Source organism: Streptomyces beijiangensis (assembly GCF_017315755.1).
Lineage (GTDB): Bacteria > Actinomycetota > Actinomycetes > Streptomycetales > Streptomycetaceae > Streptomyces > Streptomyces beijiangensis.
In genome coordinates this window covers 1-57,671 of record NZ_JAFLRJ010000083.1, presented here as the reverse complement: position 1 = coordinate 57,671, position 57,671 = coordinate 1, and the positions used below count along the sequence as shown (strand labels likewise).

25 protein-coding genes and 2 pseudogenes (1 of these 27 running past the window's edge) are annotated in these 57,671 nt (G+C 72.0%); 6 read left to right on the top strand and 21 right to left on the bottom strand.

From position 1 onward, the window contains the following. From J0695_RS09530 to J0695_RS09495, 8 genes and pseudogenes are all read right to left on the bottom strand, one after another. Positions 1-305 carry the start of a non-ribosomal peptide synthetase gene (locus J0695_RS09530; RefSeq protein ID WP_307798525.1) on the bottom strand. 2,920 nt of this gene lie to the left of the window's left edge, so only the first 305 of its 3,225 coding nucleotides appear in the window; its start codon is at positions 303-305; its stop codon lies beyond the left edge, outside the window. A 182-nt stretch (positions 306-487) separates the two neighbouring features. After that, the gene (locus J0695_RS09525) at positions 488-3,640 is read right to left on the bottom strand and encodes a type I polyketide synthase (RefSeq protein WP_206961450.1); all 3,153 of its coding nucleotides are present in this window, start codon (positions 3,638-3,640) and stop codon (positions 488-490) included. A gap of 5 nt (positions 3,641-3,645) precedes the next feature. Next, a pseudogene (locus J0695_RS09520) lies at positions 3,646-10,002 on the bottom strand (type I polyketide synthase); the annotation flags it as partial. A gap of 108 nt (positions 10,003-10,110) precedes the next feature. After that, complete coding sequence (locus J0695_RS09515) at positions 10,111-15,771, bottom strand: type I polyketide synthase (protein ID WP_425573245.1); 5,661 nt, start codon at positions 15,769-15,771, stop codon at positions 10,111-10,113. Between the two features lie 38 nt (positions 15,772-15,809). Continuing rightward, complete coding sequence (locus J0695_RS09510) at positions 15,810-18,914, bottom strand: type I polyketide synthase (RefSeq protein ID WP_206961447.1); 3,105 nt, start codon at positions 18,912-18,914, stop codon at positions 15,810-15,812. A gap of 55 nt (positions 18,915-18,969) precedes the next feature. Further along, positions 18,970-19,707, bottom strand: a complete 738-nt coding sequence (locus J0695_RS09505; protein ID WP_206961446.1) for a thioesterase II family protein — start codon at positions 19,705-19,707, stop codon at positions 18,970-18,972. Further along, positions 19,704-20,954, bottom strand: coding sequence for a cytochrome P450 (locus J0695_RS09500; protein WP_206961445.1), 1,251 nt, complete (start codon positions 20,952-20,954; stop codon positions 19,704-19,706). The genes J0695_RS09505 and J0695_RS09500 overlap by 4 nt, the downstream gene beginning before the upstream one ends. Continuing rightward, positions 20,951-21,223, bottom strand: coding sequence for a phosphopantetheine-binding protein (locus J0695_RS09495; RefSeq protein ID WP_206961444.1), 273 nt, complete (start codon positions 21,221-21,223; stop codon positions 20,951-20,953). The genes J0695_RS09500 and J0695_RS09495 overlap by 4 nt, the downstream gene beginning before the upstream one ends. A 395-nt stretch (positions 21,224-21,618) precedes the next feature. Here J0695_RS09495 and J0695_RS09490 point away from each other — a divergent pair, with 395 nt between their 5' ends. Then, positions 21,619-22,455, top strand: a complete 837-nt coding sequence (locus tag J0695_RS09490) for a putative nonproteinogenic amino acid hydroxylase (RefSeq protein ID WP_206961443.1) — start codon at positions 21,619-21,621, stop codon at positions 22,453-22,455. A gap of 70 nt (positions 22,456-22,525) precedes the next feature. On the opposite strand, the gene J0695_RS09485 is transcribed toward J0695_RS09490, so the two are convergent. Then, positions 22,526-23,455, bottom strand: a complete 930-nt coding sequence (locus J0695_RS09485) for a phytanoyl-CoA dioxygenase family protein (protein ID WP_242552423.1) — start codon at positions 23,453-23,455, stop codon at positions 22,526-22,528. A gap of 514 nt (positions 23,456-23,969) precedes the next feature. Here J0695_RS09485 and J0695_RS09480 point away from each other — a divergent pair. Then, positions 23,970-25,322, top strand: coding sequence for an aminotransferase-like domain-containing protein (locus J0695_RS09480; protein WP_206961459.1), 1,353 nt, complete (start codon positions 23,970-23,972; stop codon positions 25,320-25,322). A gap of 73 nt (positions 25,323-25,395) precedes the next feature. On the opposite strand, the pseudogene J0695_RS09475 reads toward J0695_RS09480, so the two are convergent. The 12 genes and pseudogenes from J0695_RS09475 to J0695_RS09420 all read right to left on the bottom strand — a co-directional run. Beyond that, positions 25,396-25,782: pseudogene (locus tag J0695_RS09475) on the bottom strand (phospholipase); the annotation flags it as partial. 175 nt (positions 25,783-25,957) lie between these two features. Then, positions 25,958-26,719 (bottom strand): ABC transporter permease, encoded by a 762-nt coding sequence (locus J0695_RS09470; RefSeq protein ID WP_206961441.1) that lies wholly within the window; start codon positions 26,717-26,719, stop codon positions 25,958-25,960. Further along, the gene (locus J0695_RS09465) at positions 26,716-27,654 is read right to left on the bottom strand and encodes an ATP-binding cassette domain-containing protein (RefSeq protein ID WP_206961440.1); all 939 of its coding nucleotides are present in this window, start codon (positions 27,652-27,654) and stop codon (positions 26,716-26,718) included. Before J0695_RS09465 ends, J0695_RS09470 begins: the two co-directional genes overlap by 4 nt. A 211-nt stretch (positions 27,655-27,865) precedes the next feature. After that, the gene (locus J0695_RS09460) at positions 27,866-28,597 is read right to left on the bottom strand and encodes a thioesterase II family protein (protein ID WP_206961439.1); all 732 of its coding nucleotides are present in this window, start codon (positions 28,595-28,597) and stop codon (positions 27,866-27,868) included. A gap of 58 nt (positions 28,598-28,655) precedes the next feature. Beyond that, positions 28,656-33,638, bottom strand: a complete 4,983-nt coding sequence (locus J0695_RS45380) for a non-ribosomal peptide synthetase (RefSeq protein WP_206961438.1) — start codon at positions 33,636-33,638, stop codon at positions 28,656-28,658. Between the two features lie 5 nt (positions 33,639-33,643). Next, entirely contained in the window at positions 33,644-41,419 is a 7,776-nt protein-coding gene (locus J0695_RS09450; protein WP_206961437.1) for a non-ribosomal peptide synthetase, read from the bottom strand. Between the two features lie 10 nt (positions 41,420-41,429). Next, on the bottom strand, positions 41,430-49,199 hold the full coding sequence (locus J0695_RS09445) for a non-ribosomal peptide synthetase (protein WP_206961436.1): 7,770 nt from the start codon (positions 49,197-49,199) through the stop codon (positions 41,430-41,432). A 43-nt stretch (positions 49,200-49,242) separates the two neighbouring features. Further along, positions 49,243-50,430: an NAD(P)/FAD-dependent oxidoreductase gene (locus tag J0695_RS09440; RefSeq protein ID WP_206961435.1), complete on the bottom strand. Its 1,188-nt coding sequence runs from the start codon at positions 50,428-50,430 to the stop codon at positions 49,243-49,245. Between the two features lie 79 nt (positions 50,431-50,509). Continuing rightward, entirely contained in the window at positions 50,510-50,740 is a 231-nt protein-coding gene (locus tag J0695_RS09435) for a phosphopantetheine-binding protein (protein WP_206961434.1), read from the bottom strand. Further along, a complete protein-coding gene (locus J0695_RS09430; protein ID WP_206961433.1) occupies positions 50,740-52,305 on the bottom strand; it encodes an amino acid adenylation domain-containing protein in 1,566 nt (521 codons plus the stop codon). The genes J0695_RS09435 and J0695_RS09430 overlap by 1 nt, the downstream gene beginning before the upstream one ends. Before the next feature lie 111 nt (positions 52,306-52,416). Beyond that, a complete protein-coding gene (locus J0695_RS09425) occupies positions 52,417-53,154 on the bottom strand; it encodes an LmbU family transcriptional regulator (RefSeq protein ID WP_307798523.1) in 738 nt (245 codons plus the stop codon). 67 nt (positions 53,155-53,221) lie between these two features. Then, entirely contained in the window at positions 53,222-53,437 is a 216-nt protein-coding gene (locus tag J0695_RS09420) for an MbtH family protein (protein WP_206961432.1), read from the bottom strand. Between the two features lie 348 nt (positions 53,438-53,785). On the opposite strand from J0695_RS09420, the gene J0695_RS09415 reads away from it, so the two are divergent. The 4 genes from J0695_RS09415 to J0695_RS09400 all read left to right on the top strand — a co-directional run. Further along, the gene (locus J0695_RS09415; protein ID WP_206961431.1) at positions 53,786-54,568 is read left to right on the top strand and encodes a thioesterase II family protein; all 783 of its coding nucleotides are present in this window, start codon (positions 53,786-53,788) and stop codon (positions 54,566-54,568) included. Between the two features lie 124 nt (positions 54,569-54,692). Further along, entirely contained in the window at positions 54,693-55,877 is a 1,185-nt protein-coding gene (locus tag J0695_RS09410) for a serine hydrolase domain-containing protein (RefSeq protein ID WP_307798522.1), read from the top strand. 12 nt (positions 55,878-55,889) lie between these two features. Next, a complete protein-coding gene (gene argC / locus J0695_RS09405) occupies positions 55,890-56,918 on the top strand; it encodes an N-acetyl-gamma-glutamyl-phosphate reductase (protein WP_206961430.1) in 1,029 nt (342 codons plus the stop codon). After that, positions 56,915-57,671, top strand: a 757-nt coding sequence (locus J0695_RS09400; protein ID WP_206961429.1) for a bifunctional ornithine acetyltransferase/N-acetylglutamate synthase, incomplete at its 3' end; no start/stop codon positions are given. The genes argC and J0695_RS09400, both read left to right, overlap by 4 nt.

Genomic DNA, 57,671 nt, shown 5'->3' with positions numbered 1-57,671 from the left:
ACCATCTCGGCGAGGGCCTCGCGCGCCGCCTGCTCGGGGTCGGCGTCGGCGCTGAGATCCAGGAAGAAGGGGCGCCAGTCCCCCAGTTCACGGGGGACGAGCCGCAGACCGCCGCCGTCGTCGACGAAGTTGACGCGCAGCACCTCCGCCTCGCCCATGACGTGCAGGAACGCGGATTCGATGGCCGCCGTGTCCAGCTCACCGTCCACATCCCACATGGTCAGCGCATGGTTCGGCGTGTCGGGGGCCATTTTCTGCGCCCGCCACATGCCTTTATGCGCAGATGACGCGCTGAACGAACGCACACAGATCAACCCCTCGACAAACAGGCCCGGACACCGGGGAATTCGCAGCTCACCCTCATGGTCGGGGCGGCGCGTCGGCCGTTCAAGACAACTTGGATCCCGGCGGGACAAGCCGCTGCCGGGCTTGCGGTGTCCCGCCGGCGGGACACTCCCGCGCTACTGCCCGCGCGGGAGCTCCCTCTTCACTTCGTATCGCTCGTGGCCATCAGGGACACGATGTGCCCGGTGATGAGCCGCGGTGACGGGTGCCGCAGCACCAGGTTCGCCCGCAGTTTGAGTCCGGTCGACGCGGTCAGGCGCTTGCTGAGCTCCATGGAGAGCAGCGAGTCGAAGCCGAGGTCCTTGAACTCGTGGTCGGGATGGACCGACGCGCTGGAGGGGTGCCCGAGTACGACGGCGACCTTCTCCAGGACGTGGTCCAGGACGAGCGGCTTCGCGTCGGCGCCTGCGAGGGCGGAGATCCTCTCCGACAGGGGGACGAGGCGGTCGTCGCCGGCGGGCTGTTCCGCCGGGGACACCTCCGCCGCCACCGCGGCCGTGGCCGCGGAGTTCAGCCAGTAACGCTGCCGGTCGAACGCGTACGTCGGGAGATCCACCCGGCGGGGCGTACGGAACAGCGCGCCGAAGTCGACGGGCCCGCCCCGGACGTGGAGCGCGGCCAGCGAACCGAGCACGGCCTCCACCTCGCCCCGGCCGCGCCGCGACGACGCGAGGACCAGCGCGCCGTCCACGTCCTCGACGATCTCCTGTACAGGGACGGTCAGCACGGGGTGCGGGCTCATCTCGACGAACACCCCGAAGCCGTCCGCGGCCAGCTGCCGTACAGACGATTCGAAGCGGACCTTCTCGCGCAGGTTGTTGTACCAGTAGTCGCCGTCCAGCTCCGCGGTGTCGATGGTCCTGCCGTACAGGGTCGAGTAGAAGGGGAGCGCCGACGTCTTGGGGCGCACGTCGGAGAGGGCCGCGGTCACCTGGTCGCGTACGCGGGTCACATGGTGGGAGTGCGAGGCGTAATCGACCGATATACGCCGGGCCTGCGCGCCGTCGGCCTTCATCTTCGCGACGAATTCGTCCAGTGCGTCCGGTTCCCCGGAGACCACCACGGAGCGGGGGCCGTTGACCACGGCGACGCTGACGCGGCCGCCCCACGGGGCCAGCCGCGCCTCCACCACGTCCTCGGACTCCGCGACCGACGCCATCCCGCCGTGGCCGATCAGGTCCACCAGGGCCTTGCTGCGCAGCGCCACGATCTTGGTGGCGTCCCGCAGGGACAGTGCGCCGCACACGTACGCGGCGGCGATCTCGCCCTGGCTGTGGCCCACCACCGCGGTCGGTTCCACGCCCCAGGACCGCCACAGGGCGGCCGTGGCGACCATGACGGAGAACAGGGCGGGCTGCACCACGTCCACCCGGTCCAGGGTCGGCGCGCCCTCCACGCCGCGCACCACGTCGAGCAGCGACCAGTCGACCCACTCGGCCAGTGCGGCCGCGCACTCCTCCAGGCTCCGCGCGAAGACCGGGAAGGCGTCGTACAGTTCCCGGCCCATGCCGACCCACTGCGATCCCTGCCCGGGGAAGACGAAAGCGGTGGCGCCGAGGTGGCCTGCGGTGCCGCTCACCACCCCCGCGGACTCGGTGCCCTCGCTCAACGACGCGAGACCGGCGAGGAGTTCGTCGCGGCCGCGGCCCAGGACCACGGCGCGGTGTTCGAACCGCGACCGGCCCGAGAACAGCGACCAGCCCGCGTCGGCGAGGTCCAGGTCCGTGCCGGCGGCCAGGAAATCGCGGAGTCTGCCCGCCTGCAGCGCCAGGGCTTTCGCGCTCTTGGCGGACACCACCCAGGGCACCAGGCCGCCGGTGACACCCGTGTGCTCGTCCTTCGGCTCGTGCTCCTGCTCGTGCTCGTGCTCCTGCTCGTGCTCCTGCGGCGGGGCCTCTTCCAGGATGACGTGCGCGTTGGTGCCGCTGACGCCGAACGACGACACCCCGGCCCGGCGCGGGCCGTCCGCCGGGGCCGTCCACTCGCGTCCCTCCGCGAGGATCTCGACCGCGCCCGACGACCAGTCCACGTGGTGCGAGGGTTCGCCCACGTGCAGGGTCTTCGGCAGGTATGTGTGGCGCATGGCCATGACGGCCTTGATGACGCCGCCGACTCCGGCGGCGGCCTGGGCGTGGCCCATGTTCGACTTCAGGGAGCCCAGCCAGAGCGGCCTGTCCTCGGCCCGGCCCTGCCCGTAGGCGGCCAGCAGAGCGCCTGCCTCGATGGGGTCCCCCAGCCTGGTCCCGGTGCCGTGGGCCTCGACGAGGTCCACCTCCGAGGCGGCGACCCCCGCGTTGGCGAGTGCCGTGCGGATCACCTTCTCCTGGGCGCGGCCGTTGGGAGCGGTCAGCCCGTTGCTGGCCCCGTCCTGGTTCACCGCGCTGCCGCGGACGACAGCGAGCACCGGGTGGCCGTTGCGCCGGGCGTCGGAGAGCCGCTCCAGGAGCAGCACGCCCACCCCCTCGGCCCAGCCCGTGCCGTCCGCCCCGTCCGCGAAGGCCTTGCACCGGCCGTCTGCCGACAGGGCGCGCTGGCGGGAGAACTCCACGAACATCGCGGGCGTCGACATCACCAGCGCCCCGCCCGCCAGCGCGAGCGAGCTCTCCCCCGAACGCAGGGACTGCACCGCCATGTGCAGGGCCACCAGCGACGAGGAGCACGCCGTGTCCACCGACACCGCGGGCCCCGTGAGCCCCAGTTCGTACGCCACCCGGCCGGACGCCACGCTCAGCGCGCTGCCGTACAGCAGGTAGCCCTCCAGGTCCTTGTGGCCCGACTCCAGGAAGCGCCACCCGTATTCGGAGGAGCTCACCCCGGAGAAGACGCCGACCTCGGATCCGCGGACGTCGGCGGGGACGATGCCCGCCCGCTCGAAGACCTCCCACGACGTCTCGAGCAGCAGACGGTGGTGAGGATCGACGGCCAGCGCCTCGCGCGGGCTGATGTTGAAGAACGGGGCGTCGAAACCGGCGACGTCGCTCAGGAATCCGCCCTGACGCGTGTACGCGCTGCCGGCGGCGTCGGGGTCCTGGTCGTACACGTCGCGCCACCCGCGGTCCTGCGGGAAGTCGCCCACGACGTCACGGCCCTCGCGGAGCACGTCCCACAGGTCCTCGGGCGACGCCACGCCTCCCGGGTAGCGGCACGCCATGGAGACCACGGCGATCGGCTCGCCCCGGCCGGCCTTCAGCGCGTCGTTCTCCTGCCGGAGGCGGTCGCGCTCCTCCAGCAGTGTGCGGAGTGCCCGCTGGACCCGGTCCGGTCCTTCCGCTGCGCGATCGGCGGAGTTGCTCATGTCGCTCACCTCGATTCCTCCAGGGCCAGGTCGACCAGTGCTTCCAGGTCCAAGTCCGACAGTTCGTCCGGGCCGGTGTCCGGTTCCGCGTCCGTCTGCGGGCGCAGCAGCCCGAAGAGGTACTCCCCCAGCTCACGCGGGGTCGGGTAGTTGAAGACGAGCGTGGACGGCAGGCGCAGTCCGGTCGAGGCGCCCAGCAGGTTGCAGAGTTCGACCGCGGTCAGCGAGTCGAAACCGAGCTGGGTGAACGCCTGGTCGACGTCGACGCCCGCGCTGGAGGAGTGTCCGAGCACGACGGCGGCCTGCTCGCGCACCCGGTCCAGTACGGCGGTACGCGCCTCGTCCGCCGGCAGCGACTCCAGCACGGCGGCCAGTCCGGCAGGGGCTGCGGCGGCCTTGGCCGCGGCCGGCCCGCCCCGGCGTGGACGGCCGCCCTCGACGAGGTCGCGCAGGAGCGGCGGGAGTTCGTCGCCGGACCGCTCGCGCAGCGCGGCGAGGTCCAGCCGGGCCGGGACGAGGACCGGCTTGCCGTTGGCGCACGCCGCGTCGAAGAGGGCCAGTGCCTGGGGGGTCGGCATCGCGGCGATGCCCGTCCGCCGCAGCCGGGCCACTCCGGCGTGGTCCAGCTCCCCCGTCATACCGCTGCTCTGCTCCCACCAGCCCCAGCACAGCGAGGTGCCGGGCAGTCCTGAGGCCGCGCGCTGCGCCGCCAGACCGTCCAGGAAGGCGTTCGCCGCCGCATAGTTGGCCTGTCCCGCGTTGCCGAGCGTGCCCGCGAGGGCGGAGAACTGGATGAACGCCGACAGGGTGTGGTCCCGGGTCAGCTCGTGCAGGTGGACGGCTCCGCCGGCCTTGGCCGCCAGTACGCGGTCGATGCTCCCGGCGGTCAGCGACTCGACGGTGCCGTCCGCGAGGACGCCCGCCGCGTGCACGACGGCGGTCAGCGGGTACCGGCCCGGCAGGCCGGTGAGCAGGCCCGCCACGGCCTCCCGGTCCGCGACATCGCACGCCACGACCCGTACCTCCGCTCCCCCGCTCCGGAGGTCGGCGACCAGCTCGGGCACCCCGTCCGCCGCCGTACCGCGGCGGCTCGCGAGGAGCAGGCTCCGTACGCCGCGTTCGGCGACGAGATGCCGTGCCACGAGCGAACCCACGCCCCCGGTCCCGCCGGTGACCAGTACGGTGCCGCCGCCGAGGCCGTCGCCCACCTCCAGGACCAGCTTGCCGACGTGACGGCCCTGGCTCATCTCGCGGAACGTACGGCGCGCGTCGCGGATACCGCGCAGGGAGACCGGGTTCAGCCGGATCCGCCCTTCGGTGAACAGCTCCATGACGGCCCTGAACATGTCGCGGATCGCGTCCGGGCCCGCCTCGTAGAGGTCGAAGGCCTCGTAGCCGACACCGGGGTGGACGGCCGCGACCTGGCGGGGGTCGCGGATGTCCGTCTTCCCCATCTCGACGAAGTGCCCGCCGTCGGGCAGCAGCGTCAGCGAGGCGTCGACGAACTTGTGCGCGAGGGAGTTCAGTACGACGTCCACACCGCGCCCGTCCGAGGTGCGGCGGAACTTCTCGGCGAACTCCAGGTCGCGCGACGACGCCAGGTGCGCCTCGTCGATTCCCAGGCCGCGCAGGAGGGGCCACTTGGAGGGGCTGGCGGTGGCGTAGATCTCGGCGCCGACGTGCTGCGCCAGTTGTACGGCGGCCATCCCGACGCCGCCCGCCGCGGCGTGGATGAGGACCCGCTGCCCCTTCCTGAGACCCGCCACGCGCAGCAGCCCGTGGTAGGCGGTGAGGAAGGTGCACGGTACGGACGCGGCCTGGGCGAAGCTCCAGCCGTCGGGGACGGGCACGAGCATGCGGTGGTCCGCCACGGCCGTGCGGCCGAAGGCGCCGGTGAAGATGCCGGTGACCCGGTCGCCCGGCGCCACCGTCGTCACGTCGTCCGCCACCTCCCGCACCCATCCGGCGCCCTCGCTGCCGAGCCCGGCGTCGATGGCGGTCCGTGCCACCAGCCCCAGAGCGACGGTGACGTCCCGGAAGTTGAGTCCCGCCGCCTGTACGGCGATACGGACCTGACCGCTCGTCAGGGGTGCTTCCACCTCGGGGCACGGGACCCAGGCCAGGTTCTCCACCGTCCCCTTCTCCGGGATGCCGAGACGGTGGGCGCCGGCCGGCGGCGGTGCGAGCAGATGGCCGGCGGGTGCGGCCGCCGCGAGGCGGGGGACGAGGTACGCCCCGTCGCGCAGCGCCAGTTCGTCCTCGTCCAGGGCGAGCGCGTCCGCGAAGCGTGCCAGGGAAGTCTCCGCGTCGTCGGTGTCCACCAGCCGGAACCTGCCGGGGTGTTCGGTCCTGGCGGAGCGGATCAGGCCCCACACGGACGCGCCGGGGAGGCTTTCGGCGCTCTCGCCCTCACCCGTGCCGAGGGCCAGGCGGGTGACCACCACCAGAGTCGAGCGGGCGAGGGGCTCCTCGGTGAGGAACCGCCGCACCCACTCCAGTACCAGCTTGTCCGCGTCGCCGACCGCGGCGAGCAGACCGGCGGGGTTCGCGGGGGCGACGTCGTCCAGGCACAGGACGACGTGCCGGGGCGCGGCGCCGGTGAGGACGTCGTCGAGGCTCGCGTGGAGCACGGCACCGCCGTCGCCCGCCGTACGGAGCCGGGAGGCCAGGCCGTCCTGGGCGCCGACGACGCTCCAGGGGCCGCGCTGTGTCCGCTGCCCGCTCGCGCCCGCCCTGGCGGGGCGCCACCGCACTTCGTACAGCGACTGCTCCTGCCCGCCGCGCGCCGCGTGCACCTGCCCGGCGCTGGCCGGGCGGAAGGTCAGCGCCCCGACGTGCGCGAGGGCGCGGCCGTCCTCGTCGGCGACCGTCAGGGACACGGCGCCTTCGCCGGCCGGGGAGAGGCGGACCTTCACGGTCGTGCCGCCGCGTCCGGCCAGACCGACGCCGGACCACGAGAAGGGCATCCAGCCCTGCTCGCCCGTCACCGGGATGAGACCGCCGGCGACCACCGCGTGCAGGACGGTGTCCAGCAGGGCCGGATGCAGGGCGTGGGCACCGCTCGCCGGGTCCGCGCCGGTGTCCGGCAGGGTGGCGAGGGCGAAGAGGTCGTCGCCGTGCTGCCAGACCTCGCGGAGCCCGCGGAACGCCGGACCGTAGTCGAATCCCGCGTCCGCGAAGGAGTCGTAGAGGCCGTCGATGTCGAGCTGCCGGGCGCCTGGCGGCGGCCAGGCGGAGAGTGAGCGCGCCTCGTCCGCCGAAGCGGCGGTCTCCGGTGCGTCCGGTGCGTCCGGTGCCAGGTTTCCGCGCGCGTGACGGGTCCAGCCGCCCGCGGCCGGGCTGTCGTCGCCGGCGCGCGAGTACACGTCCAGCGAGCGGTGTCCCGTCTCGTCCGGCGCGCCGACCGCGATCCGTACCTGTACGTCGCCCGTGCCGGGGAGGATCAGCGGTACTTCCAGGGTGAGTTCCTGCACCGCGCCGCACCCCACGTGCGCGCCCACCGACAGCGCCAGGTCGAGGTGGGCCGTCGCCGGGACGACGACCGCACCGAACACGGCGTGGTCGGCGAGCCAGCCGTGGGTCCGCAGGGACCACAGTCCGGTGAACACCACCTCGCCGGTGCCGGGGTGTTCCACCGCGGCGCCGAGCAGCGGGTGTCCCGGGGCCGAGAGGCCGGCGGAGGCGACGTCCGCCGTCTGCGTCCCGGCCAGGAAGTCCATCCAGTACCGCCGGCGCTGGAACGCGTACGTCGGGAGGTCCACCGCCCGGCGCGTCCCGAACAGGGCGCTCCAGTCGACGGATCCGCCCCGGACGTGCAGCCCGGCCAGCGCGCCGATCAGCGCCTGCGGCCCGGTGCGGCCGGGCCGCGACGCCGCCAGGACCACCGCGTCGTGCACGCCCTCGGCGGCGAACGCCTCCTTGGTCATGCCTGTGAGCGTCGCTCCGGGACCGACCTCCAGGAAGGTCTTCGCGCCGGCCGCGCGGGCGCACTCCACCGCGTCGTAGAAACGGACGGGCTGCCGCACGTGGTGCACCCAGTACTCGACGGACGTCAGCTCCTGGAGCGTGGCCTCGCGGCCCAGCCTGGCCGAGACGACCGGAACCGACATCTCGCCCGGGGGGAACGCGCCGAGCGAGCCCGCGAACGCGTCGAGGACCGGGTCCATGAGCGGGGAGTGGAACGCGTGGCCGACCGCGAGCAGTTTCGCCGAGACGCCGTCGGCGACCAGCAGGTCGCGGATCTCGTGGACCTGGCCGCGCAGGCCCGAAAGCACCAGGGACTCGGGGCCGTTGACGGCGGCGATGCCCACGCGGCCGTACGCGCCGAGCAGCGTGGCCACCCGGGCTTCCGAGGCGCGTACGGCCAGCATGGCGCCCTGTTCGGTGACCGTCTGCATGGTCAGTCCGCGCGCGGCCACGAGCCGGGTCGCGGTGTCCAGGCCGAAGGCTCCGGCGACATGGGCGGCGGCTATCTCGCCGACGGAGTGGCCGATCAGCTGGTCGGGCCGGGGGCAGTACTGCGTCAGGAGCCGGTACAGGCCGACCTGCAGGGTGAACAGTGCCGGCTGCGCGATGTCGGTGCGCTCGCGGTCCGCGGGTGCGTCGGCGAGGAGCAGGGGCTTGAGCGCGAAGGGGAGGTGCGCGTCGAAGTGCGCGCAGGTCTCGTCGACGCTCTGCGCGAAGACGGGATAGGTGTCGTACAGCTCCCGTGCCACACCGGCCCAGGGCGAGCCCTGTCCGGGGAACAGGAAGACCGTGCCGCCGGGTTCGGCCGTGACACCGCGCACCACGGCGGCGGACTCCGTGCCGTCGCTCAGCGCCGCCAGCGCGCTCAGCATCTCCTCGCGGTCGTGCCCGAGGGCCACCGCCCGGTGCTCGAATCCCGTACGGCCCGACACCAGCGACCAGCCGGCGTCGGCGAGGTCCAGGTCCTTGCCCGCGTCCTTGCCCGCGGCGATGAAGTGGTGCAGTTTGCGCGCCTGCGCCCGCAGCGCCTGCTCCGAGCGCGCGGAGAGCGCCCAGGGCACCGGGCCGCCGCAGTAAGGGATCTCGTCGGGGTCGTCCTCCTCCTCGGGCGCCTGTTCGAGGATGACGTGGGCGTTGGTGCCGCTGACCCCGAAGGCGGACACGCCCGCGCGCCGGGGCCGGCCCTCTGCCGTGGTCCACTCCCGTGCCTCGGTCAGCAGCTCGACCGCACCGGCCGACCAGTCCACGTGCGTCGAGGGACGGTCCACGTGCAGGGTCTTCGGGAGTACCCCGTGGCGCATCGCCATGACCATCTTGATGATGCCGCCGACGCCCGCGGCCGCCTGCGTGTGACCGGTGTTCGACTTCAGCGATCCCAGCCAGAGGGGAGCGCCGTCGGCCCTTTCCTGTCCGTACGTGGCAAGGAGCGCCTGCGCCTCGATGGGGTCGCCCAGCGTCGTGCCGGTGCCGTGCGCCTCCACCGCGTCCACGTCGGCCGCCTGCATCCGGGCGTTCGCCAGCGCCGCCCTGATCACGCGCTGCTGCGCGGGACCGCTCGGCGCGGTCAGCCCGTTGGACGCACCGTCCTGGTTGATCGCCGAGCCGCGGACCACCGCCCAGACGCGGTGGCCGTTGCGCCGCGCGTCCGAGAGACGCTCCAGGACGAGTACGCCCGCACCCTCGGAGAACCCGGTGCCGTCCGCCGCGTCCGCGAACGCCTTGCACCGGCCGTCCTGCGACAGACCGCGCTGGCGCGTCATCTCCCTGAACACCTGCGGCATCCCCATGACGGTGACGCCGCCTGCCAGGGCGAGAGCGCATTCGCCCTGCCGCAGCGACTGCACCGCCTGGTGCACCGCCACCAGCGAGGACGAGCACGCCGTCTCGGTCGACACCGCCGGGCCCTCCAGGCCGAGCGTGTACGACACACGGCCTGACGCCACGCTCAGCAGCGAGCCGACCTGCCCGTAGCCCGCGATGGACTCGTGGGTGGCGAAGTGGTTGCCGTAGCCGAAGTAGGCGAGCCCGGCGAAGACCCCGGTGTCGCTGCCGCGCAGGGTCTCCGGGTCGATGCCGGCCCGCTCCAGGGACTCCCACGCGGTCTCCAGCAGCAGCCGCTGCTGCGGGTCGGCGGCCAGCGCCTCGCGCGGGCTGATCCCGAAGAACTCGGCGTCGAAGTCACCGGCGTCGTAAAGGAATCCGCCCGAGCGCGTGGAGCTGGTGTCGGGCCGCTCCGAGGCCGGGTCGTACAGCTTCTCCACGTCCCAGTGGCGGTCGTCGGGGAAGTCCGACACGGCGTCCGCGCCCGACCTCACCAGCTCCCACAGCTCCTCCGGGGAGGTCGCTCCGCCCGGGAACCGGCAGGCGGCACCCACGATCGCGATGGGCTCGGCGGCGGCGTCCGTCAGCTCCTGCAGGCGCTTGCGCGTCTCGATCAGCTCGATCGAAGTCCGCCTGAGGTAGTCGAGGACCTCGGCGTTGTTGTCGTTCGTCATCGTTCTCCCCTAGCCGAGCTCTTTGTCCAGAAGCGCGAGAAGCTCTCCCGCAGAGGCCGCACTGATCTGGTCGGCGATACCGGCCGAGGCCCCGGCGCCCGCCATGAGACGGACCCGGCCCTGCAACTCGCCGAGCAGGGTGGAAATGGTGTCCCGGTCCGCCTCCGCGAGGGTGAGGAACTCGCCCTCCAGCTGCGCGCCCAGCCCCTCGATCTCCCTGACCAGGTGACCGGCCGGGGAATCCGGGGCGCCGTCCGCCGCGGGCGCGATGCTCGCGCCCAGGAACTGCGCGAGGGCGGCCGGGTTCGGGTGGTCGAAGACGAGCGTGGCGGGCAGCTTCAGGCCGGTCACCGCCGCCAGTTTGTTCCGTAGCTCCAGCGCCGTGAGGGAATCGATCCCGAGCTTCCTGAACGTCGCCGCGGGACCGATCCGCCCGGTGTCCGCGTGTCCGAGGACGATCGCGGTCTGCGTCCGTACGGCGTCGAGCAGCACCGCCTCCGCCTCGGCCGGCGACAGGGATCCCAGGCGCTGCGCGAGTGCGGGGTCCGTGGACTCGCGGCCCGCCGGACCGCCGGGTCCGCCGGGTCCGCCGGGTCCGCCGGGTCCGCCGGGCGCACCTGCCAGGGTGCGCAGGAGCGGCGAGGCCATCCGGCCGGGCTGCGGTGTGTCCAGGCCCGCGAGGTTCAGCCGTACGGGTACCAGCACCGGCTCGTCCACCTGGAGCGCCGCGTCGAAGAGCGCGAGCCCTTCCTGCGACGACAGCGGCTGTACGCCCTGCCGTTGCATGCGGACGACGTCCGCGTCGCCGAGGGCGGCGCTCATCTCGCTGCGCTCCGCCCAGAAGCCCCAGCAGAGCGCGGCGGCGGCGAGCCCCTCGGACCTGCGGGTTTCGGCGAGGCCGTTGAGGAACGCGTTGGCCGCCGCGTAGTTGGCCTGTCCCGCCGTGCCGAGCACACTGGCGACGGACGAGAAGAGCACGAACGCGGACAGGTCCAGCTGCCTGGTCAGCTCGTGCAGGTGCCAGGCGCCGCGCACCTTCGGTGCGAGGACCGCGTCCACGCGCTCCTCGGTCAGCGCCTCGACGACGCCGTCGTCCAGCACGCCCGCGCAGTGGATCACCGCCGTCAGCGGGTGTGCGGCCGGTATCGCGGCGAGCAGTGCGGCGACGGCGTCGCGGCTCGTGACGTCGCAGGCCACGACCTCGACCTGGGCCCCGGCCGCGGTCAGCTCCTCCCGCAGCGCTGCCGCCGCGGGAGCGGCAGGACCGCGCCTGCTGGTCAGTACGAGGCGGCGCACCCCGTGCCGTGCGACGAGGTGGCGGGCCAGGATCGCGCCCAGGCCGCTGGTGCCGCCCGTGATCAGCACCGAGCCGGAGCCGAGAGCGGACGCCTCCTGACCCCGGTCGGGTGACGTGGCGCCGGTGGCGCGGGCCAGCCGGGGCGTGGTCACTCTGCCCGCCCGGATCTTGAGCTGGGCCTCTCCGGTGGCGGCCGCCGCCGTGACGAGGGAGAGCGAATCCTGTTGGCCGTCCGTGTCCAGAAGCGTGAACCGGTCCGGGTTCTCGGTCTGCGCGGTGCGTACGAAGCCCCAGACCGCGGCCGCGGCGGGATCGGGGTGCGGGACCTGGTCGTCGTGGAACGCGTCCCGCGTCACGAAGACGAGGCGTGATGCGGAGAACCGCTCGTCGCCGAGCCAGTCCTGGGTCCACCGCAGGACGCGGTGGAGGTGGTGCCCGGTGGCGCCGGGTGGGTCACCGGCGTCCGCGCGATCGATGCGGGCGACGACGACCGGGGGGATCTCCCCGCCGGACGCGGCGAGTTCGCCCGGTCCGGCGAAGACCCCTGCGGCGCCCTGTTCCAGGGACGTCGCGTGCGCGCCGGACGCTGCCAGGACCATGTACCGGCCTGCGGTACGGACCGGTGGCACGGCGAGGGGGGCCCAGTCCACCCGGAACAGCGAGTCCTGGTGGTCGAAGCCCAGCTCGGTCAGCTGCCCGACGTCGGCGGGCCGCAGGCTCAGCGAGGCGATGGTGCCGACCGGTGTTCCGTCGTGGTCCGCGAGGGTCACGGACAGCGCGTTCTCGCCCGCGGGGGCGATGCGTACGCGCAGCACTGCGGGCCGGGCGGAGTCGATACGCAGGCCCGTGCAACGGAACGGCAGCCAGCCCCCGGGCCGGGAGTTGTCGACGAACCGCCCCAGGCCGACGGGGAGCAGCGCGGCGTGGAGCAGCGCCGGGTGGACGAGGTACCGGCCCTGATCCGCGCGGTCGGGCGCGGGCAGCTCCACCTCGGCGAAGAGGGTGTCGCCGAGGCGCCACGCCTCCTTCACGCCGCGCAGCAGGGGCCCGTGGCCGAAGCCGAGAGCGGCCAGCCTCGTGTACTCGTCCTCGAAAGGCACGCCGACCGCGCCCGCGGGGGGCCATACGGCGAGGCCTTCTGTCCGGCGGCTGTCTCCGGCGCCGGTCCCCGTGTCGGTCCCGGCGGTCCCGACGGCGTTCCGCGTCCATCCGGTGTCGCCCTCGCCGCGTGAGTGCACGCTGATCGCGCCCTTGCCGTCGGCCACGACACGGATCTCGCGGTCGGCCGTACGGGAGAGCACCAGCGGTGTCTCGAAGGCGAGTTCGGCGACGGCGTCGTACCCGGTCCTGTGGGCCGCCCACAGCGCCAGTTCCGCCGGCACGGTGGCCGGTACCAGGACGGCGCCGTGGACCACGTGGTCGGCGAGCCACGGGTGGCGTTCCAGCGAGAGGCGTCCGCTGCCCACGACACCGCCGCACCCGCCCTTGCCGTCGCCGTCGCCGGGCAGGTCGATCACGGCGTCGAGCAGCGGGTGGTCCGACGTGCTCGCGCCGTTCGTCTCTCCGGGTGCGTTCAGCCAGTAGCGCTGCCGCTGGAAGGCGTACGTGGGAAGTTCGGCGCGCCGGCCGTCCGAGCCGGGGAACGCCGCCTCCCACGACACCGCGACGCCGGCCACGAAGACCTCGGCCGCCGACTGGTAGAGCCGTGCGAGGCCGCCCTCGTCGCGGCGGAGCGAACCCGCCACGAAGCCGGTGGCGCCGGGGGTGGAGTCGAACATCTCCTGGATGGTCATCACGAGCAGCGGGTGCGGGCCGATCTCGATGACGGCGCTGTTGCGCTCCCGTTCGATGAGGCGGCTCATGGCGCCCGCGAACTGAACCGGTTCACGCAGGTTGCGGTACCAGTACGCCGTGCCGAGGTCCATGGGGTCGATCGGCCCGCCGGTCACGGTCGAGTGGATCGCCACCTTCGAGGGCAGCGGGGTGATCCGCCCCAGCTCCTCCTGGAGCCGGCCGTCGAACCGGTCCATCAGGGGCGAGTGACCGGGCACGCTGGACTTGATCAGCCGTGCGCGGGCGCCCTCCGCCTGGCAGGCCGCGACGAGCTCCTCGACCGCCTCGGTCTCACCGGAGACCGTCGTCGAGTTCGGTCCGTTCACGGCGGCGATCCCGACGCGGGACTCCCACCGCACCAGCAGCTCCCGTACGCGCTGTTCGGGCAGCAGGATGCCGGCCATGCTGCCCTGCCCGGTGACCGTGGCGAGCAGCCGGGACCGCAGGGCCACGATCTTGGCCGCGTCCTGGAGGCTGAGCGCGCCCGCGACGTACGCGGCGGCGATCTCGCCCTGGGAGTGGCCGATCACCGCGTCCGGGGTCACCCCCAGCGCACCCCACACCTTCGCCAGGGAGACCATCACCGCGAAGAGCACCGGCTGGACGACGTCGATGTCCTCCAGGTCCGCCGCCTCCGGTCCTGCGCACACGGTGTCGATCAACGACCAGGACACCCAGGGTTCCAGCGCCCGCGCACACGCGCGCAGTTCCTCGGCGAAGACCGGGGAGGTCTCATTGAGTTCCCTGCCCATCGCGATCCACTGGCCACCCTGGCCGGGGAAGACGAACACGGTCCTGCCCACCGGCTTCGCGACCCCGGACACCGCACCGGCGGCTCCTGCCCCGTCGCCCGCGGCGACAGCGGCCAGGGCGTCGAGCAGTGCGTCGCGGTCGGCGCCGATCACCACCTGACGGTGCTCGAACAGCGAGCGTGCCGTCACCAGCGCATGTCCTACGTCCGCGACCGGCAGATCCGCGCCGGCGGCCGAGGCCACGCTGTCGTGCAACCGCCGTGCCTGCTCCCGCAGTGCCTGATCCGAGCGTGCGGAGAGCACCCACGGCACCGCCACGGGGGTGCCGGCGGACACCAGGCGGGCGGCGGAGTCCGCGGTATCACCCGGCGGGACTTCCTCGGGGTCCGGAGCCTCGGGTGCCTGTTCGAGGATCAGGTGGGCGTTGGTGCCGCTGATGCCGAAGGAGGAGATGCCCGCGCGCCGGGGGCGGCCCGCTTCCGTGGTCCACTCGCGTGCCTCGGTCAGCAGTTCCACCGACCCCGCCGACCAGTCCACGTGCGTCGAGGGACGGTCCACGTGCAGCGTCTTCGGGAGTACGCCGTGGCGCATCGCCATGATCATCTTGATGATGCCGCCGACGCCCGCGGCCGCCTGTGTGTGGCCGATGTTCGACTTCAGCGACCCCAGCCAGAGCGGGTGGTGGGGATCCCGCTCCTGTCCGTACGTGGCAAGGAGAGCCTCCGCCTCCATGGGGTCGCCCAGCCTGGTGCCGGTGCCGTGCGCCTCCACCGCGTCCACGTCGCCGACCGCGAGACCGGCATCGGCAAGGGCCGCCCGGATGACGCGCTGCTGCGCCAGTTCGTTCGGCGCGGTCAGCCCGTTGGACGCACCGTCCTGGTTGATCGCCGAGCCCCGGATCACCGCCCAGACGCGGTGGCCGTTGCGCCGCGCGTCCGAGAGACGCTCAAGAACCAGTACACCCGCACCCTCGGAGAACCCGGTGCCGTCCGCCGCGTCCGCGAACGCCTTGCACCGGCCGTCCTGCGACAGACCGCGCTGGCGGGCGAGTTCGACGAACATCCCCGGCGTCGGCAGCGTCGACACCCCGCCGGCCAGCGCCAGCGTGGTCTCCCCCGACCGCAGCGACCGTACGGCCTGGTGGACGGCGACGAGCGACGCCGAGCACGCGGTGTCGGTCGACACCGCGGGGCCGTGCAGGCCCAGTACGTACGCCACCCGGCCCGAGGCCACGCTGAGGTAGGTCCCGGTGAGCGAGAAGCCCTCCACCTCGCCGGCTGCCCCGCCGCCCATCCGCGGGCCGTAGTCGACGCCGTAGAGCCCGGTGAACACCCCGGTCGACGATCCCCGCAGCGCGGCCGGATCGATGCCCGCCCGCTCCAGCGCCTCCCACGACGTCTCCAGCATCAGCCGCTGCTGCGGGTCCATGGCGAGGGCCTCGCGCGGGCTGATGCCGAAGAAGGGCGCGTCGAACTCCGCGAGATCGGGCAGGAATCCGCCCGTACGCGTGTACGTCTTCCCGTGCGCCTCGGGATCCGGGTCGTAGAGCGCCTCCAGGTCCCAGCCACGGTCCCGCGGGAAGTCGCCCATCGCGTCCACGCCCTCGGACACGACCGACCACAGCGCCTCGGGGGACGTCACGCCGCCGGGGAAGCGGCACCCCACGCCCACGACGGCGATGGGCTCGCGGGCGGACTCCTCCAGCTCGCGCACGCGCTCGCGCAGCTCCTGCGCGTCGCCGACGGCGCGTCGCAAGTAGGACCGGAGCTTGTCGACTTCCTCCATCAGGGGCCTCTCTCCACGGTTGCTGGGAAGTACGGGTGCGGCTACACGTATCCGCGGTCGATCAACGCGTAGAGATCGTCGTCACTGCGGCTCCCGGTGCCCGCTTCCTCCACCGCCGCGGGGGCGTCGGGCATCTGGGGCCCGACGAGGGAGAAGAGGTGGAGGGCGAGCCTGTCCGGGGTGGGGTAGGTGAACGCGACGGTGGCGGGCAGCCGTACCGAGGCCACCGCGTTGAGCCGGTTGCGCAGCTCGACCGCCATCGAGGAGTCGAAGCCCAGCACCTTGAAGGTGTCGGCCGCGCGCGCTTCGAGACCGGTGGCCGTCAGGGCCGCGCCCCTCGTGCTCAGCAGTGCCGCCGTTTCGGCGCATACGAGTGCGAGGACCGCGGACGGCGAGTCGAGGTCCGCTGTCGCGGTGTGCGCGCCAGGTCCGTCCGCCGGGGCGGCGGGGAGGTCCGCGGCGGGGAGGTCCGCGGCGGCGGTCAGCCAGTACCTCTGCCGCTGGAACGGGTAGGCGGGCAGGGCGATCCGGCGCGGCCGGCCGGCGGGGAACAGCGCCTTCCACTCCACGGGCACACCGCGCACATGCAGCGCGGCGAGCGACGCCAGGACCTTGCCCGCGCCCCCGTCGTGCCGGCTCAGCGTGGACACCACCAGGGGCGGCTCCGCCAGCGCGTCGGCGGCCTCCTCCATCGCGACCTGGAGTACGGGATGCGGGCTGACCTCGACGAACACGCCACCGCGCTCGCGCATCAGCTTCTCGACGACCTCGCCGAAACGGACCGTGGAGCGCAGGTTGTCGTACCAGTACGAGGCGTCGAGCGACCGGGTGTCGAGCAGTCCCGCGGTGACCGTGGAGTGGAACTCCACCGGCGTCTGTCGCGGGGTGATGCCCGCGGCGGCTTCGAGCACCTGGTCACGGATGCGTTCGACCTGGTGGGAGTGGGACGCGTACTCGATCCTGACCCGGCGCACCCGTACGCCGTCCCCGGCCGCCAGTGCGGCGAACTCCTCCAGTGCCCCGAGGTCCCCGGAGACGACCACGGAGGCCGGCCCGTTGACCGCGGCGACGGAGAGCCGCCCGGGCCACCTGACGAGACGTTCCTCGACCCAGGAAAGGGGCGCGGCCACCGCGTTCAGTCCGCCCAGTCCGGCCAGTTCGGTCAGTGCCCGGCTGCGCAGGGCGACGACGCGTGCCGCGTCCTCCAGGGAGAGCGCACCGGACGCGCACGCCGCTGCGAGCTCTCCCTGCGAGTGCCCCACCACCGCGTCGGGCACCACGCCCAGCGACCGCCACAGCTCCGCCAGGGACACCATCATCGCGAACAGCGCGGGCTGCACCACGGCGTCGCCGCGCTCCAGCGAAGGCGCCGACTCCGCACCGGTCACCAGGTCCAGGAGCGACCAGTCCAGCCACGGCTCCAGAGCGCGCGCGCAGTCGTCGATCGCGCGCGCGAACACCTCCGACTCGGCGTACAGCTGCCGTCCCATGCCCAGCCACTGCGAGCCCTGGCCGGGGAAGACGAAGACGACCGGGCCCGTGGGGCGCGCGGCCACGCCGCGGACCGCCCGCGCCGCGCCGCCGCCCGCCGCGAGAAGGTCGAGGCCCGCCAGGGCCTCGTCCAAGCCGTCGGAGAGGACGACCGCCCGGTGCTCGAACGCCGGCCGCGCCGATACGAGCGCATGGCCCACGTCGGCCGCCGAGAGCGACGCGTCGGCGGCCACGAACTCCCGCAGCCGTGCCGCCTGCTCGCGCAGGGCCGGCCCGGAGCGCGCCGACAGCACCCACGGCACCGTGCCGGACACGCCGGCGGAGCCCGACTCGGCGTCTGCGGCAGGTGGTTCGGTACGTGTTTCGGGGGCCTGCTCAAGGATGACGTGCGCGTTGGTGCCGCCCATGCCGATCGACGACACCCCGGCCCTCCTGGGCCGACCGGGGCCGCCCGGCCAGGGACGCGCGGCCCGGAGCACCTCGAAGTCGTCCGCGAAGTCCGCGACGGCGGGGTTCGGGGAGCGGAAGTTGGGGTTCGGGACCAGGTGGGCGCGGTCCACGCAGAGCGCGGCCTTCACGAAGCCGACCATTCCCGCGGCCGGCTCCAGGTGCCCGACGTTCGCCTTCGCCGAGCCGACCACCAGAGGGCGGTCGCGCCCGGTCTCCCTGAACACCTCGCGCAGACCCGCCAGTTCGGCCGGGTCGCCGAGCCGGGTGCCGGTGCCGTGGGCCTCGATGTAGTCGACGTCGCCGAAATCGACGTCCGCACGCTTCAGCGCGGACAGCACCACCGCCGCCTGCCCGGCGGGGCTGGGGTCCGGCATCCGGGACGTCGCGCCGCCGCTTCCGACACCCCAGCCGCGCACCACCGCGTAGATGTGATCGCCGTCGGCGACGGCCAGGTCGAGCCGCTTCAGCAGGACGAACGCGCCGCCCTCTCCCCGGATGAAGCCGTTGGCCCGTTCGTCGAAGGGGAAGCAGCGGCCATCGGGCGACAGGGCGCCCAGATTCGCCAGGCCGCTTCCCGCCTCCGGGTCGATGATCAGGTGCACGCCGCCGGCGAGGGCCAGGTCGACGGCGCCGGAGCGGATCCGTTCGCAGGTCAGCGCGAGCGAGACGAGTGAGGAGGACTGGCCCGAGTCCGCGCAGAAGCTCATACCCCGTACGTCGAACAGGTTCGAGATGCGATTGGCGATCAGAGCACCGCTGGAGCCGAGCGCGGCGTAGTGGTCGTCCTGGTCGCTGCCGGACAGCTTGCGCAGCAGCTCGTACCCGGAAGGTCCGGCGCCGACCACGACGTCGATCTCCTGGCCCGCGAGCGCGGCGGCCGGGATACCGGCGTCCTCGACGGCCTCCCAGGCGAGTTCGAGGCCGAGCCGCTGCACGGGGTCCATCGCGGCGGCCTCCGCCGCGGGCGTCCCGAAGAACCCGGCGTCGAACCCGTCGACGGAGTCGAGATACGAACCCGAGTCCAGGGTGGCGGCGTCCGGGTGGGACAGGTGGTGCGTGTTCGCGTCGGCCGCCCGCTGCGGGGGAAACGTTCCGACGGTCGACTTCCCGTCGAGCAGCAGGCGCCAGAACTCGTCCGGCCCCCGTACACCGGGAAAGCGGCACGACATCCCGATGACGGCGATACCGGTGGCTGCGCCACTCATACGTCTTCCTTCCGGTTCCCTCGGTGTACGGCCGCCGCGGACGGCCGGCCGGCGCTCAGAGCCAACGGGTCAGCAGCTTCCGCAGCTCGTCCGGTGCGTTCATGAAGTCGTAGTGACCGCCCTCGACCACCCGGAACTCGACCGAGTCCGCGTACCTGCGCCACCCCTGGAGGTCGGCGAGGCGCACGTCCGGGTCGTCCCGCCAGTGCACGACGACGACGGGGCAGTCCACCGCTACGGGCTCGCTGCGCCGGTAGGCGCCCGCCGCCGCGTGGTCGCGCAGCAGCACCATGAGGCCCAGTTCGATCATGTCGGGGCGGGGCTCGATCCCCCGGCCGCGTACGAACGCCTCGACCTCGGCGCTCAGTTCGGACTCGGTCATGGAGAGCATCCGGTCGCGCGAGGCGTCGTGCGGGGCCGGCTGGCCCGATACGAACAGGCAGTCGGGTGTGGGCAGGCCGAGCGCGGCGAGCCTGAGCACGGTCTCGTACGCGGGCAGTGCGCCCGCACAGTGCGCGAAGAACGCGAACGGCCGGTCGAGCAGCGGCGTCAGGGGTCCGACCAGGTCGTCGGCGAGTTTCTCGTACGTGCCGTAGTGCGGATGGCCCAGCCGGTTCTCCCGGCCGGGGAACTGCACCGGGCAGATCTCGACGTCGTCGAGCACGGTGGGCCAGGCGCTGAAGGCGGACGCCCCGGACCCGGAGAAGGGGAAGCAGAACAGCCGGGCGGAGTGGTCGGTGGACGGCGGCCGGACGAACCACGGCGACGCGGCGGTGATGGAGCCGGAGGTCATGGCGTCAGTCGTTTCTGCGCGGCGATGGGGAGGTGGGTCATCCCGGCGATGAAGTACGACCGCAGGTGCTCCGGTTCGCCGGCGAGCTCGATCGATCCGAACGTCTGGAGCAGTTCCTCGAAGAAGACGCGCAGGGTGAGCCGCGCCAGCGGGGCCCCGATGCAGAAGTGCGGGCCGAACCCGAACGCGACCTGGCGCTTGGCGTTGGCGCGCGTGATGTCGAACGTGTGCGGATCGGGAAACAGGGACTCGTCCCGGTTGGCCGATCCGATCCACGCGACGACGGCTCCGCGGGCCGGGATGGTGCCTCCGCCGATCTGTACGTCGTCCACCGCGTACCGCATGAAATTGCACGCGGCCGAGGTCCAGCGCAGCCCTTCCTCGACGAGGTTCGGGATCAGGCCCGGGTCTGCCTGCGCCTTCGCGAACTGTTCGGGCCGCTCGATGAGGGCCTGCACGGTGCCGGAGACGGTGTGCGGCGTCGTCACGTTGGCACCCAGGAGAATGCTGTAGCCGTCGAGGGCGATCTCCTCGTCGGTCAGCGGCGCGCCGCCGGGACGCACGCTCATGAGGTGGTGGAGCAGGCTGTCGTCCTCGTCGCCGGTCGCCCGGCGGTGGTTGACCCACTCCTTGACGTAGGTGACCAGCTCGTGGTGGGAGATGGCCAGCGTCGCGGCTTCGCTGCCGAGCCGGAAGTGCGGGTCGGAGGGGGCCGTCACCATCGCGGTCAGCTGGACGAGTTCGGCCCAGTCCTTCTCCGGGATGCCCAGGAGCGGGCCGGTGACCATCGCGGGCAGGAGCAGCGCCCGTTCGGCCAGGTCGAAGGGCTCGCCGTCGAGCGCCGGCTCGAGGAAGCGCCGGATCGTCCCGCGGATGCTGTCCTCCCAGGACTTCACCGCGCGCGCCGTGAGCTTGGAGCCGAGCGGCCTGCGGACCTCGGTGTGCCGGGGCGGGTCGGTGGATGTCATCAGCACACCGGCCGCGACGTCGTCCTGCCCGAGGTGGGTGGGGACCGTGCCGCGCTCCGAGGTGAACTCCCGGTGGTCCCCCAGGACGCGGCAGACGTCCTCGTGGCGGGTCACCGACCAGAACTCCCGTCCGTCGGGGAGGACTTGGTGGTGCAGGGGCGCCTTCGCCCGCATCGCGTCCCAGACGGGATGCGGATCCCCGGAGCCGTACAGGTCCAGGTCGAACAGGTCGACGCCGCCGAGGTCGACGGCGCGCGCGGGACCCGGCGTCAGCCTCACCTACCGGCCCTCCCCTGCTCGATCAGCTCGGCGACGCGGGTGGGGGTCTGCGCCAGGTAGAAGTCGCGCACGGACAGCTTGACGCCGTAGTCCTGCGCCACGCGGTCGATGATTTTGATTCCGGTGAGGGAATTGCCGCCGAGCGCGAAGAAGTCGTCTTCAGGACCGACTTCGCGCGCTCCGAGCTGTTCCCCCCACAGCGCCGAGATTTCCTGTACGAGCGATGCCGGCGCGCTCGACAGCGCGACCTGTCCTTCTGACGACTCCATTGCCAGCCTTTCCTTTTCCTGAATTACCGGGAGTACTGACACCAGAGCTCGGCCGCTCATTGGGAAAAGCGGCGTCGACGTCACGGTAGAGGGCCGGGGAAACCCCGGGCAAGGGATGACAGCGCGAACACCCCGACGGGTCCGGCACTGTCCCGCCGACAGGACAATGCCGGACCCTTCCGGTCCTGCTCGGACCGGGTGCCGGCGCGGCGGGACGGCGTCATCGGCGCCCCGCCGGGCGCACCGTGGAGGGCGGTGTCCAGGGGGTCGTCAGGACCCGGCGGGCAACCGTCGCACTCCCCCGAGCATAAGGCAGCAAGTCATTGCCATCCGTATCTCGGAAGAATTAGGGTGACGTTCTGAAGAAAAGCAATCATGTGATGGAGGGGATTTTCTTGCTGAAGTCGCAACGGCTTGCGGTGCTGCCCATCGACTCGTACGACCTGGCTTCCGAATTGCCCGTCGTGGACCGCCACGAGTACGGCGGCGAATACGATGCCTTCACTTTTGGATCGTGGTCCTCGCATGTGCTGGCCAACGGCAGCGGGGCCGAGTCCGACGACTCGTTCCGCCCGCACGAGGGCCGTCTCGCCCTCACCGAACTGGGCAAACAGCTGCCGAACATCATGTCCCTGGTGGCCGCCCATTTCCCGGTGGACCGGCTGCAGTGGGTGCGTATCTTCAGCCTCCGTGACGGGCTCCTCGCCCCGCACGTGGACTTTCTCGAATGGGCCAAGCCGGGTATCAGGCTGCAGGTCCCGCTGCGCACCGGCGAGGAATCCCTCCATTCCGAGAACGACACCGTCTATCACATCCGCCGCGGCGAGGTGTGGAGCATCCACTCGACCGACCCGCACTCCGCGCGCAGCACCGCCGAGACGCCCCGGCTCTCCCTCTGCCTCGACTTCTCGGACACCGGGGAACCCCTGGAGATCCGCGGCGACATACCGGCGACCCAGCCGGTCCGCATCATGGACCGGCCCGAGCTGAGCGACACGGAACTCGAGGAACTCATCGCCTCGGGCGCCGAGCTGACCCCGGCGACCCTGCGGGCCGGCTTCCGCCGGTTCGCCGAGGTCCACTTCGAGCGGAGCGCGCACGCCACCGCCGCGTTCGACTGGTACGTGGAGGCGGTGCGGCGCACCGGCAACGCGGACATGGTCACCACGGCCGAGACGTTCCGTACGTACTGCATCGAGAAGCGGGGCGACGGCGAGGCCTTCAACTGGTGAAGCAACCGCCGCCAGAGCGCCGATGGCCCGCCGCGCGTGCGCGGCGGGCCATCGTCGGGTACGGCCGCGGTCAGTTCTTCGTGGTGCCCGCGCGCAGCCGCTCGATCATGTGGCGGGTCGTCTCGATGGGGCTCTCCTCGGGGAGGTCCCTCGAACGCGCCGGCAGCGCCGCGTTGAGCTTGGCCACCTTGTCGCCCCACTCGTCCTGGCCGTCGAACGGAATCGTCTCGCCCTCCTCGCAGGTGGGGAACGGACGGTAGCTGTTGAGGCCCTCGGAGTCGGAGCCGCGGACGAGCAAGGGGTCGAGGTAGATCCCGTCGCTGTGGATCCGCGTGGACGTGGAGATGTACCCCATGTCGAGCCCGCACCGCCGCTTGGCGGAGGTGTTCGGCTCCGAGCAGTGCAGCAGGTTGGGGTGGTGGATCGAGACGTCGCCCGGCTGGAGCTCGATGTCGACGACCCCGTGCTCCTGGGCCCACTCCCGCACCAGGTCCTCGTCGGAGGCGGAGAAGAGCATGTTGTCCGTGTCGTTACGGAGCGACGGCTTGTGCAGGGGCAGTACGTGGCTGCCGGGAATCATGCGCAGGCAGCCGTTCTCCGTGGTGCTCTCGTCGACGGCCAGCCACACCGTCAGCGCCTTCATGGGGCTCAGCGACCAGTACGCGCCGTCCTGGTGCCACAGCACCGGCTGCCCGTTGTACGGGGGCTTGCAGATGTAGTGGGCGGTGAAGCACGCCAGGTCCGGGCCGAGGAAGAACTCCGCTATGTCCAGCAGACGCCGGTCCGAGACCAGCCGTGCCCAGAAGGCGTCATTGCGGATCAGCGGGTGGTGGAAGTGCTCCGGGCGCAGGTCCGGATACTTGCGGGTGAGCCAGGCGACGTGGGTGCGCGCCTCCTCGATGAGGTCCTGCGGCACGACGTTACGGATGATGGAGAAGCCCTGCTCGGCGTAGTCCGCCGCAGCCTTCTCGAGAACGGCATCGCCAACCATTGTGGTCATGCCTCAGCTCCTTCTCAGGTGTCAGATACCGATTGCCCCGCGGAACGGGTTCGCCGCCACGGCGGCAATGGGGAGTGGTCGAACCGGAGTGCCGGCGCGGCATTGCCCTGATAAGCCGCCGCCGTGGCCGGACAGAAAGCCCGGACGGAGGCCCGCGAAACCCCGCGAAATACCGGAGGATTTTCTCGTACGGCCCTCACGTCATTCTCCAGCAATCCAATACTCTGTCCGCCTGCCAGGAGAGTGTCAACGTCCCAGGGGCCCGGGGGCCTTTGGCCATGGAAATAGAGGAGCCGCCCTGTCCCGCCGACAGGACAGCCGCATGGTGCGCCCCTGCCGTATGTCAATAGCCCGCCCCGAACTGCCGGGCCCTGCACAGGAATATCAGGCCGCCGGGCAGCAATGGTCTTCACGCCGGGAGGGCAGGGACATATATTCTGGAGATCCCCCGACGAGGTACATAACCGACACCAGCTCAGCGCTGAGTTGTCCGGCGGATGAGGATGACGTGACTATGTCCATAAAACCAGGGCCAATTCGGCTGAGAGTCACCGACCTGCACGAGTCGGTCGACGATCCCGCGCTCACGTCCATGACGCTGCTCAACGAGCTCGCGGGCAGGTACCCCGATGCCGTCTCCTTCTCGGCGGGCCGCCCGTTCGAGGGCTTCTACGACGTCGAGGACCTGTCACGTCACCTCATGACGTTCAAGAGTTATCTCGAGGACGAGAAGGGCCTTCCCGCGGAGCAGGTGCGGCGCACCTTCTTCCAGTACGGCCGCACCAAAGGCTTCATCCACGAGCTCATAGCGCGCCAGCTCGAGGTCGACGAGGGTCTCATCGTGGACCCGGAGAGCATCGTGGTGACCACCGGCTGCCAGGAGGCGATGGTGCTCCTGCTGCGCGCGCTCGTACGGGACGCCCGCGATGTCATCCTGGCCGCGACCCCCAACTACGTCGGGTTCATCGGTGCGGCACGGGTGGCGGGCGCCCCGCTGCGTTCCGTAAGGGAACACGAGGGCGGCATCGACCTGGAGGACCTGGAGCGGCAGATAGCGGCGGCCAGGCGCGAGGGGCTCCGGCCCCGCGCGTGTTACGTCGTCCCCGACTTCGCCAACCCGAGCGGCGCGAGCATGTCGCTGGTGGACCGGATCGCCCTGCTGGAACTGGCGGAACGGGAGCAGATCCTCGTCATCGAGGACAACCCGTACACCCTCTTCCGGGCCGGCGGCCCGCAGCTTCCCATGCTCAAGACCCTGGACGAACAGCACCAGGTCATCCATCTCGGCTCGTTCGCGAAGTCCGCGTTCGCCGGCGCCCGCGTGGGTTACGTCATCGCGGACCAGCCCGTGACTCCGGACGGGGCCTCCGGTGCGGGCCCCCTGCTCCTCGCCGACCATCTCGCCAAGCTCAAGAGCATGGTCACGCTGAACACCTCGTCCGTCGCCCAGGCGGTCATCGGCGGGTACCTCCTGGAGAACGGGTGCAGCCTCAAGCGCGCCACCGCCCGGGAGGCCGCGGTCTACCGCCAGAACCTGGCCACCGTGCTGGACAGCCTGAAGTCCGTCTTCGGAACCCTGCCCGGCCTCTCGCAGGACGTCTCGTGGAACACCCCGCAGGGCGGGATGTTCGTCGTCGTCACCCTGCCGTTCACGGCGGACGACGCGATGCTGGAGTACTCGGCCTCGAAGTTCGGCGTCCTGTGGACCCCCATGCACCACTTCTACGAGGGCACCGCCGGCTTCCGCCAGGCCCGGCTCTCCTTCAGCGTGCTCACCCCCGAGCAGATCACCCTGGGGGTGGGGCGGCTGGGCGCACTCGTCCAGGACCAGCGCGCACGGCACCTCGTCGGCGTCGCGCACTCCTGAGACGCACCACGCCCGTGCGGCCAGGACCCCGGAGCGAGGGGACCTGGCCGCACGGGCGTTCGGGCGCCGCCGGTCAGCCGAGGTTCTTGACCGCCTCGTAGTACGTCCACGCCAGCGAGTTGCACGCGGCCTTCTTCACGGTGCTCTGCGGGGCGCAGACACGCTTCAGGTCCTCGTAGAACGCGCTGTCGATCCGTGCCTTGCCGGCGTCGAAGACACCCATCGCCTTGGAGTTGCGGTAGCCGAAGTCATGGCGCGCACAAGGGAGTTCGAACGTGAATCCCAGCGGGTTGTCCGGCGAGCTGGAGCAGAGGTCGGTGCTCCAGCTGAACCCGTAGGACGCCCAGGCGCCCTGGTTGTTGCGGGCGGCTATGAAGGCGTTGTAGCTGGCGACACTGGTCTGGGTCCACGACGAGAACACCTGCGGCTTGTCGGCGGGGGCCGCACTGGCGGGGGAGCCGAACGCTGTGACGGCGAACAGCGCGGCGGCCGAGACGCCGATGCCTCTTGCGACCTGACGGTTCACGAAAACCTCCGGGATCGATGCGGCCCCTGACGGATTTTCAGGAGCCGCTTCAGTCTCGGAGGTGTTCACACAGCGGGGCCGGAGCCCAGCTCGAGCACGCCGGCCGGCGTCACGCCCGCTTCTTGAAGGTGGACACCGCCCACACGTAACCGAGGACGGCGAAGGCGGCGCACCAGGCGACGGCCGCGATCGCGTCGCTGCCCGACGGGTTGCCCGCGAGCAGCCCGCGCAGCGTCTCGATGATCGGGGTGAACGGCTGGTACTCGACGAACTGGCGCACACCGGCCCCCATCGTGTCCGCGGGGACGAACGCGCTGCTCAGGAACGGCAGCATGATCAGCGGCACCGTGGCCATGCCCGCCGACTCCACGGTCTTGGCGGACAGACCCATGGCGACGGTGAGCCAGCTCGCCGCGAAGCCCAGCAGCACGAGGACGCCGACCACGCCGAGCCAGTCCAGGGCGCTCGCGCCCGGGTCGAATCCCATGAGGAAGGCGACCCCGATGATGGCCGCGCAGGCGACCAGGGCGCGGACGGTGGTGATGATGACGTGCCCGCTGAGCATGGCTCCGCGGGAGACGTCCATGACCTTGAGGCGGTTGATGACGCCCGTGGTCATGTCGGAGTTCACCTCCGTCGCGGTGGCCCCGAGCCCGTAACTGATGGCCATGACGAGCAGGCCGGGTGTCACGTAGTCGATGTAGGCGACGCCGACGTCGAATCCGCCGCCGAGCACCTTGACGAACATGAGCATGAGGACGATCGGGAAGAGCACCGCGTTGAACACCGTGACCGGGTTACGCAGGGTGTGCTTGAGGTTGCGGCGCAGCATGATGGCCGAGTCGGCCAGCGGCAGCGAGACGGTGCTCACTTGGCGATCGCCTCCTCGCTGGTGCGGCCGGTCAGGGCCAGGAAGACATCGTCGAGGTCCGGTGTGTGCACGGAAAACTCCTGGGCGTTGATCGTGTGCTCGTCGAGCCGGTCGAGCAGGGCCCGCAGCGACTTGGACTCGCCGTCGCTGGGAACCCGCAGGGTCAGCTCCTCGTCGTCCCGCAGGGCCCCGTCCAGGAGCCGCGTCGCCGCGTCGAGTTCGCCGGCGTCGGTGAACCGGAGCCGGACGTGGGTGCCGGGGATCTGGCGCTTGAGCTCGTCGGAGGTGCCCTGGGCGACCAGGCGGCCCCCGTCGAGCACCGCGATCCGGTCGGCGAGCTGGTCGGCCTCCTCCAGGTACTGGGTGGTGAGGAAGATGGTCGTGCCCTCGGCCACCAGCTCGCGGACGATGCTCCACATGGTGCGCCGGCTGCGCGGGTCGAGACCCGTCGTCGGCTCGTCCAGGAAGATGATCTGCGGGCTGCCGACCAGCGTCATCGCCAGGTCCAGCTTCCGGCGCATGCCGCCGGAGTAGGTCGAGGCCAGCTTGTCCGCCGACTCCACCAGATCGAACCGCTCCAGCAGTCCGCCGACCACCTGGCCGCCGGAGCGCACCCGTTTCAGGTCCGCCATCAGCTGCAGGTTCTCCCGGCCGGACAGCAGATCGTCCACCGCGGCGAACTGGCCGGTCACGCCGATGGCCGCGCGCACCTGCTTGGTCGCGGTCGCCAGGTCGTGCCCGGCCACGCGCACGGTCCCGGCGTCCGCCGTCAGCAGCGTCGTCAGGATGTTGACCGTCGTTGTCTTGCCGGCCCCGTTCGGGCCGAGCAGGGAGAAAACCGATCCCGCGGCAACTTCGAAGTCGATGCCGTCGAGCACGGCTTTGTCGCCGTATGCCTTGCGCAGCCCTGAGACTGCGATCGCGGAACTCGTCATACCGCTACTCTCCCCAGCGGGCCTGACACCGGCCCCTCACGCACCTGACGTGCCCCCTGAGTCCCTCTCGACCGGCCCGCCACCAGCGGGAAAGCGAGAAGCGGAGCGGCGCGGGAAAGCGAGAAGCGGAGCGGCGCGGGAAAGCGGGAAAGCGCGAGAAGGGCGCCCGCCGGAGCGGACGCCCTTCTCACCGCGGGCCGGACCTACGCGGTCACAGCGCCAGTGCCCCGCGGGCCGATTCCTCCCCGATGACGTCCAGCAGCTCCCGGCCGTGGTCGACCAGGTACATGTGGTCGCCGGGGAACTCCGCATAGCGGAACGCGCCCGTGGTCGCGTCCCGCCACTGCCGGGCCTCGTCCGCGGTGACCAGACCGTCACAGTCGCCCCGCAGCGAGCAGACCGGCACCGGCACGGGTGCGCCGGAGCTCGGGACGTACGCCTCGTGCATCTCGCAGTCCGCCTGCAGCGCGGGAAGGATCAGCTCCCGCATCTCCGGGTGGTCGAGCGCCTCGTGCCTGAACCCCGCGAACTCCTCGACCCTGGCGAGGAATTCCTCGTCCGGGAGGCCGGCCGCCCGCCGTTCGCGCTGGGTCCAGGGACCGGGCGAACCGCTGACGATCAGCCGCTCGACCCGCACGCCGCGCGCGCTCAGCAGGGGGACCAGCTCGTAGGCGAGCACCGCGCCCAGGCTGTGCCCGAACAGGACGGTCCTGGTCCCTTCGCCGAGCTCGGCGGCGATGGAGTCGGCTTCCTTCCTGGCCGCCTCGACGACATTGCGGTACGGCGTCTCCAGGAACCGCCGCTCCCTGCCCGGCAGTTCGACCGGCACCACACGCCACCGGTCCCCGGCCAGCTCCCGCCACGGGTGGAAGAACGAAGGACCTGCTCCGGCGAACGGCACGCACAGCAGCGCGGGCCTTCCTCCGTCCTCAACGGATTCCACGGACTTCCCCGGCTCTCCCACCCCTACCAGCCCCTCTCGTCCCTACGACGGTTCCCCGTCACTGCGCCAGCTTGCGGGCGATGACCTTCATGATCTGGCCCGCCGGTTTCGGCATGTGCAGATCGTGGTGCGTGGCGTCCACGTCGTACTCCTCGTACGAACCGAGGACGTAAGGACGCCATTCGGGCCCGTACGACGACAGCCCGTCGACCTTGTCCAGCGTCGCGTTGAAATACAGCACGTCGCCGCGGTAGACCGGCGAGACGAAGCCGCCCATCTTCTGCAGGTTGTTGGCACCCACCTTCGACATGGTGTCGAGGAAGCTGTCCATGTTGCCGGTGTTCATGAACTTGCCGAAGACTTCCTCGATGTCCGCCCGGTAGAGCTCCTGCGTCCTGCCCGACACCTGCTGGAACCCGTTGTCCGAGGTGCCGGTCGCCGGCTGGGTGTCCAGGATGGCCACCAGTTCGACCTGGTGCCCGAGGGCGTCGAGCGCTGCCGCGAGGGCGTGCGCGATCGGGCCGCCGTAGGACCAGCCGACCAGGTAGTACGGTCCTTCCGGCTGGGTGGCGAGGATCTGGGCGAGGTAGTCGTCGACCATCTCCTGCACCGAACCGGCCATCGGGTCCGTGCCGTTGGAGCCGCGGGACTGCAGGGCGTAGGACGGCCGGTCGGGCACGTGCGGCGCGAAGGTGAAGAACGCCCAGCCGAGGCCGCCCCCGCCGTGCACGAACCAGACCGGCGGCTTGCCGGTGCCGGGGTCCCTGTTCAGCGGCAGGACGACCCCGAACGAGTCGGCGTGCTCGCCGGGAATGCTGCCGATGAGCAGCAGGGCCGCCAGCTCCGCGACCGTCGGGTACTGGATGAGGGTCCGCAGCGGCATGTCGACGCCGAAGTGCTTGCGGATACGCGCGCCGAGCCGGGTGGCCAGCAGCGAGTGACCGCCGAGCGCGAAGAAGTCGTCGTTGATGCCGACCCTCTCCAGGCCGAGCAGGTCGCTGAAGAAGGCGCAGAGCTGCTCTTCATGGGAGTTGCGGGGCTCTCCGCTGCTCACGATGCTGGTGTGCTCGGAGGGCAGCGCCCCGCGGTCGATCTTGCCCGCCGGGTTCAGCGGGAGCTGGGAGAGAGGGACGACCGCGGCCGGGACCATGTAGTCGGGAAGGCGCCCGCGCAGGTACTCGGGGAGTTCCTCCACCAGCGGGCCGATCGCCTGGGCGAGAGCGGGCGTGTTCGCCCGGATCCGTCCGGCCACCCCGCTGGGAACGAAGCCTCCGCGGACGCTCCGCCGGCCGGGCAGCAGTACCGCGTCGAAGGCGGCGACGCTCTCGCCCGACCAGGTGATGACCGCGTCCAGGCCCTGCTGCCGCGCCCAGGCGGCGAGTTCCTCCGGATCGACCGGCTTTCCGGCGGGGGCGTCCGTCTTCAGCACACCGGCGAAGGTCGCCGCGGCGGCCTCGTCCGCCAGCCGGGCGTTCGGTATGCCGCTCACCCGGACCGGGCCGCCCGCCCGCTGCGCGTGGCCGCTCAGCGCGGCCAGGTCGGAGACGTCCTTGCCCCAGAGCACGGCGGGCACACCCGCCAGGTCGAGTACGAGAGCCGGCTCCTTGTGCAGGACGACCTCGTAGCGGTGGCGGGTCAGCGCGTTGTGCGCCTGTCCCTCCTTCAGCCGGATGTCGGCCCCGGCCCGGCGGCCGGACGCCCAGTCGGCGAACCACTCGGGGGCGACCGCCAGTTCCCGCTCGGAGAGCAGCGCCGCCTCCACCGCCGCGCGCACCTCTTCGTGCGAGGCGTAGGGCTGCGCCGCCTGGCTCCTTGCGGTCGCCAGGATGCGCAGGGTCGCGGCGTTGCGTACGTCGCCGACGATCACCCGGCCGCCGGGCGCGAGGAGTTCCATGACCTGGTCGAGGACCTGGGCCAGGTACTCGACGCTCGGGAAGCACTGCACCACCGAGTTGAGCACCACCGTGTCGAATCCGCCCAGGGGGAGCCCGGAGACGTCGTGGGCCGCCTGGACGCTGAGCCGCACCCGGTCGCCGCAGCCGGCCTGGGCGGCCTGGGCGCGGAGGCGGTCCACGGCCGTGGCCGAGAGGTCGGTGCCCCAGTACGTGTCGACCTCACCGGCGATCTTCGCGAGCAGCAGACCGGAGCCCGCACCGATCTCCAGCACCCGCCGCGGCGCGAACCGCAGCACCTGTGCCACCGCCGCGTCCTGCCACTCCCGCAGCTGCTGCAGCGGGACCGGCTCGCCGTCGTACACCGACGCCCACTGCCGGAAGTCCTCGCCCCACGCCTCGTCGCCGGACTCGGCGTAGCTCTCCTCGTACCGCAGACGCCACTGCTCGACCTGGGCCTCGGTGTCGGCCACCGCGGCGTCCGGGTCGGGCTCCACGTAGGCGACGAGGCGCTGGTCGCCCTTCTGGTCCTCGCGGACCACGACGGCGGCCTGCGCCACCGAGGGGTGCCCGCTCAGCACGTGCTCGATCTCGCCCAGTTCGATACGGAACCCGCGGACCTTGACCTGCGAGTCGGTGCGCCCGAGGTACTCGACCTGGCCGTCCTTGTTCCACTTCACCAGGTCCCCGGAGCGGTACATCCGCGCGCCCGCCGGGCCGAAGGGGCAGGCGACGAACCGCTCCGAGGTCAGCCCGGTCTGCCCCAGGTAGCCCCGGGCCAGGCAGGCTCCGGCGAGGTACAGCTCGCCGGCCACGCCCGGTGCGACCGGGCGCAGCGCCGCGTCCAGTACGTACACCTGGTTGTTCCAGATCGGTGCGCCGATCGGCACCCGGTCGGCGCCCGGCACGTGCTGCCAGCCGGTGATCTCGACGGTGGCCTCGGTGGGTCCGTAGAGGTTGTTCGCGGAGCAGCCGGGCAGCAGGTCGGTGAAGCGGTTGGCGAGCGCGGCGGGGAACGCCTCGGCCGCCACCTCGATCCAGCGCAGGCTCGTGCAGGCACCGGCCGAGGGCTCGGTGACGAACGCGGAGAGCAGGGACGGCACGAAGAACGCGCCGGTCACCCGCTCCCGCTGGATCAGCTCCGCCAGATAGGCCGGATCGCGCCGGCCCTCGGCGCTCGCGACGACGACGGACGCGCCCATCTGGAGGTTGGAGAACATCTCCGGCACCGATGCGTCGAAGCTCGCCGAGGTGCTCATCAGCATCCGGTCGTCGACGGTGACGTCGAAGTGCTCCAGGCCCCACTTGATCCGGTTCATGATGGACCGGTGGGCCACCGGCACGCCCTTGGGGCCGCCGGTGGAGCCGGAGGTGAAGATGACGTACGCGGCGTTGTCCGGCGACAGCGTGCGGACCGGGTCCGTGTCCGGGTAGCCGGAGACGTCGGGCAGCACGCCGTCGAGGAGCAGCAGCGGCTTGGCTCCGGCAAGCACGTGGCGTACCCGGTCCTCGGGCAGCTCGGTGTCCAGCGGTACGTACGCGGCACCGGCCTTGACCACGCCGTACACGGCGACCAGCAGCTCGACCGAGCGCGGGATCTTGACCGCGACGAGCTGCTCGGGGCCCGCTCCCTGCTCGATGAGCCAGTGTGCGAGGCGGTTGGCGCGCCGGTTGAACTCGCCGTAGCTCAGCGTCTCCTGCTCGCCGATCACCGCGACCCGCTCGGGGTCGCGCCGCACCTGTGCCTCGAACGCCTCGGGCAGGGTGCCGGCGGCGACCGGGTGCGCGGTGTCGTTGACCCGCCGCACGAGCCAGTCGCGCTCGTCGGCCCCCAGCACCTCGATCGTGGAGAGCGGGGCCGCCGGGTCGGCTGCCACCTGCTCCAGGACGCGTACGAACCGGGCGGCGATGTCCTCGGCCGTGTCCCGGTCGAAGAGCTGGGTGGCGTACATGAGGTCGCCGCGCAGCGTCCCCTCGCCGGTCACGGCGAGGCTGAAGAAGAGGTCGGCGAGGGAGGTCTGGGTGAGGTACTGCTCGAACTGCGCCTTGAGGCCGGGCAGTTCGAACTCCGCCTTCTCGAAGCTCTGCCAGGCGAACATCACCTGGAACAGCGGCTGGTACGAGGTGGAGCGGTCGGGGTTGATCAGCTCGACCAGCGTCTCGAACGGGACGTCCTGGTGCTCGTAGGCCGCCAGGGCCTTGTCCCGCACCTGCGGGAGCAGATCGAGGAACGAGGGGTTGCCGGCGAGATCCACCCGCAGCACCTGGGTGTTGACGAAGAGCCCGACCAGGTCGGCCAGCGCCTCGTCGGTCCGGCCCGCGATCGGGTTGCCGATCGTCACGTCCTCGCCGCCGCCGAGCTTGCTCAGCAGCACGCCCAGCGCGGTCTGCACGACCATCGACATGGTCATTCCGCGCTCGTCGGCGAGCTTCTGCAGCCCGGCCGCCGCCTTGGCCCCCACTTCGAGGCCGAGGGAGTCGCCCTGCGAATTGCGGGTCGCGGGCCGCGGGCGGTCCAGCGGCAGGCTCAGCGGCTGCGGCACCCCGCCCAGTTCCTTGCGCCAGTACTCGGTCTGGGCGGCGGCCAGCGAGCCGGGCTCGTTCACGTCGCCCAGCAGTTCGCGCTGCCAGAGCGCGTAGTCCTTGTACGTCACGGGCAGCGGCTCGAACTCCGGGGCCCTGCCGTCCAGGCGCGCGGTGTAGGCGGCTCTCAGGTCGCGGGCCAGCGGCCCGCCGGAGACGCCGTCCGACGCGATGTGGTGGATGAGGAGGACCAGGACGTGCTCCTGGGGGGCGCAGCGGAACAGCCGTACCCGCAGGGGGATCTCGGCCGTCAGGTCGAAGCGGTGCGCGATGAACGCCTCGACCTCGCCGTCCAGCGCGCCGGGCGCCACGTCGACGACCGGCACCTCCACCGACGCCTGCGCCGCCGGCAGGATCCGCTGGTGGGGCTCGTCGTTGTCGTCCGTCACGAAAGTGGTGCGCAGGGGCTCGTGCCGGACGACGACGTCACGGACCGCGGCGACGAGGGCCGCCTCGTCGAGCGGCCCCGTGAGCCGGAACGCCGGGGAGATGTTGTAGGTCTCTGCCCCGCCCTCCAGTTGCTGCGTGAGCCACATGCGGCGTTGTGCGAACGAAAGCGGAATCACTGGTTCTACTCCTCTACGATCATCCTGCGGAGAGCGGGGCGAAGGGGCACGGCCGATTCCTCCGACCACGCGGCGAGCGCGGCCACCGTCGGCAGGTCGAAGAGCTTGCGGATGGGGATCTCCGTGCCCATCTCGGCGCGGGCACGGGTGATCAGGCGGGTGGCGAGCAGGGAGTGCCCGCCGAGTTCGAAGAAGCCGTCGTCGATGCCGACCGTCTCCACGCCGAGCACCTCGGCGAACAGCCTGGCCAGGGTCCCCTCGCGGGTGGTGCGGGGTGCCCGGAAGGGCGTGGTGGCGGTGAGTTCGGGTGTGGGCAGCGCCTTGAGGTCGAGCTTGCCGTTGGGGGACAGCGGCAGCCGGTCCAGGGTGACGCAGACGGCGGGGACCATGTAGTCGGGCAGCCGCCCGTCCAGGTGGGCCTGGACCGCTGCCGGGTCGGGGACCTTCTCGCCGGGGACGGGTACGAGGTAGGCGGCCAGGTAGGGGGTGGTGTCCCCGGGCCGCTGGGTCACGACGGCGGCCTGGGCGATGTGCGGATGGGCCGTCAGGGCGGCTTCCACCTCGCCGGGTTCGACGCGGTAGCCGCGGATCTTGACCTGGGTGTCGATGCGTCCCAGGTGCTGCAGCTCGCCGTCGCCGGTGAGGCGGGCGAGGTCGCCGGTGCGGTACATGCGCGAGCCGGGAGGCCCGTACGGGTCGGGGAGGAACCGGTCGGCGGTCAGTCCCGGCTGGCCGTGGTAGCCGCGTCCCGCCCCGGCCAGGTAGAGCTCGCCGGGTGAGCCGGGCGGCAGCAGGGCCAGACCGGGGCTGAGGATGTAGGCGCGAACGCCCGGGAAGGGGCGGCCGATGGGCACCCCGGTGGTGTACGTCTCGCCCGGGTCGAGGAGATGGCCGGTGGCGTAGAAGGTCTCGCTGGGGCCGTAGCTGTTGATGATGCGGGCCTGCGGCCAGCACGCGCGCACCCGCTCCACCAGCACGGGGGTCAGCACTTCACCGGAGATGTTCAGGGCCGTGGGGCTGACGCGTCCGCCGATCTGGTCGAGGAGTTCGGCGAAGGCGGAGGGGACCGAGCAGATGACGTCGGTGTCCCAGCTGTCGCGGTCGGCCAGTTCCAGCACGTCGCGCACGATCTCGACGCTGCCGCCCGTGGTGAGCGCGGAGAACGTCTCGAAGGTGGCGACGTCGAACCCGAACGAGGCGGCGAGCAGGACGCGGCGTCCCGACTCCATTCCGGCGTGCGCGACCAGGGCGTCCACCGCGTTGACGACGGTGGACTGGGTGACGCCCACGCCCTTGGGGACGCCGGTGGAACCGGAGGTGTAGATGACGTAGGCGAGGTTCTCGGGGCGGGCCCTGGTCCGTACGGCGGCCCCGGCGGTGCCGGCTGCCAGGAGATCGACGTCGTCGAGGACGAGGACGGGGATGTCCGTGGCGGGGACCAGCGGGCGGGTGCCCGCGTCGGCCAGGATCAGGTGCGGCCGGGCGGTGGGCAGGATGTGCGGGAGGCGGGCGGTGGCGTAGGCGGGGTCGACGGGCAGATAGGCGCCGCCCGCCTTGAGCACGCCCAGGAGCGCCACGACCGTGTTCGCCGTGCGCGGCAGGACCACGCTCACCACGGTCTCCGGGCCGACCCCGCATGCCACCAGGGCGTCCGCGAGCCGCTCGGCGCGGGCGTTCAGCTCGGTGTACGTGAGCGACTCGCCGCCGGCGACGACGGCGGGGGCCTCCGGGGTCCGCGCCACCTGTGCCTCGACGAGCGCGGTGAGCGTGAGGTGCCTGGCCGGGTCGGGCTGGTCGAACCCGGCCAGGATCCGGTCGCGTTCGGCCGGCTCCAGTGCGTCGGCCTGCGCGACCTTCAGGGCGGGGTCGCCCGTCAGCTGCCGCAGGAAGCGGACGAGGCGCGCCCCGTACGTCTCCACCGTGGACCGGTCGAAGACACCCGGCGCGTACTGGATGACGAGCTGGAGGTGCGAGTCGGCCGCCGCCGTCAGGCAGAGCGCGTAGTGGTTGCCCGCGGAGGGGCGCAGACCGGTGAAGGTGATCCCGTCCGCGGCGTCGCTGGCGTCCTCCAGGCCCTCCCGGTCGACCGGGTACGACTCGAAGACGACGAGCGTGTCGAAGAGGGACCGTACGCCGGCGGCCTTCTGGATCTCGGTGAGCCCGTAGTAGTGGTGCTCCACCAGGGCGGCCTGCCGGCTCTGGAGCCCGCCCAGGACGTCGCCGACGGTGTCGCCGGGCGCGCAGGCGACCCGTACGGGAACGGTGTTGATGAACATGCCGACCATCGACTCGACGTCCGTCACGGCGGCCGGGCGCCCGGAGACGGTCGCGCCGAACACCACGTCCTGGCGTCCGGTGAGCTGGCAGAGCAGCAGCGCCCAGGCGCCCTGGACCAGGGTGTTGACGGTGATGCCCAGCTCGGATGCGCGCGTGACGAGTTCGCGTGCCTCGTCGGGCGCCAGCGCGACCTCGACCTGGTCGCGGGTTCCGTCGTCCGAGTTCACGGAGTCGGGGGCGAGCAGGGCCGGCTCCTCGACCCCTTCGAGCTCGGCGGCCCAGGCCTGTGCGGCCTCGTCCTGGTCCTGCCGGGTGAGCCAGGCGAGGAAGTCGCCGTAGTCGCGGGTGGCGGGCAGGGAGGCCGGGTCGCCGTCGGAGGCGTAGAGCAGCAGCAGGTCCCGCATGAGGATGGGGGTGGACCAGCCGTCGTAGAGCGTGTGATGGGCCGTCAGGACCAGTTCGGGACGTTCGGGATCGAGGACGACGAGGGCCAGGCGCATCAGCGGCGGGGTGTCCGCGTCGAAGTAGGTGGTCCGGTCCTGGTCGAGGAACTCCTCGAACTTCCCGGTGCCTTCCGTCTCGCCGGCCGCGGTCAGGTCGAGGTGCTGCCACGGCAGGGTCACCGACTCCGGCACCACTTGTACGAGATCGCCGTCCGCCCGGTTCACGAACGCCGCGCGCAGCGCGGGGTAGCGGTCCAGGAGCGCCTGGCCGGCCCGGTGCATCCGCGCGGGGTCGACCCTTCCCGACAGGTGGAAGACGAGCTGGATGTGGTACGGGTCGAAGGACGCGCCGGCCAGCATCGCCTGGAAGAGGATCCCTGACTGGGCCGGGGTCGCGGGCCACACCTGGGCGAGCTTGCCGAAGCGGTCCTCCCAGGCGTCGATCTCCCGCTGGCCGACCGCGACCAGGGGCGCGTCGGTGGGGGTGAGCCCGCCGGCGCCGGAGGTGGTGGTGTGCTGGGCCAGCGCGGTGAGCGCCTCGACCCAGAGCCCGGCCAGTTCGCGCACGTCCTCGGCGGTGAGCACCCCGGTGGGGAAGCCGAAGTACGCGGTGAGTTCGTCGCCCGCGCCGGTGTCGGAGGCCACCGCGTTGATCTCCAGTGCCGAGAGGACCGGCATGTCCGCGTCGGGTGCGGCGATCAGGTCCCGGTGCGTGGTGTCCGGGGCGAAGCCCAGCCCGCGCAGCTCCTCGGGGATGTCCGCACTCGACGACTTGCCCAGGTAGTTGAACCCGATCTGCGGCTGTCGCAGTCCGGCCAGCGCGCCGGCGGTCTCCGGGTTGAGGTGGCGCAGCAGCCCGTAGCCCAGGCCGTGGTCGGGCACCGCCCGCAGCTGCTCCTTGACGGCCTTGACGGCCCGGCCCGCGGCCTTGCCGCCGGCGAACGCGTCCGCCACGTCGATGCCGGACAGGTCGAGGCAGACGGGGTACATGGCGGTGAACCAGCCGACCGTGCCCGACAGGTCCGCGCCGGGCACCAGGTGCTCCTCGCGGCCGTGGCCCTCCAGACGGACGAGCGCCGAGTCCCCGGACAGGCCGCGCCGCTCGCGCCAGCGCGCCAGCGCCAGGGCGAGACCGGCCAGCAGTCCGTCGTCGACGCCGCCGCGGAACACCGCGGGCACCGTGTCGAGCAGGGTCCGCGTGACGTCGGCGGGCACCTGGATCCGTACCGTCTCCACGGTGGCGGTGACATCGCGCGCCGCGTCCAGTTCCCGTGCTCCCAGCACCGGTTCGCCGCCGCGCAGGATCTCCTGCCACAGGGGCAGTTCCGCCACCCGCCCGGGGGCGAGCGCCTCCTCCGCCAGGGCGTGCGTCCACCGGCGCAGCGAGGTGCCCGGCTGGGCGGGCTGCGGGCTGTGACCGCCCTTGACCTGCTGCCAGGCGGAGACGAGGTCGGGTACGAGGATGCGCCACGACACCCCGTCGACGACCAGGTGGTGCAGCACGATCAGCAGCCGGTCCGCCTCCGTGGCGGAGGTGAACCGGACGAACTGCGCCATGACGCCCGCGTCCGGGTCGAGCCGGTCGGCCGCCGCGTCCAGCTCGGCCTGCGCGTCGGCCCCTTCGTGAGCGACTTCGGTGACGAGCGCGCCGGCGTCGACGCTGCCGGCCGGCTCGATCCACAGGCCCGGCCGGTCCCGGTCGAGCCTGGAGCGCAGCACGTCGTGCCGGTCCAGTACGGACTGGAGGGTGGCGGCGAGTCCCGCACGGTCGATGTTCCCGGGCAGGGTCAGCATCGCGGACATGCAGAACCGGCCGAGGCCACCGCCCAGGGCGAGCACGTGCGCGGCCGTCGTCGGCAGCGGGGACCAGCCGACGCCGCCGCCCGGCAGCTCGGCGAGGGTGACCCGCTCCTCCTCGGCCCGGCCCTCGACCAGTTCCGCGAGCCGGGCGACCGTACGGTGCTCGAAGATCTCCCGCGTACTGACCACCACACCGCGCGTCTTGGCCCGCGCCACGACCTGGATGGAGCGGATGCTGTCGCCGCCGCTCGCGAAGAAGTCGTCGTCGACGCCCACCTGTCCGGCGCCGAGCACATCGGCGTACACCTCGGCCAGGACCTGCTCCGCGCCGGTGCGGGGCGCCCGGTACTCGCCGCCCCTGAACTCCGGTGCGGGCAGCGCCGCCCGGTCCAGCTTTCCGCTCGCGGTCAGCGGCAGCCGGTCGAGGATCACCAGCTGGGCGGGGACCATGTAGTCCGGCAGCCGCTTGGCGGCGAAGCGCCGCAGGTCCGCCGCCGAGACGGTGGCGTTCATGTCCACGTCGCCGCCGTGCGCGCCGGCGCCCGCCTGCGCCACGTAACCGATGAGCCGGGTCCTGCCGGCGGGGTCCTCGCAGACCGTGACGACGGCCCGGCTGACGGCGGGGTGCCGGGCGAGGACCGTCTCGATCTCGGTCGGCTCGACGCGGATGCCGTTCACCTTGACCTGGTTGTCGGCGCGTCCCGCGTACTTCAGCTGTCCGTCGCCGTCCCACTGCGCCAGGTCTCCGGTGCGGTACATCCGCGTGCCGGGAGGGCCGAAGGGGCAGGCCACGAAGCGTTCCGCGGTGGCACCGGTGCTCCGGTGGTAGCCGCGGGCGACCTGGCCCGCCACGTACAGTTCGCCGATCACGCCCTGGGGTACGGGGGCCAGTTCGGGGCCCAGTACGTGGGCGCGCATGTTGGCGAGCGGCGACCCGACCGGTACGGCGCCGCTCTCGGTCCACTCCCGCGGCACCGTGAAGGTGGAGGCGTAGAAACTCTCGGTCTGTCCGTAGGCGTTGATGACCCGGACGCCGGGCAGGGCGTGGTGCACCTTGCGGACGAAGTCGCAGGAGAGCGCCTCTCCGGCGAAGACGACGGTCTCGACGTCGAGCCGCAGGCCGGTGGGACCGTCGGCGGCGATCTGGTCGAGCAGGGCGGAGAAGACGGCGGGCACGGCGCTGAGGGTGGTGCCCGTCCAGCTGTCGCGCTCCGCGAGTTCGAGTACGTCGCGGACGACCTCGACGCTCGCTCCGCAGGTCAGGGCGGTGAATATCTCGAAGACGGAGACGTCGAAGTTGACCGAGGTCGCCGCGAGCATCCGGGAGCCGGGGCCGGCGTGGACGCGCCGGCTCAGGTCCCGTACGCCGTTGACCACCGAGGCATGGGTGAGGGCCACGCCCTTGGGGGTTCCGGTGGAGCCGGAGGTGAACATGACGTAGGCCAGGTTGCCGGGGCCGATGCCGAGCTCCGAGGCCGCGACGACGGGGCCGTCCAGGCCGAGGTCCAGGTCGAGGTCGTCGAGGTGCAGCACCGGCGGGCGGCATCCGGCCACGGTCCGCGCCGTGTCGTGGTCGGTGAGGATCAGTGCCGGGGCTGCCGCGTCGAGCAGGAGCCCGACGCGGGAGGCCGGGTAGCCGGGGTCGATGGGCAGGTACGCGCCGCCGGCCTTGAGGACGCCGAGGAGGGCGAGGACCAGGTCCGCCGACCGCGGCAGCGCCACCGCCACCACGACGTCCGGTCCCACCCCCTGTTCGCGCAGGACCGCGGCGAGCCGCCCGGCCCTGGCGTCCAGTTCGCCGTACGAGAGCGAGGTGTGCCCGCACACCACGGCCGTCGCCTCCGGCGTGCGCGCCGCCTGGGCGGCGACCAGCTCGGGCACCGTCGCCGCCGGCAGGGCCTGGGCCGTCTCGTTCAGCCCCGCCAGCCACTCCCGTTCGGTGGCGGTGAGCACGTCCACCGCGCCGAGGCGCGTCGCGGGATCGGCGACCACCTGCGCGAGTACGCGCACATAGCGGTCCACCAGGTTCTGGGCGGTGGCGTGGTCGAACAGCTCTGTCGCGTACTCCAGGCGGCCGTAACCGCGCCCGGAAGGGCCCGGCACGATGTTGAAGAACAGGTCGAACTTCGCGGTGTCGGTGCCCGCCGGGACCGGGGTGACCCGCAGGTCCGGTACCTCGATCTCGGACCACGCGAACTGCCAGGCCAGCATGGTCTGGAACAGCGGCTGGTAGGCGGTGGTGCGCTCCGGGTTGAGGAGCTCCACCAGGTGCTCGAAGGGAACGTCCTGGTTGTCGTACGCGGCGAGCGCCCGGTCCCGTACCTGGTCCAGCAGGTCGTCGAACGACGGGTTCCCCGACAGGTCGACGCGCAGCACCCAGGTGTTGGCGAAGAATCCGATCAGCTCTTCCAGCTGCTCGTCGGCGCGCCCCTCGATCGGGGAGCCGATCGTGAGGTCGTTGCCCGCCCCGGCGTGGTGCAGGAGGACCGCCAGGACGGCCTGGGCGACCATCGGCGCCGTGGCCCCGTGGTTCGCGGCCAGCTTCCCGACCCCGGCGAGCAGTTCCGGCTCCAGCTCGAAGTCGACATGGCCGCCCCGGTGTCCCGCCAGCGTCGGCCGCGGCCGGTCCAGCGGCAGCTGCACCGGCTGCGGCACCCCGGCCAGCTCCTGGCGCCAGTACTCCAGCTGCTCGGCGGCGACGGAGTCGAGGTCCTCCACCTCGCCCAGCATCTGCCGCTGCCAGACGGTGTAGTCCTTGTACTGCACGGGAAGCGGCACCCAGTGCGGGGCGCCGCCCTGCCGGCGGGCCGCGTACGCGGAGAGCAGATCCCGCATGAACGGTGCCATCGACGCCCCGTCCGCGGCGATGTGGTGGAACACGAACACCAGCACGTGCTCCGTCGCCGAGACCCGGAACACGGTCGTCCGCAGGGGCAGGTCCGTGTCCAGTTCGAACCCGGCGCCCACCACCGCGGCCATCGCCTCGTCCACCGCGTCCGCGGCCACGTCCACCACCCGGAACGGCACCTGCGCCTCGGCGGCGGGCAGGATGCGCTGCTCCGGCGTGCCGTCCGCGCTCTCCACCAGCAGCGTGCGCAGGCTCTCGTGCCGGGTGACGACGTCCGTCACCGCCGCGGCCAGGGCCGCCGTGTCCAGCGGCCCGTCCAGGCGCAGCACGAACGGGATGTTGTAGGTCGCGGACGGACCCTCCAGCCGGTGGAGGAACCACAGCCGCCGCTGGGCGAAGGACAACGGGATCATCGTTCTGCTCCTAAACGTTCATCTGTCGCAGCTGGAGGCGGTTCGACTTGGCCGACTTATCGATACGGGGTGCCAGCTCGGCGACGGTCGGGCTGCGGAACACGGTCGTGACCTTCACATCGACGCCGAGCTCCTTGCGGATGCGGCCGACGAGGCGGGTGGCCAGCAGGGAGTGCCCGCCGTTGTCGAAGAAGTCGACGTCGATGCCGACCTCCCGGGCCCCGAGCAGCTCGGCGAAGAGCCGGCAGAGGACCTCTTCCTTCTCGTCGCGCGGCCCCCGCCCGGCCGCGGCCCCGTCCTGGTCCGGTGCGGGCAGCGCGTTGCGGTCGAGCTTCCCGCTGGGTGTCTTGGGGAACTCGGCGAGCGGCACGATCGCCGAGGGGACCATGTACGCGGGCAGGTGCTCCCTGGCCAGTTCGGTCAGGTCCCTGATGTCCTGCTCGCTCAGTTCCCCGGTGCCGTCGCCCGGCACCACGTAGGCGACGAGCCGCTGGTCGTCGGCGCGGTCCTCCCGCACCAGGGCCACCGCACTGTCGACGTACGGGTGCGCGGTCAGCGCCTGCTCGATCTCGCCGAGTTCGATGCGGAACCCGCGGATCTTGACCTGGAAGTCGGAGCGCCCGATGTACTCGACCTGGCCGTCCGCGTTCCACCGCACGACGTCACCGGTGCGGTACATCCGGGTGCCCGGCTCGCCGTAGGGGCAGGCGACGAAGCGGTTCGCGGTCAGCGCGGTCTGCCCGAGATAGCCCCGGGCCAGCTGGACCCCGGCGAGGTAGAGCTCGCCGGTGACGCCGGGCGCGACCGGGCGCAGCGCCGAATCCAGTACGTACACCTGGGTGTTCCAGATCGGCGCGCCGATCGGCACCCGGTCCGCGCCCGGCACGTGCTGCCAGGCCGTGACCTCCACCGAGGCCTCGGTGGGGCCGTAGACGTTGTTCGCGGAGCAGCCGGGCAGCAGTTCGGTGAACCGGTTGGCCAGTGCGGCGGGGAACGCCTCGCCGGCGACCTCGATCCAGCGCAGGCCGGTGCACTCCTTGGCCGTGGGCTCGGCGACGAACGCCTCCAGGAGAGAGGGGACGAAGTCCGCGCCGGTCACCTTCTCCCGCCGTATCAGCTCCGCCAGATAGGCCGGGTCCCGCCGCCCGTCGGGGCGTGCGATGACGACGGCGGCCCCCACCTGCAGGGGTGCGAACAGCTCCGGTACCGATACGTCGAAGCTGGCCGTGGTGCTCAGCAGCACCCGGTCCTCGGCGCCGACGCCGAAGTGCGACAGACCCCACTTGAGCCGGTTCATGATCGAGCGGTGCGCCACGGGCACGCCCTTGGGGCCGCCGGTGGAGCCCGAGGTGTAGATGGCGTACGCGGCGTTGTCCGGCGACAGCGTGCGGACCGGGTCCGTGTCCGCGCACCCGGAGACGTCGGGGAGTTCCCCGTCGAGCATCAGCAGCGGCTTCGCACTGTTCAGCACATGCCGTACGCGGTCCTCGGGCAGCTCCGGGTCGACCGGCACGTAGGCCGCGCCCGCCTTGACCACCGCGTAGATCGCCACCATCAGCTCCACGGAGCGGGGGATCTTCACCGCGACGAGCTGCTCGGGGCCCGCGCCCCTGGCGATGAGCCAGTGCGCCAGTCGGTTGGCGCGGCGGTTGAACTCCCCGTAGGTGAGCGTCTCGTGCTCACCGATCAGCGCCACGGACCCGGGGGTCCTGGCCACCTGGGCCTCGAAGGCGCCCGGCAGCGTATCGGCGGCCACCGGGTGGGCCGTGTCGTTGACCCGGCGCAGCAGCCGGTCCCGCTCGTCCTCCCCCAGCACCTCCACGGCACCGACCGGCACCGACGGGTCCTTGAGCACCTGTTCGAGTACGCGGACGAGGCGGGCGGCGATCGTCCCGGCCGCGTCGTGGTCGAAGAGGCTGGTCTGGTAGTCGAGGGAGAGCCGCAGGTAGGGGTCGGAGGCGTTGAGGGTGAGCGGGTAGTGCGAGCCCGCGAACGGGCGGATGGCGTCGATCGAGAAGCCCGCCGAGGTGTTCGCGTCGACGATGCCCTCGCGGTCGACGGGGTAGTTCTCGAAGACGACGATCGTGTCGAAGAGGGAGGGCAGTCCGACGCCGCGCTGGATGTCGGCGAGCCCGTAGTAGTGGTGGTCGAGCAGGGCGATCTGCCGGTTCTGCAGACCGGTGATGACGTCGCCCACGCTGAGGCCGGGCCGGCAGAGCGTCCTGGTCGGCAGGGTGTTGATGAACAGGCCGACCATTTCGTCCGAGCCGGTCACGTCCGCGGGGCGGCCGTTGACGGCGGCCCCGAACACCACGTCGTGCTGTCCGGTCAGCTTGGAGAGCAGGATCGCCCACGCACCCTGGAGGAGCGTGTTCAGCGTGACCCCGAGCTCCGCGGCGCGCCGGGCGAGTTCCCGTCCCTTGTCGATCGAGAGGGGCACCTCGACCCGTCCCAGGGAGGACGACTCGCCCTGCGCCACCAGGTCCGCGGCGACGAGGGTGGGCTGGTCGAGGCCGTCGAGTTCGGCCTTCCAGCGGGCGGCCGAGGCGTCCCTGTCCTGCCGGGACAGCCAGGCCAGGTAGTCGCCGTAGCTGCGGATCGGGGGGAGTTGGCCGGTCCCCGCGTACAGCCGCACCAGATCGGTGATCACCAGCGGCGACGACCAGCCGTCGAAGAGGGTGTGGTGCGCCGTGAGGATGAGCTTCGACTGCAGCGGCCCGCAGGTCAGCAGCGCCAGGCGCAGCAGTGGCGGCCGTGCCGGGTCGAGCGGGGCGGCCCGGTCGTCGGCGAGGGCCCGGTCGAGCGCCGCGTCCTGTGCGGCCTCGCTGCGACCGGTGAGATCGAGGTGCTGCCAGGGCAGGGCGACGTCTTCGGCCACGACCTGTACGGGGTCGCCGTCGGCGGTGGTGAGGAACGCGGAGCGCAGGTTGGGGTACCGGTCGAGCAGTGCCTGTCCGGCCGCCCGCATGCGCGCCGGGTCCACGGGCCCGGACAGGTGCAGGACGAACTGCATGTGGTAGACGTCGAACGCGCCGTCGGCGAGCGCCGCCTGGAACTGGATGCCGGACTGGCCAGGGGCCTGCGGCCACACCTCGGCCAGCGGGCCGTAGCGCTCCTCCCACGTCTCGATGTCGTCCTGGCCGACGGTGACCAGCGGCGCGTCGGAGGGGGTGAGGCCGCCGGTGTGCGGGCGGGCGGCGTACGCGGCCATGCCGTGCAGCACCTCGACCCACAGCTCGGCCAGTTCAGTGGTCCGCTCGCGGGACAGCACCCCGGTCGGGAACATGAAGGCGGCCTGCAGCCGGGTGCCCTCCGGGGTGTCCGTGGCGACCGAGTTGACCTCCAGGGCGGAGAGCGCGGGCAGGTCGGGGTCGGGTTCCGCGATCAGCTCGGAGGACCAGGACGCCGGCCCCCACCCGTCCCTGCGCAGGTGCTCGGGCACGTCGGTGCCGGAGATCCGGCCGAGGTAGTTGAAGCCGATCTGCGGTACCGCCAGGCCGGCGAGCTGTTCGGCGGTCTCCGGGTTCAGGCAGCTCAGCAGCCCGTAGCCCAGGCCCTTGTCGGGGACGGAGCGCAGCTGCTCCTTGACCAGTTTCACGGCCTGGCCTGCGGCGGGGCCGCCGGCCAGCACGTCGTCGAGGTCCACTCCGGGGACCTCGACCCTGGCCGGGTACATGGTGGTGAACCATCCGACGGTACGCGAGAGGTCGGCGCCGGGGACGACGTCCTCCTCGCGGCCGTGCCCCTCCAGCCGGACCAGGGCCGGGGCGTCCGCGCCGCGCCACCGGTTGACGGCCAGGGCGAGGGCGGCGAGCAGCACGTCGGTCCCGGTGCCCCGGAACGCGGCGGGGAGCGTGGTGAGCACCGCTTCGGTGACCGCGGCGGGCAGTTGCACCCGTACGGTCTCCACCGTGGACCACACGTCGACCGCCGGGTCGAACGCCCGGGTGCCCAGCGGGAGGTCGGGCGCCTCAAGGAGGTCGCGCCAGTAGGCCAGTTCCGCTTCCCGCTCCTCGGAGAGGGCCTCGTCCTGGAGTGCCGCCGCCCAGCGGCGGGCCGAGGTGCCGACCGCGGGCAGCTCGGGCGCCCTGCCGAGGCGGACCTGCTGCCAGGCTTCGGCGAAGTCCGACATGAGGATCCGCCAGGAGACACCGTCGACCACCAGGTGGTGCAGCACCACCAGCAGCCTGCCCTCGCCGGAGGGGGCCGCGAACCAGACGAAGGCCGCCATGGTCCCGGCTTCGGGGTCGAGCCGGCCGGTCGCTCCGTACAGCTCCGCCTTCGCCGCCTCCAGCGAGGACGCCTCGTCCCAGCGGCCGTCGCAGTCGGCCCGGCGGATCAGGTCCGCGGCCCGCACGGTGCCCGTGGGGTGCACGAGGAGGGAGGGTTCGTCGCCGGGCACCAGTTGCGCGCGCAGGAGGTCGTGCCGGTCGAGTACGGCGTCCAGCGTCGCGGCGAGGCCGTCCTCGTCGATGCCCGCGGGCAGTTCGAGGACCATCGACATGGCGAACCGGTTGGTCGCACCGCCGTTTGCGAACACCTGCCGGGCCACCGGCTGGAGCGGCAGGGAGCCGACACCGCCGCTCTCGTCCTCTTCGAGTACGGGCGTCCGGCCCTGGCGGGTGGACGCCACCTCGGCGAGGCGTGCCGCTGTGCGGCACTCGAATATCTCGCGGGTGGAGAGCTCCAGGCCACGGGCGCGGGCCCGGGCGACGACCTGGATGGAGCGCAGGCTGTCGCCGCCGACCGCGAAGAAGTCGTCGTCGACTCCGACCCGGTCCACGCCGAGCACGTCCGCGTACGCCGCGGTGATGACCGACTCGGCCTCGGTGCGCGGCTCCCGGTAGGCCTCGCCGAAGAACTCCGGTTCGGGCAGCGCCTGGCGGTCCAGTTTGCCGGTCGGCCCGAGCGGCAGTCTGCCCAGCGCCACGAACGCGGAGGGCACCATGTAGTCGGGCAGCCGCGCGGCGGTGAACTTGCGGAGCTCGGCGGCCGAGGCCCCGGCCAGCACGTCCACGTCGCCGATGCCGCCGGCGCCGTCGTCGCCGACGGCTCCTTCACCGGTGTGCACCACGTACGCGACGAGCCGGCGCCCGCCCTGGGGCACCTCCCGGCTGACCACCACCGCCTCGCTGATCCCCGGGTGGCAGGTGATCGCCGCTTCGACCTCGGCCGTCTCGATGCGGAAACCGCGCACCTTGACCTGGCCGTCCGTACGGCCGACGCACTCCAGCTGCCCCTGCGCGTTCCAGCGGGCCAGGTCGCCCGTGCGGTACATCCGCTCGCCGGCCGGGCCGAAGGGGCTCGCCACGAAGCGCTCGGCGGTCAGGCCCGGGCGGCCGTGGTAGCCGCGGCCCAGGCAGTCCCCGGCGACGTACAGCTCACCGATCACGCCCTGCGGTGCCGGGGCGAGGCCCGGACCGAGCACGTAGGCGCGCATGTTGCCCAGCGGGGTGCCGATGGGCGCGACATCGCCGTCCTGCCACTCCTCGGACGGGGCGAGGGAGAACGTGGTGGCGTAGAAACTCTCGCTCTGCCCGTAGCAGTTCACGACGCGTACGCCGGGCAGGGCGTCGCGCACCTGGCGCACCAGCCGGCCCGGGAGCACGTCGCCCGCGAAGACGACCGTGCGCACGCCGGGCGCGTTGCGCAGACTGCCCGCGAGCTCCCCGAGCACCGAGGGGACCCCGCTGATCACCTGGCCGTCCCAGCTGTCCCGCTCGCCGAGTGCCAGCGCGTTCGCCACCACCTCGGCGGTGCCGCCGGTGGTCAGGGTGGTCAGCAGCTCGAAGACCGAGACGTCGAAGTTGACCGAGGTGCCGGCCAGCATCCGCCAGCCGGGGGGCGTGTCGAGGACGCGTACCAGCTCCCGTACGCCGTTGACGACGCCCCGGTGGGTGATCGCCGCACCCTTCGGCTTGCCGGTGGAGCCGGAGGTGTACATCACGTACGCCAGGTTGTCCGGGCCGAGCGGCGCGCTGCGGTCCGTGTCGCCGGGCGCCCCTGCGGGCGTGTCCCACTGCGCGCGGCGGTCGAGGTCGACGCAGCGAAGGGTGTTCTCCGGCAGGTCCTGCCAGGTCGCGGTGTCGGTGACGGCGAACCGCGGCGCGGCTTCACAGAGCACGCTCTCCGCGCGGCCGCTGAGGTACTGCGGGTCCAGGGGTACGTATCCGGCACCGGACTTGAGGATGCCGAGCAGCCCCGCGACCAGGTCCTCGGTGCGCGGCAGCGCGAGAACCACCAGGTCCTCGGGGCCGGCGCCGAGCCGCAGGAGTTCCCACGCGACGGCGTTCGCCCGGTCGTCGAGCTCCCGGTAGGTCAGCGTCGTCGCGCCGAAGGCGACCGCCGGGGCGTCGGGCGTCCTGGCCACCTGGCTCTCGAACAGCTCGGGGACCGTCAGCCCGCTCTCCCCCGGGGTGCCGGCGTCGAACCGGTTGAGCAGCAGGTCCCGTTCGGCCCCGTCGAGGACGTCGACGGTGCCGATCGCGCGCTCCGGTCCTGCCACGAGCCGGCCCAGCACCCGTACGAACCGGTCCGCGATGGCCGTGGCGGTGTCCCGGTCGAAGAGACTGGTGGCGTACTCGAGACGGCACTGCGCCCCGCCGCCCGAGCTGTTGGGGAGCAGGTCGAAGAAGAGGTCGAACTTGGCCGTGCCGGTCTCCAGGCGCTCGGCCCTGACACCGAGGCCGGGGAGCTCCATGGGCGGCACGGGCGGCTGCCAGGAGAGCATGACCTGGAAGTACGGGTTGTACGCGGTGGACCGGTCGGGGTTGAGCAGCTCCACGAGCCGCTCGAACGGCATGTCCTGGTTGTCGTACGCGGCCAGCGACCGGTCCCGTACCCGCCCGAGCAGTTCGCGGAAGGTCGGGGTCCCGGAGAGGTCGACGCGCAGCACCCAGGTGTTGACGAAGAACCCGACGAGGTCGCGCAGTTCCTCGTCGGTGCGGTCCGTGATCGGCGCCCCGATGGACACGTCGTCGCCGCACCCGAGGTGGTGCAGGAGCACCGCGAGCGCCGAGTGCATGACCATCGACACCGTGGTGTCCTGGTCGGCGGCCAGTTTCTCCACCGCGGTGAGCAGTTCCGGGCCGATCGAGAACGGGATCCGGTCGCCGCCGGAGCTGATGGTCCTGGGGCGCGGGCGGTCCGTCGGGATGGCCAGCGGCTGCGGCAGACCGTCCAGTGCCTCGCGCCAGTACGCCAGCTGACGGGCCGACACGCTCTCGGGGTCGCTCTCGTCACCGAGGACGTCCAGCTGCCACAGGGTGTAGTCCGCGTACTGCACCGGGAGCGGCTCCCACGCCGGGGCCCTGCCCTCGGTGCGGGCCGCGTACGCCGTGGTCAGATCGTGGAAGAGCGGCCCGAAGGACTCCCCGTCGACAGCGATGTGGTGGGCCACCACGACGAGGGTGTGCTCGTCCGGTCCGCACCGCAGGAGCGTGGCGCGGATCGGCGCGTCGGCGGCCAGGTCGAAGGTCCGGGTGGCCACCTCGTCGACCGCCGCCGCCAGCCCGTCCTGCGTGACGTCGGCGGCCGGCAGGGCGAACGGCTGCTCCCCCGGCGCGAGGACCCGCTGGTGCGGGACCCCGTCGTCGCCCTCGGCGATCACCGTGCGCAGGACCTCGTGGCGGTCGATGACGTCACGGAGCGCCGACTCCAGCGCCCCCGTGTTCAGTTCACCGGTCAGCCGCAGGGCGAAAGCGCCGTTGTAGGTCGGGGAAGGGCCTTCGAACCGGTCCACGAACCACAGCCGGCGCTGCGCGAACGACAACGGGATCATTGTTTCTCCAAATCGGAAGAACCACGAGGGAGCAAGTCGCCGCTCAGCTCAGGTCGAGCAGGGTCAGGAGTTCGTCGTTGTAGAAGTCGTCGATGGAGCACGCCCCCGAGAGGGTCGAGAAGTACCGGTCGATGTGCTCCTGGTGGCCGACCAGCTTCTGCAGCATGTCGACCCGCCCCTGAGGCTTGAGCTCGGCCACGTTGAGCGCGCCCTGGTAGTGGCTGAGGGCCTCGCCGCTCAGGTTGTTCTCGTACCGCCGCAGTGCCGCGGCGAGCGCGGCGTCGTCGTGCAGCCGCTCCCCCACGAAGCCGGTGAGCGACTGGGCCTGGGCGAAGGCTTCGGTGATGCCGCGGGCGGTGATGGAGTCCTTGTGGTTCACCGCGTCGCCGACCAGCACCCAGCCGGGTCCGTAGGCTTTGCGGAAGTAGTTCTCCTGGTGGCCCGTGCCGTAGAGCTGTTCCACGCGCTCGCCCGCCTGCATCCGCTCGTACAGCTCGGGGGCCGTCGAGCGGAAGCTGTCGAGGTAGAAGGGCTCCACTCCCTTGCGGACGTTGTTGTACTCGTCCTGCGGGAAGTAGGTCATGAGGAGCGTGAGGTCGTCGTTGGTGGGGATGACGCCGATCCAGCGGCCCGGCCGCTCGTACAGCTCGAAGTGCGAGGGGACCCCGGACCAGTAGCTGTAGTAGGTGCAGCTCACCCGCGCGTGCTCGATGACGTTCTGCGCGCCGGCCTTGCGGGCCACCAGCGAGCGCATGCCGTCGGCGCCGACGACCAGGCGCGCGTGTTCCGTCGTCTCGGTGCCGCCGGGTGTCGTGTACCGCACCCCGGCGACCCGGTCGCCCTCCCAGAGCAGGTCCTTGACGGCGCAGCCCTGCTGGAACTCCACGCCTGCCTCGACGGCCCCTTCCGCGAGGAGGGGGTCGAGCACGTAACGCCTCGGCGCGTACGTGTACCGCAGGTCGTCGAGCGGCAGGGAGAAGCCTTCGATACGGACGCCGGGCCCCTCGTAACTCTGCCGGGTGATCGGCCTGCAGCCCGCGTCGCGGAGCTTGTCGAGCAGCCCCCACCGGTTCAGCAGCGACATTCCCTGCATATGGATGTAGTGCGAGGACAGCGTGTCCTGCGGGAATTGCGCTTTCTCCAGGAGCAGGACCCGATAGCCCTGCCGGGCGAAAAGCATGGCTGTCGGCGAGCCCGCACAACGGGCACCGATGACAATCACGTCGTACATGGCGCGCCTTTCTTGCCAGATGGTTTTTCGACACAGCTCGGCCGCGGCCGGAAATGCCTTGCACGAGGGAAACCGGACACTAAGGGGCCGGCACACCCAGGGATTCGATGTACGCGGAGACCGCCGCCACCGTCGGATTGAGGAACATCTGGTCCATGGGGACCTCGGCGCCCAGCTCCTCCAGGAAAGCGCCCTGGATTTTCACCATGATGACGGACTGGCCGCCCAGGGCGAAGAAATCGTCGTCCAAAGCGATATCGTCGCGCTGGAGTTCACGGCACCAGATGGCACGCACGCTGTCGGAAATCATCACAGTCCTCTCTTGAGCGATTCGACGAGGGCCGCGCGGTCGACTTTCCCGTGCGGGCTCAGCGGAATGTGCGGGACGTTCACAAATCTGGCCGGGACCATGTTCCGCGGCAGGACCGCCAGGAGGCGGGTGCGCAGGTCGTCCTCGGTGGGGGCGTCCCCGGCGGGAACGGTGAACGCGGTCAGTTCGGTCTCGCCCGCGTCGGTGTACGTGACCGCCACGGCGGCCTCCTTGACGACGTCCAGCCTGCCGAGCGCGCGCTCGATGTCGGTGGGGTCGATGCGCATGCCCCGTACCTTGACCTGCGCGTCCATCCGTCCGGCGACGACGAGTTCGCCGGCGGCGTTCACCCGGCCGCGGTCGCCCGTGCGGTACAGCCGCACCGGCGCGCCGTCGACCTCGACGGTCGTGAACTTCGCGTTCTCGGGGCCCGCGGCGCCCAGGTATCCGGCGCCGACGCCGGCCCCGGCGATGCAGATCTCGCCGTCCTCCCCCGGACCGACACCGCGCAGGTGCTCGTCGAGGAGGTGGATGTCGGTGTTGTACGCGGGCCTGCCGACCGGCGCGATGTCGTGCTCGCCTGGCCGGTACGCGGCGAGGTCGTACGAGGTCGCCACGTCCGTGCACTCGGCGACGCCGTACTGGTGCAGCAGGGTGCAGGTGTTGCCCTCGCGCCGCGCCCACTCGGTGAGCCGTTCGGCTTTCAGCGCCTCACCGCCGAAGAGCACGTAGTCGAGGCGGGTGAGCGCGTCGCCGCCCCGCGCGGTCTCCCAGTCCACCAGTACGTACAGCGTGCTGGAGGCGCAGTGCACCACGCGGATGTCGTGGTCGGTCAGGATGCGGTAGGCCATCATCGCGTCGAAGTTCCGGCTGGCCAGCAGGTACTGGGTGGCGCCGCAGAACAGCGGTGTCATCAGGGCGCGCTGGGAGAGGTCGAAGCCGAACGCGCTGACGACCAGGTTGTGCGACCCGCTGTGCAGGCCGTACTCGAGCTTCAGCCAGTTCATGAGGTTGAACCAGCCCTCGTGCCTGACCGCGGTCAGCTTCGGGGTGCCGGTCGAACCGGAGGTGAAGACGGCGTAGCAGACGTCGTCGCCCGTGACGGCGACGCCGGGAGAGTCCTCGGGAAGGGCTGCCAGCCGGCCGGAGAGCTGTTCGAGGTCGACGACGTCGACGGAGGCCGATGCGACCATCGGGGCCGTCGCGGGGGAGGCCACGATCAGGGCGAGTCCGGGGACCTGGCCCAGCAGCAGCTGGAGCCTCTCCGCCGGGTAGGCCGGGTCGAACGGTACGTAGGCCGCGCCCGCCTTCAGCGTGCCGAGGATGGCGACGAGCAGGTCGACGGAGTAGTCGAGGCAGACGCCGACCTTGGCGCCCCGGCCGTGTCCGCGCGCGACGAGGTAGTGCGCGAACCTGTTCGCCCTCGCGTCCAGTTCCGCGTACGTCACCTGCTGACCGGCCCGGACGACGGCGACGGCATCGGGAGTGGCCCGCGCGTTCGCCTCGAACTGGTGGTGGACGACGGGCGCCGCGGGCAGGGCGACCCGCTTTCCCTGAAGGATCATCAACTGACTCCGATGTGAAGGGTGTCCGGTCGGCCGGGCCGGGCGAAGGGCCTTGGGTCCTTGAGGCCTGGGGCCCGCAGCCTCGGGGGCCTCCGAGGCTTTTCGGGGCCTCTAGACGATCTGCCGTCCGACGATCTGCCGGCCGACGGTTTCGAGCGCCTGGGCCACCCACTGGTCCAGGGACAGACCGTGCGCGGCAGCGGTTTCCGCGTAGGACTCCAGCCGCCCGGCGGAGAGCTCGATGGTGAGGGTGGTGACCTTCCGCGGGCCTTCCCCGACGGCCGCCGTCCCGGCCGGCCGGGGTGTCTCCCGCGCCGCGCCGCCGCTGTCCGCGGGCGCCCCGTCCTGCTCGCTCTGCACGGCCAGAGCGGCACGGAGCGCCCTGCGCAGTTCGTTGCGCGACCACTTCTGCTGTTCGGCCTTGCGCAGCCAGTAGTCCTGCTCCGGCGGCGCGAGGCGGGTCACCTCGGCGTGGTGGGCGAAGCTGAGGGTGTCGTGCCTTCGGTGGTGCTCGAAACGCCGGGCCACCCACGCGTAGTTGCGCAAGGTCTGGTAATCGAGCCCCGTGCGCTCGATCGCCTCCTTGTACCGACGCCACCCGTAGGTGGTCTCGCCGAAGATCAGCCAGTCGGCGAGCCACCACGCCGAGGAGTTCACGAGCTCGCGCAGGCTGGTCCCGATCTCTTCCCAGGACCGCTCCGAGAGGTTCTGCGGGAAGACCATCCCCGACTTCCGCACGGTGGCCTGAGACCCTACGAAGGACAGGTGCACACCGCGCTGCGCCGGCTCACCGCTGTTCTCCGCCGGTCCCGCCTTCTGCCTGCTCGCGGTCCTCACAGCGCCCGTCACCGCCTTCATCTCCCCACTCAGAGTGTCCTGGTGTCCTGCCGGCCCGTTTCCGTGAGAGCGCCGCCGGTCAGTCCGCCGCCATGGCGTCCTGCAGGCTCTTGGGGCGCAGGTCGGTCCAGTTCTGCTCGACGTACTCCAGGCACTCGGCCCTGGCCGCCTCGCCGAAGACCACCCGCCAGCCGGCGGGCACCTCGGCGAAAACCGGCCACAGGGAGTGCTGCTCCTCGTCGTTGACCACCACGTGGAAGCGGCCGTCCGTGTCATCGAAGGGGTTCGTGCTCAACTGGCACCGTCCTTGTACGTCATGGGGTGACCCAGGATGGGAAACCGCCGGGCCGGGTACGGGAAGGCGCCGGGCGCGGATCCGCCGCCCGGCGTCCGTCCGGGTCCGCCGGGACACTCCGGTGTCCGGTCGACAGGACACCCGGTGCCGGTGGCGGCCCCGGCGATCCGACGTCACCGTAGGGATCCGGCCGCCGGCGCTACAAGGCGGCGCGTCCACCGGCCGCCCCGCCCGCCACCCGCGTCTGCACCCCGCCCGGATCCTCTGTACCGCACCGGTTTCCTGTGCCACGATGCCGCGCTCGCGGGTCTGCCGGGCACCCGAGAAGCACCGACCCCAGGGAGAGCGATGGACAGCACCCGACCTGACTTGCGCCTGTTCGTCCTGCACCACGCCGGGGGCTCCCACATGCTCTACCGGCACTGGCCGGCCGCGCTGCCGCAGACGTGGGACGTGACCCTGCTCGACGCCCCGGGCCACGGTCTGCTCCTCGACCTGCCGCAGATCAGCGACGCGGGCCTGCTCGCCGACTTCCTGCTGCGCGGCATCGAGCCCGGACCCGACGTGCCCTACGCCCTGTTCGGGCACAGCATGGGAGCCCTCGTCGCGTACGAGATGACGCGGCGGGCCCCGGCCCTGGGCCTGCGGCCGCCGGTGTGGGTCGGTGTCTCCGCACGGACCGCGCCGCAGCCCGCGGGACCCGGGCAGCGCTACCACGAGCTGCCCGACGCCGAGCTGCGCACCCGGCTGGAAGAGCTCGACGGCACGCCCCACGGGATCTTCGACGACCCCGGGCTGTGGGCCCTGTACGCCCCGGTCATCCGGGCCGACCTGCGCCTGGTGGAGAACTGGCGCCCCGATCCCGGCGCCGGTCCGCTGCCCGTGCCGCTCTCCGCCTACGCGGGCGGCGGGGACCACACCGCCTCACCGCGGCGGATGGCCGGCTGGGCGGAGCACACGGAGGACTTCCTGGGCCTGCGGGTCTTCGACGGCGGCCACTTCTACTTCCAGGACGATCCCGCCCCGCTGCTGCGGCAGATCGAGCGGGACGCGACGGCCGCGCTCGAAACGGCCCGTGCAACGGCGCGCGAAACGACGCATGTAAAGCCAACTGCCCAACCTGTGAGCTGAGTTGACTCCTCGCCCGCCTGTTGCCGCCCAAGCTCTCCGTACGCGGCGAAGCTGACCTACTCTCCACCCACGCACCGCACAAGTACGGAATCAGCCATGTGCGGACGGACCCCAGGAGCGGGAAATGACGATGGCGGCATGGAAGAGACCAAGGGCCTGCGTGGTCGGTCTGGCGGCGGCGGCACTCACGGCCACCGTCCTCACGGGTCCCGCGCGGGCAGCCGGGGACCCGGCCACGAAGGCGACCGGCCACCAGGCCACGCAGCACGCGATCGAGGCGGCGGTCGCCGCCGGTGTCCCCGGCGTCACCGCCGAGGCCCGGGACGCGAGCGGAGTCTGGAAGTCCGCAACGGGCGTGGGCAATCTGAAGACGGGTGCGCCGCGCGGCGTGAACGACCGGTTCCGCACCGGCAGCATCACCAACACCTTCGTGGCGACGGTCCTCCTCCAGATGGAGGCCGAGAAGAAGCTCAGCCTCGACGACACCGTGGAGCGCTGGCTGCCCGGCGTCGTCACGGGCAACGGCAACGACGGCCGCGCGGTCACCGTACGGCAGCTGCTCAACCACACCAGCGGCCTGCCCGACTACCTCGCCGACGAGACGTACTACACGACGTACACCCTGGGCAACGGCTTCCTCCAGCACCGGTACGACACCCTCACGCCCGCGCAGCGCCTCACGGTGGCCTTCTCCCGCGCGCCGCTGTTCCAGCCCGGCGCCCGGCACGCGTTCTCCCACACCAACGACATCCTGGCCGCGCTCATCCTCCAGAAGGTGGGCGGCCGGTCGTACGAGAGCGAGGTCCGCAGGCGCATCATCGAACCCCTGGCCCTGACCGCGACCTCCAACCCCGGCACGGCCACCGGTCTGCCCCAGCCGAGCAGCCGCGGCTACTCCAAGCTCTTCTACAACACCCAGCCCGACCGGCTCGACGACGTCACCGAGCTGAACGGTTCGCAGGGCTGGGGCGACGGCGACATCATCTCCAGCGCGGCCGACCTGAACCGTTTCTACGGGGCGCTGATGGGCGGACGGCTGCTCCCGGCCAGGCAGCTCGCGGAGCTGACGACGACCGTCGTCAACCCCGACTTCCCGATCTCGTCCTACGGCCTCGGCGTCGAGCAGCTCGCGCTGGGCTGCGGCACGACCATCTGGTACCACGACGGCGGCATGGTCGGCTGGCTCACGCTGTCCGCCTTCACCAAGGACGGCCGCCACCAGCTCACGTTCAACTACAACGGCGACTGGGACGCATCGGGGATCATCCCCGTCCTCGACGCCGAGTTCTGCGATCCGACGTCCGGCTGACCTGGAGGGTTCATGACAGTGCGAGCGGCCGTGGCCGGAGCGAGCGGTTATGCGGGGGGCGAACTCCTCCGCCTGCTCCTGGCCCACCCCGAAGTGGAGATAGGTGCCCTGACCGGGCACTCCAGCGCGGGACAGCCACTGGGCACAGTGCAGCCGCACCTGGCCGCACTGGCCGAGCGGGAGGTGCGACCCACCACCGCCGACGCCCTGCGAGGGCACGACGTCGTCTTCCTGGCCCTGCCGCACGGCAGGTCTGCCGCCGTCGCGCGGCAGCTGGGCGAGGAGACGCTCGTCATCGACTGCGGCGCGGACTTCCGCCTAGCGGACGCGGGCGACTGGGAGACGTTCTACGGCTCGCCGCACGCGGGCACCTGGCCCTACGGCCTGCCCGAACTGCCGGGCGCGCGCGCCCTGCTGGCGGGCGCCCGGCGCATCGCGGTGCCGGGCTGCTACCCGACGGCCGTGACGCTGGCGCTCTTCCCCGCGTACGCGGCGGGGCTGGCCGGGCCCGAGGCGGTGGTCGTCGCGGCGTCCGGCACGTCCGGCGCCGGGCGCACGCCCAGGGCGGACCTGCTCGGCGCGGAGGTCATGGGATCCATGCGGCCGTACGGCGTCGGGGGCGGCCACCGGCACACGCCCGAGATGGTGCAGAACCTCAGCGCCGTGGCGGGCCGCCGGGTCGCCGTCTCCTTCACCCCGACCCTGGCCCCCATGCCGCGGGGCATCCTCGCCACCTGTTCCGCCGCGGCGCTGCCCGGGGTCGGCGCGCACGACGTACGGGCCGCGTACGAGAAGGCCCTGTCCGACGAGCCGTTCGCCAGGCTGCTGCCCGAGGGCCAGTGGCCCAGCACCTCGGCCGTGTACGGCTCGAACGCCGCCCACATCCAGGTGACCCTTGATGCGTCGGTCGGCCGGATCATCGCGGTCAGCGCCATCGACAACCTCACCAAGGGCACCGCGGGCGGCGCCGTCCAGAGCATGAACACCGCCCTCGGGCTGCCCGAGGGGCTGGGTCTTTCCACGAACGGAGTCGCACCGTGAGCGTCACAGCCGCACGAGGCTTCACGGCGGCGGGCGTCGCCGCGGGGATCAAGGAGAACGGCGACCGGGACCTGGCTCTCGTCGTCAACCACGGGCCGGAAGGGGCCGCGGCGGGCGTCTTCACCTCCAACCGTGTGCAGGCCGCTCCCGTCCAGTGGTCGCGCCGCGCCCTCGCGGACGGCAGGATCCGCGCGGTCGTGCTCAACTCCGGCGGCGCCAACGCCTGTACCGGACCGCAGGGCCACCAGGACACGTACTCCACCGCCGGGGAGGCCGCAGGGCTGCTCGGCCTCGACCCGGGCGACGTGGCGGTCTGCTCCACCGGACTCATCGGCGTGCCGCTGCCCATGGACCGCCTGCTGGCCGGCGTCCGCGGCGCCGCCGCCCTGCTGTCCGGGTACGGCGGCGGCGACGCGGCCCTCGCCGTCATGACCACCGACACGGTGCCCAAGACGGCCGCCGTCACCCGGGGCGGGTGGACCGTCGGCGGGATGGCCAAGGGCGCGGGCATGCTCGCCCCCGGGCTCGCCACCATGCTCGTCGTCCTCACCACGGACGCCGCCGTGGACAGCGCGGCCCTGGACATGGCGCTGCGGGACGCCACCCGCCGCACCTTCGACCGGATCGACTCCGACGGCTGCATGTCCACCAACGACACCGTGCTGCTGCTCGGCTCCGGCGCGTCCGGGATCACCCCGGACAAGGCGGAGTTCGCCGAAGCGGTACGTACCGTCTGCGACGACCTCGCCCGCC

What these genes read in the sequence shown, in the direction of transcription:
- J0695_RS09525 (WP_206961450.1), bottom strand. Translation starts at nt 3,640, where the DNA reads ATGAGCAACTCCGCCGATCGCGCAGCGGAAGGACCGGACCGGGTCCAG.
- J0695_RS09510 (WP_206961447.1), bottom strand. Translation starts at nt 18,914, where the DNA reads ATGAGTGGCGCAGCCACCGGTATCGCCGTCATCGGGATGTCGTGCCGC.
- J0695_RS09505 (WP_206961446.1), bottom strand. Translation starts at nt 19,707, where the DNA reads ATGACCTCCGGCTCCATCACCGCCGCGTCGCCGTGGTTCGTCCGGCCG.
- J0695_RS09495 (WP_206961444.1), bottom strand. Translation starts at nt 21,223, where the DNA reads ATGGAGTCGTCAGAAGGACAGGTCGCGCTGTCGAGCGCGCCGGCATCG.
- J0695_RS09485 (WP_242552423.1), bottom strand. Translation starts at nt 23,455, where the DNA reads ATGACCACAATGGTTGGCGATGCCGTTCTCGAGAAGGCTGCGGCGGAC.
- J0695_RS09480 (WP_206961459.1), top strand. Translation starts at nt 23,970, where the DNA reads ATGTCCATAAAACCAGGGCCAATTCGGCTGAGAGTCACCGACCTGCAC.
- J0695_RS09465 (WP_206961440.1), bottom strand. Translation starts at nt 27,654, where the DNA reads ATGACGAGTTCCGCGATCGCAGTCTCAGGGCTGCGCAAGGCATACGGC.
- J0695_RS09450 (WP_206961437.1), bottom strand. Translation starts at nt 41,419, where the DNA reads ATGATCCCGTTGTCCTTCGCCCAGCGGCGGCTGTGGTTCCTCCACCGG.
- J0695_RS09445 (WP_206961436.1), bottom strand. Translation starts at nt 49,199, where the DNA reads ATGATCCCGTTGTCGTTCGCGCAGCGCCGGCTGTGGTTCGTGGACCGG.
- J0695_RS09440 (WP_206961435.1), bottom strand. Translation starts at nt 50,430, where the DNA reads ATGTACGACGTGATTGTCATCGGTGCCCGTTGTGCGGGCTCGCCGACA.
- J0695_RS09435 (WP_206961434.1), bottom strand. Translation starts at nt 50,740, where the DNA reads ATGATTTCCGACAGCGTGCGTGCCATCTGGTGCCGTGAACTCCAGCGC.
- J0695_RS09430 (WP_206961433.1), bottom strand. Translation starts at nt 52,305, where the DNA reads ATGATCCTTCAGGGAAAGCGGGTCGCCCTGCCCGCGGCGCCCGTCGTC.
- J0695_RS09415 (WP_206961431.1), top strand. Translation starts at nt 53,786, where the DNA reads ATGGACAGCACCCGACCTGACTTGCGCCTGTTCGTCCTGCACCACGCC.
- J0695_RS09410 (WP_307798522.1), top strand. Translation starts at nt 54,693, where the DNA reads ATGACGATGGCGGCATGGAAGAGACCAAGGGCCTGCGTGGTCGGTCTG.
- argC (WP_206961430.1), top strand. Translation starts at nt 55,890, where the DNA reads ATGACAGTGCGAGCGGCCGTGGCCGGAGCGAGCGGTTATGCGGGGGGC.